The following is a 57,671-nucleotide window of genomic DNA, read 5'->3' as shown; positions in this document are numbered from 1 at the left end:
TTGGTCGCCGTATGCGTGAAGAAGGTTTACGTATCACAGGAGTTACTACTTCAAATGCGACAAAAGAACAAGCGGAAAAATTAGGAATACCGTTAAAGAGTATTGATGAAGTCCCCGTAGTCGATTTGACAATAGACGGTGCTGATGAAATCAGTGCTGATTTTCAAGGGATCAAAGGCGGCGGCGCTGCTTTGCTTTTCGAGAAAATAGTCGCTACGTACTCAAAAGAAACGATTTGGATCGTTGATTCTTCTAAATTAGTCGATAAACTTGGGAAGTTCCCACTCCCAGTTGAAGTGATCCCTTATGGCTCCCAACAGCTACTTCATATTTTTGAAGAAAAAGGATTCCAACCCGTCTTGCGTACAGACGAAAACGGAGAAGTCTTAACCACAGATGGTGGTCATTACATCATTGATCTGCATCTAGAAGTCATCGAACAGCCAGAAAGCTTAGCTACCTATTTAGATGAACTTGTTGGGGTAGTAGAACATGGGCTTTTCCTAAACATGGTTTCTAAAGTAGTTGTCGGCTCAGAAAAAGGCGTTGAGATTCTTGACGCAATCCGTCGTAAATAAAGAAAAACTGCTTGATCATCCAATAAAAAAAGACAGCGGAAAATTTGCGAAAAAACTATCTTTTTGACGTACTTTATGCTACATTTTTACTGTTATATCCAGTTAGAAAATCACTGCTAGAAAGGAATCACCATGAAAATTATTGGTTATGCACGCACAACCATAAATGACGTTGATTTAACAACTCAGGTTGATCAATTATCTGACTTTGGTTGTCAAGAAATTTTCCATGAGACATATGAAGTGGAACAAAATGATTCTACTGCTGTTCATTTGGAGTCAGTGATCGCTGACATGCAACAAGGCGATGCACTAGTCATTTGCCAACTTCATCGATTAGGCAAATCTACGCGGCAATTAACAGAACTCACGCAATTATTCAAAGATCGCGGGCTGCACTTGATTAGTCTTGATGAAGGAATCGATACGCGCGAAATGGGAAAAATCTATTTCCAATTAATGGAAAACCTAGCAAACATGGAGTGCGCATTGATCAAAGAACGTACATTAGTTGGATTAGATGAAGCTCGTAAAAAAGGAAAAATCGGCGGAAGACCAAAAATCGATGCAAAAACGATCAAAAAAATCCGACGTCTCTATTATGAAAAAAAAGAAACGATCCAATTTATTTCTTCAAAATGCGGTGTTTCAGTTGGAACATGTTATAAATATATCAATTTACCTGAAAAAGAAATCGAGCAATTATGCATCTAATACCTAAAAACGAACAGTTGCGTGGGCACTGTTCGTTTTTTTATATTCTCTACTTGTTTTCTCATAGAATCTTATCTAATTTTTCGATGGAAATCTCTTCCAAAAAATTGTACAATAAAACAGAACTGAAAATTTCAGAAATATAAACCTATCTTAAAAGGAGAGCTAAACATGCCAAAATTAGTTTTTTCTCGTCACGGTCTTAGTGAATGGAATGCATTGAACCAATTTACTGGTTGGGCTGATGTAAATCTAGCACCAGAAGGAATCGAAGAAGCAAAAGAAGGCGGACGCAAAATCAAAGAAGCTGGAATCGAATTTGATGTTGCTTACACTTCTGTTTTAACTCGTGCAATCAAAACATGTAACTTGATCTTAGAATATTCAGATCAACTTTGGGTACCACAAATCAAATCATGGCGCTTAAACGAACGTCACTATGGTAAATTACAAGGTTTGAACAAAAAAGAAACAGCTGAAAAATACGGCGACGAACAAGTGCACATCTGGCGTCGTTCTTACGATACTCTTCCTCCATTAATGGAAGAAACTGACGAAGGTTCTGCAGCAAATGACCGTCGTTACGCAATGTTAGACAAACGCGATATTCCTGGTGGAGAAAACTTGAAAGTGACATTAGAACGCGCTTTGCCATTCTGGCAAGATGAAATTGCTCCAGCATTACTAGACAACAAAACTGTTTTAGTAGCTGCACATGGTAACTCATTACGCGCCCTAGCTAAACATATCGAAGGTATCTCTGACGAAGACATCATGGATCTTGAAATTCCAACAGGTCAACCACTTGTTTATGAATTAAATGATGACTTAACAGTTGCTAAAAAATACTACCTATAAAAAACACTATAAAAAAGGGACTGTGACACGATTTGTCACAGTCCCTTTTTTCGTATAAACGGTTTTCTCCTGCCAACTTCTCGGTCACAAGTCACAATATTCATCAAACATGAAAAGCTGTTTTTTGAAATTGTTCCTTGTGACTCAGAGTTAAACGGCAGATTCACAACCTCTTGGTAAACGGTGTTCAAAAGCTTACATTTGCAATAATAAGTCCAGCCAAGTCAAAAACATGAGGAGCTATTTTTGCTTGGATGTTCTTATTACTTAATGCAGGGCAGCTTTTTCATTTCCTTCTTATTCTGCTATCGCTGTTTCCAATCCTACTTCGATCATTTCATTGAACGTAGATTGACGTTCTGCAGCTGTTGTTTCTTCACCGGTGATCAAATGGTCGCTAACGGTCATCAAACTTAATGTCTGCACATGGTATTTCGCGCCTAAGTAATAAAGAGCCGCTGCTTCCATTTCCACTCCTAAAACGCCAAGTTCAGCTAATTGGAACGTCTCTGTCAAATCATCTTTGTAGAAAGAATCTTCCGAAAGAACATTTCCTACATGAACCGTATAGCCCTTTTCTTTAGCTATCTCATATGCTTTCAGTAATAGATTGAAATCACTGATTGGAGGAAAATGAAAGGCTTGGAAATTTTTTTCGATCATCGAAGAACTGGTCGCTGCACCTTGTGCTAGTACTAAATCACGAACATGGACGTCTTTTGACAATGCACCGCATGTACCTACTCGAATCAATTTCTTTACACCATACGACTGGATCAATTCATGGGCATAGATGGTGGCTGATGGCATTCCCATTCCTGTTCCTTGAACAGAAATACGTTCTCCTTTATATTTGCCGGTAAAGCCTAACATACCGCGTACCTGATTGTAACAAACTGGATCTTCCAAAAAAGTCTCCGCAATATATTTAGCTCGCAAAGGATCTCCCGGAAGTAAAATCTTATCGGCGATCTCGCCTTCTTTCGCTTCAATATGCACACTCATTTTATTGTTCCTCCTATTACAATAATGTCAATGTTTCTTTAACCAATGCTTTAAAAGATTGTTTGACTCTCTGAGTTGTTTCTACAACTTCTTCATGGCTCAGATTCGCTTGCATACCTGCTGCTAAGTTGGTAATACAAGAGATTCCTAACACTTTTAATCCGCTGTGAGCTGCTACGATGACTTCTGGAACAGTCGACATCCCTACTGCATCGGCTCCTATTGTCCGAGACATTCGGATCTCCGCAGGCGTTTCATAAGTTGGTCCAGAATAGCCCATATATACGCCTTCTTTAAGATCCAAACCTAGTTTTTCTGCTGCTGCTTTTGCTGTTGCTTGATAGTCAGGCGTATAAGCTTGACTCATATCTGGAAATCTAGGGCCCATTGCATCTTCATTCGGACCGATCAAAGGATTTTCACCAGTAAAATTGATATGATCGGTAATCAGCATCAAATCTCCTGGTACAAATGATTCGTTGACACCACCACATGCATTAGTCACAATGACTGAATGGGCCCCTAGTCCGGCCATCACACGTACTGGATAGGTCACTGTTTGCATGGAATGACCTTCATAGTAGTGGAATCTCCCTTGCATGGCTAACACTTTCTTGCCTGCCAGAGACCCATAAACTAGCTTTCCTGCATGCCCAACTACTGTCGAAACAGGAAAGAACGGGATCTCATCATAAGAAATCATTACAGCATCTTCGATTTCATCTGCTAATTCACCTAATCCTGAACCTAGAATCAAACCAAAATCAATTTCTTTTACTCCTTTATCAAGGATAAACTGGGTCGTTTCTTGTAACATCTCGCTTAACTTGGTCATTTGCTTTCTCCTATTTAAAAAGATTATTTTAATAATTTCAAGAAGCTTTCGCCATTTTCAGTCGAAGAAACACTAAAGTTCTCAGCAATCGTTGCTGAAATATCTGAATAATATCCTTGAGGCAATGCCCCTTGTTCTTTCATTTTTTTACTGTAAACCAATAACGGTACATATTCTCGCGTATGATCGGTACCAGTAAACGTCGGATCGTTTCCGTGATCGGCTGTAATCATTAGCAAGTCGTCTTCTTCCATCGCTTCAAGCAATTCTGGAATTCGTAAGTCAAATTCTTCAATCGCATGCGCATAGCCGACTACATCCCGACGATGACCGTATAATGCATCAAAATCTACTAAATTGGTAAAGCTGATTCCTGAAAAATCGTTTTTCATAACTTTCAGCAGCTGGTCAACGCCATCCATATTGCTTTTCGTGCGGACAGATTCAGTGATTCCTTGTCCGTTGAAAATATCGTTGATCTTTCCAACAGCAATCACGTCCTTTCCTGCTTCTTTCAAAGAATCAAGGACTGTGTGTCCGAATGGATTCAACGCATAATCATGGCGATTGCTTGTTCGTGTGAAGTCTCCTGGTTCACCCACGTACGGACGTGCAATGATTCGGCCAATCATATACGGATCATCTTTTGTTATATCACGAACGAATTGGCAAATCCGATATAATTCTTCTAAAGGAATGATTTCTTCATGTGCCGCGATCTGAAGGACAGGATCGGCAGAAGTATATACAATTAAATCGCCTGTTTTCATTTGGTGTTCACCGTAATCGTCAATAACAGCTGTTCCGCTATAAGGTTTGTTACATACGACTTTACGGCCAGAAAATTCTTCGATTTGTTTGATCAGATCATCAGGGAATCCATTAGGAAACACACGAAATGGAGTTTTGATATTCAATCCCATGATTTCCCAGTGGCCTGTCATCGTATCTTTCCCTACAGAAACTTCTTCTAATTTCGTCGCATAGCCTTGATGATCTTTCACTGATTCCACACCTTCAAGAGGACGGATCGTTCCTAAACCAAGCTGCTCTAAATGTGGAACGTTCAATCCTGCTTCTTTCGCAATGTGTCCTAATGTATCAGAACCAACATCACCGAACTTATCGGCATCTGGTGCTTCTCCAATTCCTACTGAATCCATGACGATCAGATGTACGCGTTTAAACATGATTATTCCTTCTTTCTTTTTATTTTTATTGCCTTTAAAACAAAAAGGGCGAGACGAAAAACACTTCCCGTAACCCACCCTTTTTATTCGCTAAAAGATTATTTTGATTTGATATAGTTCTTCCCGTTTGCTTTTGGACCAGAAGCTTTCCCTAAGAAAACAACCAGCACAATGATTGTCAGCAAATATGGAGCAATTTGCAGCAATACTGGCGGAATCGAAGAAATAACTGGTAATTGTGCGCCAATGATACTCAAGCTTTGAGCAAAACCAAAGAACAATGAGGCACCCATTGCCCCTAAAGGATTCCACTTACCAAAGATCATAGCAGCCATGGAGATGAACCCTTGTCCAACGATCGTACCAGCTGAAAAGTTACCGGAAATCGACTGAGCAAAAACAGCACCGCCCATACCGCCTAACAAGCCAGAAATCAGTACGCCTGAATAACGCATAGCATATACATTGATACCTAATGTGTCGGCAGCTTGAGGATTTTCACCAACTGAACGGAGGCGCAAGCCGAATTTCGTCTTGAAGATGATCACCCAAGCTAGGACAGCAATCAAAATAGCACAATAAGCAGGTAAGAATGTATTTTTAAAGAAAATTGGTCCAATGACCGGAATATCTGCTAATCCTGGGAAAGAAAAATACCCCAGATTCTGCGTGATGTTATCAGTTTGACCTTTACCATACCATGCTTTGATCAAGAAAACACCTAAAGCAGGTGCCATCAGATTAATTACTGTCCCGCTGATAATATGGTCAGCACGCAAACTGACTGTTGCTACTGCGTGAATCAGAGAAAATAGGATACCTACGACGCCACCCACTAAAATAGCGATCCATGGTGTCATAGAACCAAGTGATGGACTCATCGTCAAGTTGAAAACGATGGAACTAAAAGCACCCATGACCATGATTCCCTCTAGCCCTACGTTTACGATCCCGCTTCGTTCAGAAAAAGTTCCGCCTAGTGACGTTAGAATTAGCGGTGTTGAATAAACCAGTGTAGAAGTAAGGATCAAGGCAATTAATTCGATAGTCGACATTATAGTTCGCCCCCTTCATGGTTTTGATTCGTTGGTTTCGATTCTATTGTCGCAACGATCTCTTCTTGTTTTTTCCCTTGGAAGACTTTAGCCATGACGAAACGAATCAGGAAGTTGATCCCGACAAAGAAGATAATCAAAGCAATCGATACATTGACGATCTCAAACGGAACACCTGCTCCTGTCTGCATGCCAAGTCCACCGATCTTCAAAATACTGAACAAGATCGCTGATAAAAGAATACCGATTGCTGATCCAGAACCAAGCAAGGAAACAGCCATTCCGTCAAATCCAATAGATAGCGAAGTCGTTTGAACAAAGAAGTTTTGATACGTTCCTAATCCTTCAACCACACCACCAAGCCCTGCCAAAGCGCCAGAAATGACCATCGACAAAACGATCGTACGTTTACTACTCATTCCTGCATACTCAGAAGCAAAAGGATTCAATCCAACAGAACGGATTTCAAATCCTAAAGTCGTTTTCTTCATCAGCAGCCAAACGAAAATAAGCGCGATGATTGCTAAAAATAATCCTGAGTTTACGCGAGAGCCGCCAAAAGCTTGTGTTAACCATGGTAACCGCAGTGAGGCATTTTGACTGATCATATTGGAAGAGTCCAAACTTGAGCGATAGCTTTCAGGCATCACTTCATGTAAAGCAAATGTGCTTACGTATAATAAGATATAGTTCATCATGATTGTTACGATCACTTCACTTGTTCCAAAAAATGCTCGAAGTAAACCTGGAACAGCCGCTGCCATCGCACCAGCTAAGGCACCTAAGATCACGCATAACGGAAGCAAAACAACTTTTGGCAGATCTGGAAACGCAAGTGCCACCCAGACACTGACGATCCACCCGCAAAGTGCTTGTCCAGAAAGCCCAATATTGAAAAACCCAGCTGAGTTAGCTACAGAAAAACCTAATGCTGTAAAAATCAACGGCGTTGCTTGCCTTAACGTTTCACCTATCCCTCTTTGCGAACCAAGGGCTGCATCTAGCATAGAAGAATAACCTTGGATGGGCTGAAAACCAAAAGCAGCCATCAATATCGCGCCTAAGATCAATCCTAAAACAACTGAAAGTACAGGCACTAATAAATTACGGAATTTTTCGCTGCGATCATTCATGTGCGCCAGCCCCCTTTTCTAACTCTTTTCGTGCTTCTTCTAAGGTATAGCCCGCCATCAATAGACCTAATTCATTTTCAGATGTTTCTTTCGGATCAACGATACCGACAATTTCTCCTTCATGGATAACAGCAATACGATCCGAAACATTTAAAATTTCTTCTAATTCGAAACTGATCAGTAACACTGCTTTGTATTTGTCCCTTTGTTCGATCAGACGTTTATGAATAAATTCGATCGCACCTACATCCAGTCCACGAGTTGGATTTGCAACAATCAACAGATCAGGATCTCGGTCGACTTCACGAGCGATAATTGCTTTTTGCTGATTTCCGCCTGATAAAGCTTTTGCGGGAACAAGTTCATTCGTTGTTCGAACATCATATTCTTCGATCAATTCTCTGGCATGTTCATTCATTACTGAATAATTCAGCATGCCGTTTTTACTGTAAGGTTTTTGATGATAGGTTTGTAGTGCGATATTTTCAGATAATGTCATATCTAGGACTAACCCGTATTTATGACGGTCTTCTGGCACGTGTCCTACACCATGTTCAGTGATTTTTCGGGGTTTTTTATTAGTGATGTCTTCCCCTTTTAGCTTGATATGTCCGCTTTCTGCCTTTCGCAAACCAGTCAAAGCTTGGATCAACTCCGACTGCCCGTTTCCATCGATTCCAGCGATACCAAGTACTTCGCCAGCACGAACCTCTAAGTTCAAGTTTTTCACGGCTTCTAATCCACGATTTTCTTTCACCACTAGATTTTCAATAGACAAAACGACTTCTTGAGGCTTCGCTTCTTTTTTCATCGTTTTGAATGAAACCGTTCTTCCAACCATCATATCGGCTAATTGTTGTGAGGTTACGTCTTTAACGTTGACTGTACCGATTCCTTTTCCACGGCGGATAACTGTACAGCGGTCAGCTACTGCTTTGATTTCATCTAACTTATGCGTAATCAAAATGATCGACTTGCCTTCTTTGACTAATTCCTTCATGATCACGATTAATTCATCAATTTCTTGAGGGGTCAATACAGCTGTCGGCTCATCAAAAATCAGTACATCTGCTCCTCGGTAAAGTGTTTTTAAAATTTCTACCCGTTGTTCCATTCCAACTGAAATATCACGAACGTAAGCATCTGGGTTGACTGACAATCCATACTGTTCAGAAACTTTTTGGATCTCTTTTCGTGCTTTTTTATGGTCAAGCATCCCTGCGCGACTAGGCTCGCTTCCCAACACGATGTTTTCTGTTACAGTAAAGGCATCAACAAGCATAAAGTGCTGATGGACCATCCCAATCCCTAATTGGTTGGCTTTGGTCGGACTTGTGATCTTTACTTCTTTCCCACGCATCAAAATTTTCCCTGATGTCGGCTCTAATAATCCGGAAAGCACGTTCATCAATGTAGATTTGCCAGCACCGTTTTCTCCAAGCAACGCATGAATTTCTCCTGCCTTTACTTGTAAATTGATGTTGTCATTTGCCTTGAATGTTCCAAATTCTTTGGTAATATTCTGCATTTCTATGACAATATTTTCTTGAACCACCTTTTTTTCACATCCTAACGATTTCTATCTAGGGCAACGATTGACTAAGATTCACGCTTAGTGAGCGTTCTTCTTTTGAAACAAACATTACTTCAGGGAGTTGTTCCCTTATCCAAACTGTCACAAGGCAGCTTGGATAAATGAACAATTCTTGTTCTAATCAAACCATAGCCTTGTCAAACATGTGTCTAACAAGGCTATAGAAATGGTTTTAGTTTTCTTCAGGAGTTTCTGGAACTTTTACGTCACCTGAAATGATTTTTTCTTTTGCTTCATCAACTGCTTTTTTCGCTTCGTCAGAAAGTTGTCCTTCTGTTAGACCAACACCGTCTTCTTTCAATCCATAAACAGTGTGTTCGCCGCCAGGGAATTTACCGTCCGCTGATTTTTGTGCCAAATCTTCTACTACTGTTCCAACTGCTTTCAGTGTAGATGTCAATGTGAAGTTTTTCTTTTCGCCGTTTAATGTGTATTCGCCTTCGTCTGATTGGTCGCGGTCAACACCGATAACCCAAACTTTTTTGTCGCCTGATTCGTTCAATGATTTTGCTTCTTGGAATACACCGTTACCTGTACCGCCTGAAGCATGGAAGATGATATCTGCGTTTTGTGCATACATACCTTGAGCAATTGAACGTCCTTTATCTGGAGCAGAGAAGTCACCAGCATATTGATTCAATACTTTGATTTCTTTTCCTAATTCTTTCGCACCTGCATCAACACCGGCTTTGAATCCAGCATCAAAACGATCGATTACTTCACCTTTTACACCGCCGATAAAGCCGACTACGTTTGTTTCAGTCGTATAAGCTGCTGCAACACCTGCAAGATAAGAAGCTTCGTTGTCTTTGAAAGTTGCAGATACAACGTTATCTAATCCATCGATGACATCATCGATAATAACAAAGTTCGTACCTGTATTGTTTGTTGCTTGTTCTTGGATCGCTGGTTTTAGTTTATAACCAATACCAAAAATCGTTTTGAATCCAGCATTCAATGCTTGGTCAATATTTGGGATGTAATCTGATTCATTTGAAGATTGGAAATATTGGAAGCCATCATTTCCTCGTGAAAGTCCTTGATCTTTCCCCCATTTTTCTAGTCCTTCCCAAGCTGACTGGTTGAATGAACGGTCGTCTACACCACCTGTGTCTGTGATCAATGCTGCAGTTGTTGTGTCTGATGAGCTTTTGCCACCGGATGAATCAGTAGAGCCGTTGTTGCCGCATGCACCTAAAAATAACCCTGCTGCTAGTGCGACAGCACCTAAACCAAATAATTTTGCTTTTTTCATTTCTGTAAAGCCTCCTAAAATAATTGTTTTATTTTTCAACAGTCAGCTGACTGAATGAACATGAGTTATAGATCTTTTTCAGTAAATGCATAAGGCAGCAGTGCACGAACGGTCGTTGCCTTCGTCACACCATTGTCTCCTACTAGCGTAACCGGCATATCAGGGGAACAGAATTCTGCCATTACTTGTCGACATGCACCACAAGGAGAGATAGGATCGGGGGTGTGCCCCGCTACGACTAGATGCGTAAATGTTTTTTCTCCTTCAGATACTGCTTTGAAAAAAGCTGTGCGCTCGGCACAATTCGTTAATCCAAATGATGCATTCTCAATGTTGATGCCTTGATAAATCTTGCCTGATTCCGTTACGAGACAAGCGCCTACCGGAAAATGGGAATAAGGAACATAGGCTTTATCTAACGCTTCAATAGCTGTGTTGATCCATTCTTGTTTGAGTTCTGCCATGAGCTTCTCCTTTGAAAAAATTAATAGCCTTCACCAGTTGAACCAGATACGATTGCTACTCCTGCGCTTGTTCCGATTCTTGTAGCACCAGCTTCGATCATTGCCATTGCTTCTTCTTCGTTATGGATACCGCCGGAAGCTTTGACACCCATTTCTGGTCCTACAGTTTCACGCATCAAACGGACATCCTCTACCTTTGCTCCGCCTGTTGAGAAACCAGTTGATGTTTTGACAAAATCAGCGCCTGCAGCTTTTGCTATTTCGCAAGCTCGGATGATTTCTTCTCTATCTAATAACGATGTTTCAATAATAACTTTGACAAGCGCACGATCTTTTGCTGCTTCAACAACTGCTTCGATATCTTTTTGGACTTGTTGATCATCCTTTGATTTCAAAGCACCGATATTGATGACCATATCGACTTCATCTGCACCGTTATTGATGGCATCTGTTGTTTCAAATGCTTTTGTCTCGGGTGTGTTTGCTCCTAGAGGAAACCCGATTACTGTACATACGGCTACTGGCTCACCTTGTAATTGTTCTTTCGCTAGCGCAACCCATGCTGGATTGATGCAGACAGAATAAAAATGGTATTTTTTTGCTTCTTCGATAATTTGCATCACAGCTTCTTTAGATGCGTCTGCTTTCAAAATAGTATGGTCGATCATTCGGTTTAGTTCCATTTCTTTTCCCCTTTTCTTTAAAACGGTAAAGTCCGCTTTTTTCCTTTATTCTGTGATGATGTCATGAATCAACGTTGGCTTCATTGCCGATTCACCAATTTCAATATTTTTATATAATAATTCAATGACAGAAGTGATTTCTTCGTCGTTACTATAGATCGTCAATAGTGACTCACCTTTTGTCACAGTGTCACCAATTTTTTTATGCAGTTTCAATCCAACAGCGTGATCAATATCTTCTTCTTTGGTTTTACGCCCAGCACCTAGCATCATTGCAGCAATTCCTAATTCATTTGCCACGATTTTTGACACAACTCCGCTTTGTTTAGCAGGAAGCTCCATTGTGTAGCGTGCAGTCAAAATTCGTTCTGGATGTTCCACGATCGCTGGGTCTCCCCCTTGATTTTGGATCATTTCTTTGAATTTTGCTAACGCTTTACCTGATTCCAGAGCTTCTTGAAGCAACGTTCTTGCTTCATCGGTTGTCTTAGCTTTGCCAGCAAGAACAACCATTTGGCTTCCTAAGGCGTAGCACATTTCTACTAGATCTTCTGGACCATTTCCTTGTAATGTTTCGATTGCCTCGACAACTTCTAGACTATTTCCGATAGCTTCGCCAAGAGGTTCTGACATATCTGAGATAACCGCCACTGTTTCTCGGTTAGCCAGTTTCCCAATGCTCGTCATGGTCTTTGCCAGACGTCTTGCATCTTCGATGTTCTTCATGAAAGCACCGTCTCCAGTGGTCACATCCAAAACGATTGCATCTGCTCCTGCCGCGATTTTTTTACTCATAATCGAACTGGCAATCAGCGGAAGAGAATCAACGGTCGCTGTGACGTCACGCAAGGCATACAATTTTTTGTCCGCCGGTGCCAAGTTTCCTGATTGACCAATTACCGCTACTTTACTTTCATTAACAATGCGTACAAATTCTTCATCCGAAAGCTCGATCTGAAATCCGGGAATTGCTTCTAGCTTGTCTAGTGTACCACCTGTGTAACCTAGACCGCGTCCAGACATTTTAGCCACTGTCACTCCGACACTAGCTACTAGGGGGGCTAAAATCAATGTGGTCGTGTCACCAACGCCACCTGTCGAATGCTTATCTACCTTTATTCCTTCAAGAGAACTCAAATCGATGACATCACCAGAATTAGCAATCGCCAATGTTAAGTTCGTGATTTCTTCATTTGTCATGTCTTGATAAAAAATTGCCATCAATAATGCACTGACTTGATAATCTGGAATCTTTCCATTCGTATAGTTCGTGACGATGTACTCGATTTCCTCTTTCGACAGCTCGTTTCCATCCCTCTTTTTTTCAATCAGATCCACCATTCGCATTGCCTGATCCTCCTTGTCTTCATTCGGTATTATACATTATTTTTAGGAAAGGTAAACCACTTTAGTAAACTGGTTTACTAAAAATAAAAAAAGCACTAACTAGCCTTTGTAAATGCTTACATAAGCAATATACCGCCGAGTTAGCCCTTTGTCAATACTTTTACGCTCTCACGAATAATTAATTTTGTTTCGAACACTTTGTTCGGAACTTTTCTTTGAGGAAATTCGATCGTATCGATCAGGAAACGTGCAGCATAAAATCCAATATCAAAACTTGGCTGCTGCACTGTCGTCAATTGCGGAATCATGTATTCTGACAGCTTTAATCCATCGAATCCTATGACTGAGATATCTTCTGGGATTTTTTTGCCCAATTCATCGATCGCCTGATAGCATCCGATCGCCATGGCATCATTCCCGCAAAAAATAACCGTGATATCTTTATGTTTGAGTAATTTTTTTGATGCAGTATATCCACCTTGGACAGTCAACTCTCCATGTTCAACAAATTTCCCATTAAAAGGCAGGCCATGATCTTTCAGCGCATGACGATATCCGTTGAAACGTTCTTCTAATTGATAGTATCCAGTGGTTTCCTTCAGCATGCCGATCTTCGTATGGCCATTTTCAATAAACAGCGAAACAGCTTGATAGGCGCCCTCATATTCCTTTACGATAAGCCGTCCGTTATCCCGACGATTCAATCCGCGATCGATTAAAATGATTGGCATTTTTTGATAAAAACCGCTGTCTAATGCATATTTCTCAGGTAAAATATTTGGTGTGGCCAGCAAGATTCCGTCCACTGAGCGGTGGGAAAGCTCTTGTAAATACTTGATCTCATTTTCTTGGCTATGACGAGAATTGCATAACATGATCACATAGCCCAAAGGATTCAAATAGCTCTCTACACCTTCGATCAGTTTGGAGAAGAAGAAATCAGTGACATCAGGGACGATCATTCCGATGGTCTTTGAATGTCGATTGATCACATTTGAAGCGAAATAATCGGGCTTATAATGATGTTCATTCACGATCGACAACACTTTTTTTCTTGTCTTATCACTAAATCTGCTTCCTTTGTTATTCAAAATCTGTGAGACAGTTGTTACTGATACGCCTGCCATTTCTGCGATATCTCTGATGGTCAGCTTCATCCTATTGGCTCCCTTCTATCTAAATTCCCTATCAGTGTACCAAAACCCCCAAGAAAAGAATAGAGAAAAAAGGAAAGTATGTTTTTTGATAAAAACCTCCTTTATCTACCGACTTGGCAGCCTTCTATACAAGTTCTGTATCTTATTTATTTTATCGTAAAAAACAACGACTCTGTTCCTACTATTTCTTTTTGAAGAAAAAATAGTTCTTTGTTTTTAAAAACTTCTCAACAAAAAAAGAACTGATACGTACCCGTACATGCACGCCCAGTTCCACTCTTTCGTCGCTCCACTATTTTTCAGCTAGTTATTCTTTCACACTTTTGATGATATAATATCCTTTATCTTTTGTGACGATTTCTGCATTACCAAATGTTTCTTCCATTTTCTTTTGCGCACTCGGCGCTCCTTGTTTCTTCTGGATCACAATTGTCAGTGTACCGCCCTTCTTCAACCGAGGATATGCGCCTGTCAAAATTTCATGTACAACTTTTTTTCCAGCACGGATCGGCGGATTGCTTACGATAGCTGCATAGGTTTCTTCATGAACTGCTTCATAGATATTCGATTGATGGATATCAACATGTTCGATTTGGTTACGCTTTGCGTTTCCTTGCGCTAGACTTACCGCTCGTTCATTAATGTCGACCATTTCAACAAACCGCTGTGTCGCAAATGCCAAAGCTAACCCAATCGGTCCATACCCGCATCCCACATCTAAGATCTTTCCTTCATCAGGTAACTCTTCCCAATCGAAAGCATCAATCAGGACACGTGAACCATAATCCACTGTTTCACGTGAAAATACACCAGAATCTGTTACAAATTGAAAGGTTCTGCCTTTTAACTCAAAAGCCCATTGTTCAAAATCGTGCGCCGTATCTGGGCGTTCAGAATAGTAATGATTTGTCATGTCTTCCATCCTTCTCATTTCTTTCATGACAACAGTCTATCCTTTTATGTATCCGTGCGCAAGTCAAGAATAAGACTCCGTTTCTTTCTATTATAAAGATTATACAAAAAGATCGGCAATCTCTCTTAAGTGGTGGGGTTTGCGTTTATTTTGTGTTAAAATAGTTCCATTGATGGGAGAACGCAGGAGGCTAATATGAATGATCCAATGAACTACTACCGTGTGGCAAGAGAAGAATGGCGAGAATTTTATCGTAATGGGCAAGCACCTTTGACACAAGATGAACTAGATAATATCAAAAGTTTGAATGACCGCATTTCCATGCAGGATGTTCGAGATATCTATGTACCTCTTGCTCATCTGATTTATCTTTATATGAAAGAATTTGAATCTTTGTTCTTGAGTAAAGGTTTATTTCTTCATAAATACGTAGAAGTACCGCCTTTTATTATCGGGATCGCCGGAAGTGTAGCCGTTGGAAAAAGTACAACAGCCAGACTGCTGCAGACGATTTTGTCTCGTACCTTCAAACGAAGAAACGTTCAGCTGATCACGACTGACGGATTTCTTTATCCAAATCGTATATTAAAAGAGCGTGGAATCATGGACCGTAAAGGATTTCCTGAAAGTTATGATATGGAGATGCTGATCGATTTCTTGAACCGTGTAAAATCTGGTCAGGAAGAGATAAAAGTACCTGTTTACTCACATGATGTGTATGATATCATTCCAGACAAGTACGAATTGATCCAGCAGCCTGATATCTTGATCGTTGAGGGGATCAATACGCTTCAATTACCTGCGAATCAGCAAATCTACGTCAGCGACTTTTTTGATTTTTCTGTCTATGTCGATGCCGATCCCGTGCTGATCGAAAAATGGTATTTGGATCGTTTTGGTGCGTTACTGGATACGGCTTTCCAAAATCCAGAGAATTATTATTATCGTTTTGCTATCGGAGATCGTGAAGAAGCCTTTAAAATGGCAAAAGATGTATGGAAAAATGTGAATTTGAAAAATTTACAGGAATATATCTTGCCTACACGAGGAAGAGCCGATATAATTCTCCATAAAACTGAAAATCATATCATCGATTCGATTTTCATGCGAAAATATTAGCATTTTAAAATAGTTTGACTATTTTGAGATAAAATTTAAAGGGATAGGGGTAATAAATTTGACAAACGTTGCCGATATGACGAACGTTGAAAAGATTATCGTATTAGACTACGGTAGTCAGTATAACCAATTGATCACAAGACGTATTCGTGATCTTGGAGTCTTTTCCGAATTATTGAGCCACCGCATTACTGCAGAAGAAGTAAAAGCGATGAATCCAAAGGGAATCATTCTTTCTGGCGGACCAAACAGTGTATATGATGAGAATGCATTTGGGATCGATCCTGAGATCTTCAATTTAGGTATTCCTGTATTAGGGATTTGCTATGGTATGCAATTGATCACGTACAAACTTGGCGGTTCCGTAGAGCCTGCTAAAAACCGCGAATATGGGAAAGCCTTGTTAGAAGTAACAAGCGATCAAGCTGTCTTGTTTAAAGAAACACCAAAACAACAAACAGTATGGATGAGCCATGGTGACTTGGTAACTAAAGTTCCTGAAGGCTTTGAAACAGTCGGAACAAGCAAAGATTGTCCGATTGCTTCTATCCAAGACACAACACGTAATTTTTATGGTATCCAATTCCATGCAGAAGTACGTCATTCCGAATACGGAATCGAATTGCTGCGCCACTTTGCCTTTGATGTTTGTCACTGTGAAGGTAACTGGACAATGGATAACTTTATCGATATGCAAGTAGAAAAAATCCGTGAACAAGTTGGTGACAAAAAAGTCTTGCTTGGTCTTTCAGGTGGCGTTGATTCTAGTGTCGTTGGGGTTCTTTTACAAAAAGCGATCGGTGACCAATTGACATCTATCTTTGTTGACCACGGTCTGCTACGCAAAGGCGAAGCGGAACAAGTAATGGAAAGTCTAGGCGGAAAATTCGGCTTGAACATCATCAAAGTCGATGCAAGAGATCGCTTCTTAGACAAGTTGAAAGGTGTATCTGACCCAGAACAAAAACGTAAAATCATTGGGAATGAATTCGTATATGTTTTTGATGACGAAGCAACAAAACTTGCTGGTGAAGAAGGCGTCTCTTTCCTAGCACAAGGAACGTTGTATACTGACGTTATCGAATCTGGTACAGAAACAGCACAGACGATCAAATCTCACCATAATGTAGGTGGACTGCCAGAAGATATGCAATTTGAATTGATCGAACCATTAAACACATTATTCAAAGACGAAGTCCGTGAATTAGGGACTCAGTTAGGCATGCCTGATTCAATCGTTTGGCGTCAGCCATTCCCTGGTCCTGGTCTTGGTATTCGTGTTCTTGGCGAAATCACTGAAGACAAGCTAGAAATCGTACGCGAATCTGATGCTATCTTGCGTGAAGAAATCGCAGCTGCTGGACTTGACCGTGATATCTGGCAATATTTCACTGTTCTTCCAGGGATCCGCTCTGTCGGTGTTATGGGTGACGGACGTACTTACGACTACACAGTCGGTATCCGTGCTGTAACTTCAATCGACGGAATGACCGCTGACTTTGCCCGTATCCCATGGGAAGTCTTGCAAAAAATCTCTGTACGTATCGTAAACGAAGTAGCCCACGTCAACCGTATCGTGTATGACATCACTTCTAAACCACCAGCAACAGTGGAGTGGGAATAAAGAGCCAACATAATATGGAGGGGGAATCCCTATAAATCAACATTCTTCAATAGCTAAAATGCTTGATTTTCATTAAAAATAAGATGGTTCCCTACCAAAAGAGACTATAATATAAGTTAATTTGTTTCATTCTTATCATAACGCCGATTGTAAAATTAAGCTAGACAACTAAAAAAGTCATTTGTGCTACACTCAAAATAGTTCCGACCAAAGAATTATAAGGAGTGAGTACAAATGACCTATACCCATCTTACAACGGATGAACTTGTAATAATAGAGTCTTATTTCAAAATGAATCAATCTGTTGCTAAAACTGCCCATTGCTTGAATCGTTCAAGACAAACGATCCATAAAGTATATCTGTTCTTCAAGCAAGGAAAATCAGCCTTAGAATATTATCAACAGTATAAGAAAAACAAATCAAACTGTGGTAGACGTCCGCTTGTTTTACCCGAGGAACAATCAGAATATATTCAAAGAAAGGTTGTTCAAGGATGGACACCCGATGTGATTGTTGGTCGTGCAGCGTTTCCTATTAGTTGTTCTGCTCGTACCATTTATCGTATGTTCAAAAAGGGGCTATTTGATTCTTCTGACTTACCGATGAAAGGCAAGCGTAAACCGAATGGACATCAAGAAAGACGTGGAAAACAAACTTTCCGCCGCTCTATTCATGAACGTGAAAAGGATTATAGCCAATTCTCAAATGAGTTTGGTCACCTTGAAGGTGACACTATCGTAGGTCTGAAACATAAAAGTGCTGTAATTACCTTAGTTGAACGATTATCAAAAGTTATCATCACATTGAAACCGTGTGGTAGACAAGCGATTGATATTGAAAAAAAATTAAATCAATGGTTTGAATCTGTACCGAAAAACCTATTCAAATCCATCACTTTTGATTGTGGAAAGGAATTTTCAAATTGGAAACAGATCAGTAATGTCAATGATATTGCCATTTATTTCGCTGATCCAGGAACGCCGTCTCAAAGAGGCCTAAACGAGAATTCTAACGGATTGTTACGTAGAGATGGTTTATTGAAATCTATGGATTTCAATTCAGTAGATGAATTTTTTATTCAATCTGTCGCATCTAAACGAAATAATATTCCTAGAAAATCACTGGATTATCGAACACCTTTGGAAGTATTTTTGAGTTACGTAAGTATTGATGATCTGTCTAACTTAATTTGACAATTAAGATAAAAAGAAGTTCTCGAAAAACGAACTGTTTTCCGAGAACTTTTTTCTATCCATCTAAGTGCTCAAATCATATTCACGACGGAATTCTAAGGTTACCCTTTCTTAAACAAACTTTATGTTATCTGCACAACTTTTTGCAATTTTTTCATTGCTTCTTACGAAATCGTTGAACTCTCTTTAGCATAATACAAAGTGTAGATGAAGTCTGGTGCTTTACTCGTTTTGGTAAAAATGACTGGAAATCGTTTCTGGTTATTTTTGGCAAAGGCGAGGTGCAGGTTCGATTCCTGCCTTCTACGCTAACGATGTGGCTGAAGGGAACCTCCGATCTTGAATCGAAACGATCCGCAGTCTATTGTTTCACCAATGAAACAAAATCAACGTTCGTCCAAGCATTTCCTGAAGCCTTGCTATAAACCCCAATTTCACAAACACCTGTTGTAATTGGAATGTCTTTGATTGTAATTTTTGTCCATTCACTTGTTTTAACAACCGCAGTATTTAGTTCCGCTCCACCATAATTTTTGATATATAACTGATTAGTATCAAACTCTCCCCCAGACATTACATAGGCACTCAATGTGTAAGTTCCTTTGCTTATGCCACTAACATTTTGATAAGCTGATGCCTCGTATGCTTGATCCTGCCAAAAAGTTAGTTTGTAGTCCCCAAAAAAAGTGCCCGCTTCCGTTTTGATCGTACCCTTAGCGGTTCCTTGTTGAAACCAGGTTTGCCAATTGGAAGGACTGGTCGTTGGTCCATCGCTTTCGAAACTTGCATTTTTAACTAGATTTATTTGCGCCCCTGCTTGTTTAAACGCACGCAAGCTTGGCAAGGCGTTTCCAGCAAAATCAAACATCGCTTGGTTGTCCCATTCGTTTCCCATAGTGGATTGAACACTGAGATAATTCATACCTGCTTGTGTTGCCCAACTCACATTTCCGTTGTACCAAAGAGGTTCCCAATAGAAGAAGCCCGCCCCGCGATTATTCGGTACTGCCTGAATCCGATCGGCAAGATCCAGCAAATACTCTGCTTGTCCTGTCGGTGTTGGTTCATATCCCCCCGCAGCTGCTTCGGCTTCGCCAAAAGCATTTGGCATAGTATCGGCATTCGCTGTTGTATGCCCATAAGCTGTTTCAACTACGATCACTTCTTTACCATACCGTTGGCTGATCGCATTCATATTGGTTTGAAGTTCATTCATTGAACCGTGCCAATACGGATAATACGACACTCCAATTAAATCAAATGACACACCTCGACTCGTGATTTCATCAAACCACCAAGTAAATGCTCCTGTATCGCCACCATCAGCTAAGTGGAGCATTACTGGAGTTGTTTTAGGTTGAGTGTCTCGAACAGCTTGGATACCAGACTTCAAAAAAGCAGCCAATCGATCAAATTCTCCCCCGCCTTCTCCCCAAGACTTGCCATAAGGCCAGAGCATTCCGCTATTCAGTTCATTGCCGATCTGAACCATATCAGGATAAACGTCCAGCTGCTTCATTTCCGACAGAACGTTCTTTGTATAGTCGTACAATGCCGTATTCATTTCTTCAAAGGTCAGACCTTGCCATGCTTTAGGAAGATTCTGTTTCCCAGGATCAACCCAAAAATCACTGTAGTGAAAATCCAGCAGCACCTTAAGTCCCAGATTTTTTGCTCGTTTTGCAAGGTCAATCGTCGTTTCCAGATCATTTGTCCCTGCTCCATAACTTTCTCCATTACTATTATAAGGATCCTGCCACAAACGCAGTCGAACATAGTTGACACCATTATTTTTTAAAATCTCTAAGGCATCTTTTGAAATATCGTCTTCATAATATTTTGCACCAGATTTTTCCATATCTGACAGGATCGAAATATCTGCTCCGCGAATAAATTCGCTGGCAGATGCTTCAACAGTTTTTGAAACAGCCCCCAAAGCCCCTAACACAGCTGCAAATAAAACAGCTTTACGCAACCAAATTCCCATTTTCATTATGGCTCCTCCTTTATTGAAATTGGTTCAGAATAAACTGAACAGCTTTTTCAGGATCTCTCGTTAATCCGATATATTCTGCTCCTTTTGTCGCAACCAGCTTGATTCCTAAGCGATCGGTGTCTTCTTTGATATCATCATAGTAAGAATTGACTTGCGGTGCTAAGACCACCATATCAAAATCCTGCAGCATTTCGTAATGAGAACCATAAGCACCCGCCATTGCACTGATCGGTGCTTTCGATTCAGATGCACCTTTTTTTAAAGCATTAGCTAACATCGTACTTGTCCCTGCGCCAGCACAAAGTACCAACACATTGATTTCTTTATTTGCATCGCTGATAACTTGACTCGCTGCCACAGGTACTTCCTCACGTACATCGGCAGAAGCACCTTCCTCGGTTGCGATCACCTCTGCTTTTTGTGCTTCTTTCTCTACTAAGACAGCATCGTATGCTTTGCAAAATGGTAGATAGATCAGGAAGTCAACGACGATTAGAACCGCTGCTAGAACAAAAGCTAAGATACCCATGCCCGTTCCTAGAACCAAACCGATCGGTGCTGGAGTTGCCCAAGGCAAAACGTACATAAAGCTGTTCATGCCCAATACATCGACAAAAAACTTGAACAGGCAAACGTTTACAACAGGTGTTAACAAAAATGGAATAAAAAAATAAGGGTTCAAAATCATGGGTGCCGCAAATAGCAATGGTTCGTTGACAGCGAAACTTACTGGAATAAAGGAAGCTTTCCCAACTGCCTTCAACTGCTTAGACTTAGCAAAGAGTAGGAAGATAAAAGGAACAACCAATGTTGCCCCAGTTCCTCCCATAGTTCCTACAAAATTCCCTAAACCCACCGTCAGTACTTTAGAAGCTTGTTCACCGGAATTGAACAATTGCAGATTGGTTTCCACATTGGCATAGATAATTGCCGCAATTGCCGGCTCCACGATCGACGGTCCATGAACACCGACAAACCAAAACAGCGCCATCGCTCCCCAGATAATAGCGATTCCTAAGTACCCGTCAGCTGCTGTAAATAGCGGCTGCAGCACCGTAATGATTGCTTCTGCAAATGAGATTTGGAAGATTTGTCGAATGCCTAAATCAATTAAAACGGCCGCAAATACTGAAAAAGAGAAAGGAAAAATATCTCGGAAGGTTTGCGAAATCGTTCCAGGAACTTCTTTAGGCATTTTAATGGTAATATCTTTCAGCACACAAAACTTATATAAATTAACTGTTAAAAATGCAGCGACAAAGGAAGCCAGTAGTCCCTTTGTCCCCATATATTCCGTTGAAAATCCACCTTCAATCGGAGAGACGCTTAACAACAGGAAACTTACCACAGAGGCCAGCATCACAGAGGTGGTGTTGATTACTTTGTTTTTCGGTAAGCGACGATTCATCGAATCAGCCAAGCAGCGAGCAGTGGTTGCTGAAACGAGTAACCCTACAACACCCATCGAATAATTATAGACTTTCCATAGCCATGTGGAGACAGATTCAGGCCATTGGTAACCAAAAATCTCAGGAACCGCAGCAATCAAAATGAAAATGCTTGAAAATAAAATAGCTGGCATCGCTGTTAAAAATCCGTCACGAACGGCTCCTAAATAACTATTACGTGAGATTTTTTCAAAAAATGGTTTCCCTTTTTCGATTTGTTTAATGATTCCATCCATAGCGTTCTTCTCCTATCCTTGATTCTGTCTGTACAGTACAATAAAGTCTTGAATCAGATCTCTCAGCAATAAAGTGGTCATTAAATGATCCTGCCCATGGATAAAAATGAATCCCATCTCCATCTCTTTCCCAGATGCTTCTTCCGCTAAAATTTTTGTTTGCGAATTATGTGCAAGGGTTAAATTTTCGTCGGCTTCTTTCAACGCCGAATCAACATGTTCAAAGTTTCCTTGTCTTACTTCTTTCAATAATTTCAATAATGTACTGCGAGCGTCGCCTGAATATGCAACGATCTCAAAACCAAGCATTTGTAATTCCTCTTTATTCATCTTTTCTTCCTCCATTATCACTTATTAAATAATCGTTTTGGTTTCACTGACCAACTTGTACCAGTAAGCTGATTCTTTTGGGTAACGCTTCTGGGTTTCAAAATCAACATAAAACAAGCCATACCTTTTGTTATACCCATTTGTCCATGAGAAAAGATCCATAAGCGACCACAAAAAATACCCCTTCACATTTACCCCGGCTGTTATCGCCTTGCTTAAGGATTCCAAATAGACTCTCAAATAGTCGATTCTCGGCTGATCCATAATAATGCCATCTTCAAACTGATCTTTATACCCCATCCCGTTCTCAGTGATATAGATTTTGTTGTAATGTGGGTAATCGCTTTTAATTCGCAGCAACAAGTCATATAGACCTTCTGGATAAATCAGCCAGTCCCAATCAGTTCGAGGAATTCCTTCTTTATAAATACGTTCTCCGATTCCCTTCACTTTATAAACAGAGGTCCCTTTTTCACCCGTACCGTTATGATGGATTGCATTTTCTCCATCGTAAGCTTTGACAAAATGGCATTGGTAGTGATTGATCCCTAAGTAGTCATTACGCGTGGATGCTTTTTTCAATTCAACGAAATCTTCTTCAGGAAAATGATAGCTGGCCTGATTTGCTTCACATATCTCATCAAGAGCAGTCAAGGTTTCAGTTGAATAATAGCCTAAATAGGTAGCATCTAATAAGAAACGGATCGACAATGCATCGTCTAAAAAGGCAGCATGCTTATCTTCCGGCGCGTCTGTTGCCGCATATTTCGTCTCTAATGAGTGAACTACACCAATTTCACCCGGAAGTTCGTTTTCTTTGAAATAGTTCACTACACGGGCATGAGCAACCATCATATTATGAAGACAGGCGACGATCTTTGTAAAATCATATTTGATTCCTGGTGGGAAAACACCTAACAAATATTGATTGGTTGCAACTGGATAGATTTCATTAAAGGTACTCCACACCTTGACTTCTTTGAATTCATGAAAACAAAAAATGGCATAGGAAACAAATGCTTCTATTGTTTCTCGATTCAAAAAATCTCCATGGTCAAACAAACGTTTAGGGGTATCAAAATGATGCAACGTCACAAACGGCGTTACGTTTCTTTTCTTACATTCTTCGAACACACGATGATAAAAAGCGATTCCTTCTGGATTTGGTTTCCCAGCTCCATCAGGAAAAATGCGGCTCCAAGCAATGGATAATCTTAGACCATTTACACCAAAACGTTCACACAATTCAATGTCCTTTGCATATTGATGATAAAAATCACTTGCCGGATCGGGACTGAATCGCCCTTGTTCCTCTAAAAAGTCATCCCAAGCAACAGCGCCTTTGCCACCTTCCTTAGTGGCTCCTTCAACCTGATAGGCTGCTGTGGCTCCGCCAAAAATAAAATCTTCTGGTAATTTAAGCATGTACATCTCTCCTCAAATCTATAATCAGTTTTCGCTCTTTCTAACTGATTGCATTGTAAACGCATCCAAAATATTTGTCAACAAAAACAAACACAAATAATCATAAAAACCAGAAAACAGCAATAAAATCTATTGTAACAAACATAAAAACCACCCTAAATGTTTACTTTTGTTCGAATTAGATTGACTGTTGTCCGTTTATATGATAGATTATCCTTAAATTAGAGGTGAAGACAATGTTGAAAAAAGAAAGATTGCTTACTATCGTAGAAATGGTCAATAAAAAAGGAATCCTTACCGTTAATGAAATCATCAATCAATTAGATGTTTCTGATATGACCGTTCGCAGAGATTTAGATGAATTAGAAAAATCGGGCAAGCTGCTGCGTGTCCATGGAGGGGCTCAAAGTCTTTCCTACACTTTAGATCAAGAACTTTCTCACACTGAAAAAGCCACTCTGCAGATTCAAGAAAAAAAAGAAATTGCTGCCACAGCAGCCTCCTTGATTCACGAGGGAGAAACGATTTTCTTAGGACCAGGTACAACAATCGAACTATTGGCGACGCATTTACTGAACAAGAAAATTCGGATCATTACAAATAATTATCCAGTTTTTGATATTCTTGCTCAAGCAGATGGACCAGAAATTCTACTGATTGGCGGTGATTTCCGGAAAAATACCGGCGCATTTGTCGGACCGATCACCAACGACAATTTAAGAAGACTAAAGTTTACAAAAGCATTTATCAGTTCAAATGGCGTTCACAACGAAGCGATCTCTACTTACAGTACCGAAGAAGGAGAAGCACAGCAGATCGCTCTAAATAATTCCCGTAAGAAATATCTACTCGTTGATAATAAAAAATTCAATCGAGATGATTTTTATGTGTTTTATAATTTGCATGATTTCGATCTGCTCATTACGGATCGCCAGATCTCGCGGGAGGTTCAAGAGCACTATGCACAATATGTCGATCTGCAAATTGCTGATTCAACCGAAAATACCACTATAGGAGCGTAACTATGAAAGGGATTATATTTGATTTCAACGGAACAATGTTTTTGGACTCTCATCTGCATGAAGCTGCTTGGCTGCATATGATACATGATCATACAAAAGATGGTTTATCAGACGAGGATATTTTAAAAAATATTCATGGTCGGACGAATACGGAGATTTTGAAACATTTCATTTCAGAGCATTTGACCGCCTCTGAGATCGCCGTATTGTCAGAAGAAAAAGAAAGCTATTATCGTATGCTTTGCTTGCAAAATGAAAACGAGCTTCAGTTGACAAAAGGGCTTGAAGCGACTCTTGACCAGCTGACTGACCAACAGATTCCATTAACGATTGCCACGGCTACTGTCAAAGAGAATGTTGCTTTTTATTTTGATATTTTCGATTTAGCCCGCTGGTTTGACTGGGACAAGATTGTCTATGACGACGGCTCTTTCCCTGGGAAACCGCAACCGGATATTTTTCTTAAAGCGGCAGACAAACTGAGCTTAGCTCCGGCTGATTGTCTTGTTATCGAAGATGCTTACTCAGGATTACTTGCTGCCAAACGTGCGGGGATCGGAACAATTATTGCAATTGATCCATTCGGTAAAAACAAAACAGTATTTGAACAGGCACAGCTAAATAAAGATGGAACCATCAAAGATTTTACTGGTTTTTGGACAGAGCACCTGTCTGCCACATCCGTTAATTCTTAAACGATTCAACTAACTACCAAAGAAAAGCAACTGAAATGCACACCTCCTTTTATAAAAAACTGCCAGTGAAACGACATGAAAGATACACTGCTATATCCTTAGTGAAATATAGCAGTGTATCTTTGACTTTTTCATTCTTTTAACCATATGACGCGTTCATCTCTATCTATAATTAACATTAAAAATAGTGTTTTCACATTATTTCTCAAACCAATCTTAAAAATCATCAGGAGTACTTTTTTGATATACTTTTATTAATGCTGGGCGTAATGGTTAAAAGATTTCCACTAGTTCCTCTCCACCAAGCTGAGTTGAAAAATGCTTATCTGTAAACAACATAGACAAAGAGGAAATAAACGTTTCCGTATCTTTCTCTGTCCCAAGGATATTAATTAATTTTCCTACTAGGTAAGTATCATTAAACTTAAGATCTGCCTTCACATCAAAAGTTTTGATAAAAGCTTTTATCATGCGTACAATTTTGTCTTTATCGCCATAATTGATTTCACCACTCATATCAATATAGTCACTAATCCCTGAAGAAATAATGGCAACTGCTTCTTCTTTCGCCTTATCAGATAATTCATTTAATGACTGGGATTGATTGATGACTTCTTGAGTTTTATCTGTTACGTAATCTCTCATTATCCTATCGGCATACTCCGCAAAGTAATCTTGAAAAAATTCTTCTACAGGGTAACCAACTTCGTTTTCCCAACCAGGAGAAATTTCATTATCAGTACTTATTAAATCTATTAAAAACCAACCCGTTCTCTGAGTGTTGATTCTATAATATTTTTAATTTCCTATATAAATCAAAAATATTATAGAATCAATAAGCTAATTAAGAAACAAACTTTAGAAACTCTAGAAGAACTTCTGAATTTATATAGAAGTGTGTAGCTACTTACTAAATATACAAAAGTTAAAATAAAATACTCTGGATACTCTTTATACTGCATTAAAGTTAGTAATATTAACAGCAAAGATATCGAAAAAACAATAACATAATATGTGTCAAAATTTTTCATAATAAGAACTCCCTTACTGTTGCATACTAACATAATCCAAAAACTCTTCTACTTCAGCTAAAGACATTCCACTTTCTTTAGTCCAAAAAACAGTTTTTTCTATCGATCCTTCTCTGTAAACTGTAAATGTCGGAGTCGAGTTAATTGAGTAGCGACTCTTGAATTCTTTCCACTCATTTTCATCTTCTCTAACTTTTGCTACATTCACGTAATAAATATTTTCTTTTCCCTTTTCTACCAGCATATCGAATAGCTTCCTGCTTTTGATGATCGATTTCTTGTGCTACATCTAGTAAATTTTCATCAATTTCTATATCATAAAGTATTTCACTAGTGTCTACATCCACAATATATACTTTTTATCAGTAGCAATTTTTGAGTAATCCGTTAAAATGATCTCAGTCTCGTCACTTTCATCAGTATAAATATACGTTAACAATGAACTCACCTTTTCAATCGGTGTTAGCTCTAAGCCTACTGTATTTTTTACTATTGAGTCATTATTTACCACCATAACTTCGTACTGTATATACCATCCTATTTGGTTTCCATCAATATCAGTAATTGGCTCACTAGCTAATGGAGTCTCCGGAACAATATTTTCCTGATATTTCTTAAACTCTTCTGTAGCACGAAAAAGGTTATCATGTTCCTCACTTGAAACTGGTTGAGTCATAGAAAATGTTACTTGGCTAAACAGAGGGAAAATAAACACTACAATCAACAAAGTATAAAAAAAAGCCCTTCTTTTTCATTTTTTATCTTCCAATCACAAATTGAAAAACTTATTCCTGCAACTTTGAGTCTAGTATCACAATCGACTGACTACAACTATTCATTTACATTCTACTTTAAGTTCCTCCTTAACCATTAATTTTATTAAAGATACTTGTAATAGTGATTCTCACAAAATTTCATGAAAAATACTTTATTACTGTATCTAAAATTCCAATACACAACTTATCGACTATTATCTGAAAACCAAAACTTATTATTCCTTGATGTTATTCTAGCAATAGTAACTGCTTTTTTATTTTTTTGCATATTTTTTCGGCGTTACTTTTTAAAGTTAACTTTTTCGACAAATAGAAAGAGATACGAATCACTGATTTTTTTGAAGAAAAGAAATGGAGTGAGCTGAACGTTAGAGATATTGGGAGCTTTCGTAACTGCTTATTAAACGATAATGGTTATTTGCAACCGTATTGCTCGCTTCTACATGAAATATTTCATGAAATATTTCGCAAAACCTTTGATTATGTAGTTACGTTTCCATTCTTGACTAAAAATGTTTCAAAAACGAACAAAGGTGTTAAAAGGTAAAGTGATCAATACTACTGGTCAAAATAAGAGGTTGAAAGGGAATTGAAAAATAACTACAGATAATACTTTTATAAACGTACGTGCTTTGTGGTTCTGTAGTTAACTATATAACTGGAATTAGGGAATGGTATCAATTTGAAAAGAAAGATTCTACCAATTTATCATATGTTAAAAATGGAAAATCAACAGCAGTTCTTTCGGAAACCTTACACAAAAACCGATTATTGAAAATAGCCGAAAAACGTTTTTCGGCTATTTTTTTAATTAAGTTTCCTTCTTCTTACCTTTTCCCACTATTCCGTTTCACATCTTTGATGATCTTCAGCGCACGTTTTCGTGTTTTGATATTTGGGCTTTTCAAGCGGCGGTATGCACTTGAGATATCTGTTTTTTCCATATGGACGACCCACTTTCTTCTTTGATTGTAGTCATGCTAAAAAACACAAATCGAAACAATTACGATTTGTGTTTTAAATGGTATCAAAAGTTAAAATGAAAGTCAACTTGTTAAAACAGTCGATCAGACTAGCTGATTGACTCCTATCTCTGGAAATAAATTTTCATTATTACGTTTTAGCTACCTAAAAAAGGCCCTCTTGTCCGTTAACTTTAATATCTATTGTTATAGCTAGTTTACCTATTGAACGTACTGTGTGTTCGATAGAACACTAAAAAAGAGGCTGGGACAGAAGCGTTTAACTCCAAGAAATAAGAAGAAATTCACGAAAATTGCTTTTCAAATTTTTGTGAATTTCAGCTTATTTCCGAAGGAGTTGCTTCTGCTTCCGCCGTTTATACGTGTTTAGAGCGTGAGACAAAAGTGTTCTTTACTTTTGTCTCACGCTCTTTTAAACTATTTCGAAGTACTAAACTTATGAAGTAAGAATACCTAAGCCAGAGCCAATGTGCTCGCCTGCAAGCAATTGCTCTTTTGCTTGTCGCTGTAAACTCGTACTTTCTGGATAATCATGTATTTGGGCATCTACTCGTCCAAAGATCCAAGGGACTCCACTATCGTCCTGTTCATCAACTGATAATAATCGATAATCGGCTGCAAAAAGACAGATTTTTGACTCTTTTTTCAACCATTTAGTAAGATTGGGTGATAGTAACCAAGTATCTGTGTACATCACTTGGTAATGGTAATCAGGAAAATAAAGTTCAAAAAAACGAATGGCACTTTCGTAACTATCTCTTATCTTATTCTGAGATAAATCTGCATCGGAAGGAATATGAAGAGAAAGGCACTGCTTTCCTTCTAATCTTAGATCCGTGTACCCTTTCGGAAAATATGTCATTTCGTACTCCAATTCACCAATCCGAAAGATCAAGCCACTAGTGTAATGCCAAATCCAAAAACCACGGTCAAAGCGATAGCTTCCTGTTACTTGGAAATGTTCATGAATAAATCTAGTAAAAGCATTCATTGTTGCCAAATAGATAGTTCTTGGAATCTTCAATGGTTGATAAATTTTTTTCCAACTTTGAGAAGCTGCATATAGATAAATAGCTAATGCTGCAAAAGGTTCCTCTTCATAGACTTTGTCTATTTTCTTTGCAGTCGCCTTTGCTTTATTAGGATCCATTAGTTCATGACTATATTGCTCAAACACCTCATCAAGGATGTTTTTTGCTTGTACAATCATTTGCTCTATAACGACTTTGGGAAGAGTTAAAGTTTCTGCCAGAATTTGGATTTCATTGCTTATTTTCTTCATCAAATTTCCCCTTTTCATATCTTTGAACCTCATTGTTTAAATGACTGATTATCCGGACACCATATGGTATAAACATACTTTTATTGTACACTAACTATAAAACTTAAACTTTCTATGAAGAAAGAATATCTGTAAGACTTTCAAGGAAAGCATTGACCATCTCAGGAAAGTTTATTCAGTTACCATCATAAACAAAATTTTTTGATAGAATAAATATAAAATTTTTTTGAAAGTTCCTTTCCACATTTTTGTGTGAATTTGACTTAATGCTGAGAATCTGGCTTTTGAACACCTTGAATTAGAGGTTGTGACAAAAATCTTGTCATAACCTCTTTTGGCACATATATTTGTCCTTCTATTCTAATTTTTGACGAACAACCGTTAAATAATGTTGCAAACCAACCGTCATTACCCACGCAACACCTAAACCGATGAAACTTCCTATGACGATCCCTAAAAAACGATATTCGATCAAAGAAATCAAGTATGCTCCACGAATAAGTGTAGATAGCATCAACGCCATCGGATTAAGAAAAATATTAGCAACTGCATAATTTCTAGCAACTAGAAATTGTGCGATTCCATATAGAAAAGTGATCAGAAAAATGGTCTGCAACTGCGTAAACGGCACAAATGACAAGAATGCCGACACACATAACCCACCCATCGATCCAATCAGATATTGGACTTGTCGATGCTTCATCGCATCCAAGTTTTCTGCTAGCAAAATCGATGCACATGACAAGGTCAACCAATAAGGATTATGCAGATTCAAGCCGTGACTGACATAAACGGAAAGAAATAAGGCAGCGCTGTAGAAAACAGAATCAATGATCACTAAAGGCTCTTCGTGAAATCTTTCTTTTAAAGTTGCTTTTTCAATTGTCTGCTCAGGCCGTGAATCCAGTAATTTTGTAATCACTGCCGCAATCAGGGCAAAAACGACACCCATAAAAAAATAAAGTGAGACGATCGGTAATTGAGCGATTGGCAGCTGCATGCTCGTTCCCATGGCAGAAAGCATCGCAAAAAACAAGCCACCTGGTTTAGAAATATGGAATAATCGCAACACGAATCTGCTGGAAAAAGCAACCAAAGCTACGGCAAATGGTTCAAGCCATAAAACATAAGTCGATAAGATCCCCAAAACGAAAGCAACCAACAGTCCGCAACCGATCAGAAACATACGTTTCAGCAAATATTTCATCGGTATGTTTTGATAATAGAAAAAAGTAAAGATCCCTAATGATGAAAAACTTGAAATCAAAAAATCATGATTTATGTAACCTAACCATAATACAATAAAGATAAGTAGCATCAGATTCATGATACGAAAAGGATTATCTTGTATTTTATTGAAACGAAAATAAGTCTTGAACAATCTATCCCTCCTTCCTAGTAATTGGAAAAAAAGCTGAACCAAGATGAAATGCCAATCCCGTTTGTCAGCATTACCTAGTATAACAACTATTTCTTGATTTTTCATAAACTTAGTATCAAAAAGTAAACAACTTGGAGAAATTAGAACAAAAAACGAACATTCCGAGTCGTTTTGACAGAAAAAAGATAGCAACTTTTCCAAGCAACTCGCTATCTTAGCTTTGTTAAAGAAACCGGATTCCCAACAAAAAAAAGCTTCTAATTTTCGTACGATAACTACGTTGGTCCTTAAACTTCATACTTTTTTATGATTTTTCAGCGGTTTTCGATGGTATACTTTTTAAATGGAGGAGATGTCTATGCGGTATGTATCAAAATTTTTATTAGGGATTTATTTATTCTTTCTATTATGGTTGATTTTATTCAAGCTATCATTTAATCTTCCACAATTTCTCACTTATTCTTACAGCAATGTCAATCTCGTCCCTTTTTCTACTTTTTCTTTTGAAAATACGACGGTATTACGTGAGACCACTTATAACTTGATTGTCTTTTTTCCTTTTGGGGTGCTTTTGAATGTCAATTTCAAGAGACTTTCTTTTTCTAAAAAATTAGGGATTATTTTCCTTGTAAGCTTCTTGGCAGAATTGATTCAATTCCTATTCGGTATTGGCGTAGCGGACATCACTGATTTGATAACTAATACAACAGGAGGACTGATAGGTTTATGGGCCTATCAACTTCTAAACAAACATCTATCGACAAATAAGTTAGACCGTCTAGCCATTATTTTGGGATACATTTTATTCTTATTTCTGATCGTAGCTTTTTTATTTTTGACCCGAACTGTCCGTCTTCAATAAAATCGTTCGTAAAAAAAGACCGTAATAGACACATTCCAATGTGTATCTATGACGGTCTTTTTATTCAGTCATTGGTTTAAAAAAATCTTTTTTCATCTCTAATCTACTATATTATTGCAGCAGGACGACTTGCAGTTTGAAACTGACAGGCTATATTCCCCTTATTTAACAAAAAGGGTTTTTTTTTAGCTTAAAGGCTTAAAATCTTAACATTCTTCCTAGTCAATATCTCAATCTAGAAAGGAATTCCGTCTTAATTTATACCCTACTCAGGTATATTATTTTTCTATAAAAAGCTTGTTTTATAAGTAATTACTTTATATTTTCTATGGTTTTTCTCCTTATTTAGGCTCCCTTCTCCTTGATTCTGCCAGTATATTCTGCCTGATCCTACTTTTTGAAGGCATTTCAAAGGAAAAAAACAGTAGTTTTTAGAAGTAGTAGAGAAATCTGAGACACGGTATTTTCTGTGTCGTTATTTTTTAAGTATAAAATAACAAAAGTGTAAAATGAGATATGTTATTTTTTTATTCCAAAAACCACACCGTTTTATACTGTTTGAAAACACGTTAATATTTATTCATTTCTGTTGTATATCTCCTATCAAAAGAAATCTATACGCCCTTCTTTGACTAGTTTTTTATTTTTATCTCTTACGAAGTTATCCACTGTGGAAAAACTAACTATCTATTTTTCGATACACTTTTCTAAAAATTAAATTTTCCACAAATAAAAACACGTTTACAACAGAATCATACTGCTGTAAACATGCTTTTCTTAAATAGATAGAACATCAGATTACATAAAGATGTTTATTTTTTTATTGCTGTGAATAATGTCAAAAATCCTACGACACCAACTACTGTCCAAGTCAAATGACCTTGATCCAAATAAATAAGCATCGTGACAAAACTAGTAATCAGTCCTACATGAATTCTTTTTTGATCCATCTGCATCCCTCTTTGAATACTAGTATCACTCGGATATTTGATCGTTTATTTATTTTTTCTATATTTTTCTCTTAAATTTTAAACACGGATCATTTTACCGATATTGTGATTCGATGGTACGACTTGGGATGATCCAAGCAGCTAGAATCACGATGTTTGCGATCAGCACGGCTACTGGCGCTACTAAATACCCTAAGACAATTCCTAACACATTCAAACCAATCGATAGATACGATTTCTTGTAATTATTCAACATCGCCTTCAATGCTTTCTCGTGGCCTTTATTTGCTTTGACAAGTTCTTTTGCCAAGATATAATACGCAATATTAGCGGTCAAGGTAACAAAACCATAAGTCATTTCTGGAGCCAGGCTATTGATGTACTCACTGATCCATGAAGTTGCAAACGGAAAAAGCGAAAGCGCAAAAACAAAGAAACTGTTCGCCCATAAGACCCGTCCATTTATCTTATGTACAACTTGAAATAAATGATGATGATTGTTCCAATAAATCGCTAAAATGATAAAACTGACAATATAGATAAAAAATCGGTAACCTAATGCAGCGAGCGCCTCCCACGTGTCTCCGTTAGGTTCATGAAGTTCTAAAACTAAAATAGTCATGATAATCGCGATTACAGCATCTGTAAATGCTTCAAGACGATTTTTAGGCATGATATTCTCCTCCTTTTCCGCTCTATTTTAGATGATAAACCAGAGAAAAAGCAATTGTTTGATCATTTAAGTAGATGAAGTAAAAATCAGTCTTCAGTTGGAGGTGTTTTTAAACAATCCCTGTTATACTTTTTCTATAGTAAAGAATGAACAAGAGGAGGGTTTTGTATGCGTCAAAAAAATATGTTCTTAAATATCTTCATGGTTCTTTTAGTGCTAATTGCAGCTAGCTTCGTCATCAGTCTTTTTGTCAGTGTCCTAAGCGGGCTTTTATGGTTTGCGGTCAAAGTTCTAATCCCAATCGCACTTATCATCTGGCTTGTTCGCTGGATCAAAGGAAATACACATAGAAAAAACTATTATTAATGTATGATACCATTCACTTCATTATGATATAACTTACTAAAAAAATAGGGTCGCGATATAAGTTCGCGGCCCTATTTGATATATCATATATATTTTTTTTATTTATCCTAATGCCACATCCAAAATCATCATAATGATAAATCCACTCATGACGCCAAAAACTGCAAAATGACGTTTGCTGGACAATGTCTGCTGTGCTTCAGGGATCAATTCTTCCACCACGACATAAATCATTGCTCCTGCGGCAAAAGCAAGTGCATAAGGAAGCAGCAGCTCCACTTTCGTTACTAGTAGCGCTCCAATCACTCCAGCAATTGGTTCAACGATTCCAGAAGCTTGTCCGTAAACAAAGGCCTTTTTACGACTCAGACCTTCTTGTCGCAACGGGATTGATACAGCTGCTCCTTCTGGGAAGTTTTGGATACCAATACCTAGCGCCACCGAAACAGCGGCTAATATAGCGGCTGTCGGATTATCCGCAGTTGCTGCTGCACCGAATGCTACCCCCACGGCTAAACCTTCAGGAATGTTATGCAATGTAATAGAAAAAACAAGCAAGATCGTCCGTTTTAAATGGGTAGGCAATCCTTCTGCTTCATGTTGTGGTCCAAAATGCATATGGGGCAGTGTTTTATCTGCCATATATAAAAACACACCGCCTAAACCAAACCCAATACTTACAACTAGCCAAGCAATATCTCCATTTTCTTCTGCTTTTGTAATAGCCGGATCTAACAAAGACCAAAAACTTGCAGCAATCATGACACCAGAAGCAAATCCTAACATCAAGTTTAGCACTTCTTTTTTGATTTCTTTAAAGAAAAAAACCAACCCGGCACCAAGAGCTGTCATAAAATAAGTAAAAGCTGTCCCAGCAAGTGCTTGCTGCCAAGGTTCAAGTCTCAATAGCCATTCAACCATGCCATTCCCCTCTCTTGAATCTATCTATGTACTACTCTAGCATATTCCCAAAAACATGACTACATTTTTGTGAAAAGACGAATTAGTTGGGATTTTCGATAAAAAGTTCTATACTCTAGATACAAAAAATTTATGTATCATCATTGCTAAAGGAGTGAAACACCATGTCAAAAATCAATGCAGGAATCGCAATGGTAAAAGTTCTTGAAAGCTGGGGTATCGACCATATTTACGGCATTCCCGGAGGATCTTTCAATTCAATTATGGATGCGCTATATCAAGAAAAAACCGAAATCAACTACATTCAAGTTCGTCATGAAGAAGTCGGCGCACTCGCAGCCGCTGCAGATGCAAAATTAACGGGGAAAGTCGGCGCTGTCTTCGGCTCTGCAGGACCTGGTGCGACACATTTGATCAATGGTTTGTATGATGCACAGATGGACCATGTGCCTCTAGTAGCGTTCTTAGGACAAGTTGCTTCTACATCCATGAACTATAACTCTTTCCAGGAACTAAATGAAAATCCTATTTTCGCAGATGTTAGCGTATACAATCGTACAGTCATGACACCACAAAGTCTTCCGCATGTAGTAGATGAAGCCATTAAAGCCGCCTATGAGCATAAAGGCGTGGCTATCGTGACTATCCCTGTTGATCTTGGTTTTGAAGAAATTGACGAACAACCTTTCTCCACCGCTCACACTCACAAAACAAGTGTGATATTACCAGAAGAAAAAGATTTGCTAGCTGCTTTGCCTTATCTTGAAAAAGCAAAAAAACCAGTTCTTTATGTTGGTCAAGGAACGCGAAACGGATTTCCGCAAATCAAAGAATTCTCAGAACATTTTTCAGTTCCTGTTGTCGCTTCCGTTCTAGCAAAAGGAATTATTCCTGATGATTATGAAAACTTTCTTGGTTTTGCTGGACGTGTCGCTACTAAACCCGGAAATGAAGCATTGGCAGAAGCCGATCTGATCTTATTTGTCGGTAGCGACTTCCCATTTGGACGTGCATTTTTTAATCCAACTGCTGAATTTATCCAAATCGATATCGATGCGTCAAAATTTGGACGACGCCATGAAACATCTTTGTCGATCCTCGGTGATGCAAACACAGCTTTGCAAAGACTTGTCGAGTTAGGGGATGCTCGCCCTGCTGATAGCTGGTACCTAGCAAATCAAGAAAATAAAGAAAAATGGGTAAATTGGTTGAAATCTTTTGAAGATCGAGAGGAAGAACCGATTCGTCCAGAGGCTGTCTATAAAGAAATCAATCGTATTGCTGAAGACGATGCGATTTTCGTCACAGATGTCGGTAACACGACTATCCATTCTATTCGTTTATTGAATATGAACGGTAAACAAAAACATACGACATCTGGATGGTTCGCAACTATGGGTAATGGTGTGCCAGGAGGAATTGCCGCACAACTAAGCTACCCAGAAAAACAAGTATTTACCTTAAGTGGTGATGGCGGGTTTGCTATGGTCATGCAAGATATCATTACACAAGTCAAATATCAGCTTCCAATTATTAATGTTGTCTTTTCGAATGATTCTTTTGGTTTCATCGAAGCAGAACAAGAAGATACGGAACAAAAGAAATTTGGTGTATTTTTAGAAGATGCAGATTTCGGTAAAGTTGGAGAAGCGCTCGGGGCAAATAGCTTTACAGTCACAGAATACTCGCAACTTCGATTTGCCTTTGATGCAGCTGCAAAATCAGATCGTCCTGTAGTAATCGATGTGAAGATCAATAACAAGCGCCCATTGCCAGTAGAAGATCTGCATTTAGATCCAAGAAAATATTCTGAAGAAGAAATCCAAGCATTCAAAGAAAAATATGAAGTCCATGATTTGCCAGTATTGAATGAATTATATGAAAAGAGGTTGTGACAACTGCGCTATGCTTCGAGTATTAAGATAAAATTTGTGTATATAGCTTCTCACATTTTTGCATAAATTTGTCTCGACACCTAAAAATCACCTCGTGCATATTTGTCCATGATAAAAAAGCCGGCTTCCAATTACAACAGTAAAACTGTAATCGGAAGCCGGCTTTTTTATTTGTTTGATTTTACTTATCTAAATGCATAGACGATATGTGTGATACCAAATAACATAAAATAGAATCCAACTAAAAAGCTTAATGTCAACGCAGAAGAAATTGGATTAAACAATAAGAAAATTCCTAATAAAATTCCTAAAATATTGACGATGATCGTAAACCAATAATATCCTTCACTTACTCCTCTTGCCAAGTCAGCAGTAAATAACGCTAAAACTGAATCAGCAATAAACCATACTGCAAAAACAAAAGGCAATGCTGCGACTCCTGCACCAATATTGAATAAGAAAAAGACGCCAACTAGAATATCGATGATCCCGATTATTAAGGGCATCTTTCCTTTATATCCTGTTAGCTCTTTTAATCTGTTCCGTACAAACAGTTCAAATATCCCTTTAATAAAGGCAAAAATCGCAAAGACTACTACAATTGCAACTAAATTTCCGACAGGGTCTTGAAATGATAACAATGAGACAAGTACAAATAAAATTCCCAAAATCAATGAGCCCCAGTCGATGGTTCTTTTTTCATCCATTTTCAATCCTTCTTTCATTTCTTTTACAGTTTTATAGTACTCCCTCTTATAAATAACGTCAAAAATTATGCTGTTGCAAACTAATAAATCCTATAGTAGCTATTTTCGCTCCGCTTTTATTTTTATTTTTTTCATTCTGTTTCACGTGAAACACAAAGAATGTTCGATTGCCTTGAATCTTTTACCTTTCCCCTATATAATTCTATAAGACTTGTCAAAACTAATAATGATAAAAGTGAGGAAAAAAATTGATTACTGTAAATGATGTGAGTTTGCACTTTTCAGACCGCAAACTATTTGATGATGTGAATATTAAATTTACCCCCGGAAACTGCTATGGCTTGATTGGTGCAAATGGTGCAGGTAAATCAACGTTCCTTAAAGTGTTATCAGGGGATCTGCAGCCTTCCACAGGTTCCGTTACTATGGGACCAGATGAACGGATGGCCGTATTGAAACAGAACCATTACGACTATGAAGACTATACTGTACTTGAAACAGTCATCATGGGACACAAGCGTCTGTATGAAGTGCTGAAAGAAAAAGATGCGATTTACATGAAAGAGGATTTCACTGACGAAGATGGTATTCGAGCAGCTGAATTAGAAGGAGAATTTGCTGAGCTTAATGGATGGGAAGCTGAACCAGAAGCAGCTGTTTTACTGCAAGGTCTGAACATCCCTGAAGAATTGCACCATCAGCAAATGAGTGAATTAACTGGTGGACAAAAGGTAAAAGTGTTATTAGCACAAACACTATTTGGTAAACCTGATGTTCTTTTGCTAGACGAACCAACAAACGGTCTGGATATCCAATCGATCAATTGGCTGGAAGAATTTTTGATCAATTTTGAAAATACTGTGATCGTTGTATCCCATGACCGTCACTTTTTGAACAAAGTATGTACACATATGGCGGATCTAGATTTTGGTAAAATCAAACTTTATGTAGGAAATTATGATTTTTGGTTGGAATCTAGTCAACTAGCGGCTAAACTTCAAGCAAACGCAAATGCCAAAAAAGAAGAACAAATCAAAGAACTCCAAGAATTTATTGCCCGCTTTAGTGCGAATGCATCAAAATCAAAACAAGCAACTTCACGTAAAAAAATGCTTGAAAAAATTACTTTAGACGATATCCAACCTTCTTCTAGACGTTATCCATTCGTTGGATTCAAACCTGAACGTGAGATTGGAAACGACTTATTGCAGGTAGAAAATGTAAGTGTAACGATTGATGGAAAGAAAATTTTAGATGATATATCTTTTAATTTGAGCAAAGAAGACAAGGTCGCTTTCGTCGCAGAAAATGATATAACAACAACAACGCTATTCAAAGTTATCATGGGTGAAATTACGCCAGATACTGGAACAGTACGTTGGGGTGTGACAACAAGTAATTCTTATTTACCAAAGGATACAACGAAAGAATTCGATACTGATCTAACGATTTTAGACTGGTTGCGTCAATATGCAAGTAAAGAAGAAGATGATAACACCTTCTTAAGAAGCTTCTTAGGAAGAATGTTGTTTTCTGGTGAAGAAGTATTGAAACCAGTGAATGTTTTATCTGGTGGAGAGAAAGTCCGTTGCATGCTTTCAAAAATGATGCTTTCGAAAGCTAACGTACTTGTATTAGATGATCCAACGAACCATTTAGACTTAGAATCAATCACAGCATTGAATGACGGCTTGATGGCATTTACTGGCTCAATCTTATTTGCGTCACATGACCATCAATTTATCCAAACATTGGCAAACCGCATCATTGCCGTTTCGGATAAAGGTGTGATCGATCGAGCTGATACGACATATGATGAATTTTTGGAAAATGCAGATATTCAAAAACAATTGAACGAGTTATGGGCATAATGGCCTATTTAGCTTAAAAAATAAAAAAACAGCGACCTCTAAGAGATAGGATGCTCATCTATCTTTTAAGAGTCGCTGTTTTTGTTACAATCAATTTCTGGGCTTTTTTACAGAATGAGTTACTGCTTTTATCGACTGATTCCCATCGAAAAAATCGCGATACAGCCATAGCCTGTGTGACTGGCGATCGTTGGTCCTAAGGGATAAAGCTTCACATCTTTCATCTTTATCTGCTCTTCCAAAAGCCGTTTTGCCTTCTCCGCGCTCTCTAGATCCCCAGCGTAAGCCACATAAACGATTTGATCAAGTGGTGCAACGATTGTTTTTACCGTCTCATTGACGATTGTCTGGATCGACTTGTTTCTTCCTCGAACTTTGTCAACATTCGTCAGCCTTCCTTCTTTATCCACCGTAATAATAGGCTTTACACTCAATAGACTGCCAAGAGTAGCACTTGCTTTGGAAATCCTACCGCCTCGTTCTAGATATTTCAGATCGTCTACTGTTACCCATGAATGGACTTTCAAATAATTACTTTCCAGCCACTCTAGGGTTTCTTCGATGCTTTTACCTTCTTTTTTCAATCTTACAGCTTCCAATACTAAAAGCCCTTCCCCAATACTTGCAGCTTTTGTATCAAAAACATAGATCTCAGGGTCTTCATATTCTTCCTTCAGCAATTCAACCGCTTGAAGCGCACTACTGTAAGAGCCGCTTAATCCACTGGAAAAAGCCACATATAAAACAGGAATCTGTTTTTCCGCATAAGAACGGAAAAATTCTAAATATCGGCCAACATTGATTTGTGATGTCGTAGGCATCGCACCATTTTTCAGCTGATTCATGTAGCGGTCATAATTGAATGTCTTTCCGAGGTCATCTACTAACTCTTGATCATTCAATTGGAGATTCATTGATAAAAAATCAACTTTTTCTTTTGCTAATACATGGTATGGCAGATCACAACAAGAATCTGTTACAATTTGATACACATTTTTCAACCCCTTCTCGTTACATTTTACCCTTATCGTCTATTATAGCAAATCTCTTGCGCTAGACACACTTTAACCGGTTTATTTTCGCAAGTTCTAATCAAAATAAGAGGTTGTGACAGAAGTGGTCAGCTTCAAGAAATAAGAAGGAATTTACGAAAATTGCTTCTCAAATTTTTGTGAAATTTCGGCTTATTTCCGTAGAAGCTACTTCTGGAACACCGTGAATCAGAGGTTGTGAAATCAGCGTTTTGACCTGAGTATTAGAGAAAAAAACGGAAAAAATAGTTCCTCATATTTTGCCGTTTTTTGAGCTAATACCGAGGGTCAGCTGATTGAACACCGTTTACCAAGAGGTTGTGAGCCTGCCGTTTAGCTCCGAGTCACAAGGAACAATTTCAAAAAACAGCTTCTCATGTTTGTTGAATATTGTGACTTGTGACCGAGGAGTTGGCAGGAGAACACCGTTTAGTGGAGAGGTTGTGAAAAAGCTGCTCTGCATCAAGCAGTAAGAACAATCAGATAAAAATAGCACTCCATATTTTTCATCTGATTGGGCTTAGTGCCGTAGATGCAAGCTTTTGAACACCGTTTGTTCGGAATAAGGGACTGTGACACGGTTTTTGTCACAGTCCCTTATTCTGAATAAACAGTGTTCAAGAGACAGCCTATCGGCAATAAGGCTAAACGTCTCTTTCACTACCTCTTCAAGTTATTATTATCGTATAGATAAACACTTCGACTCGCTCTGGTAAGAACGTCCTGATTCAGTCGTCGTTTTTATCCTTAGATTTGCGCCCAGACGCTTTCTAAGATGTTTGTTTGTGTTCTATCAGGTCCGACAGAAAATGTTGAGATACGTACACCAACAAGCTCTGAGATACGACGTACATAGTTACGTGCGTTTTCTGGCAGTTCTGCAAGTGTTTTGCATCCTGTAATGTCTTCTGACCAGCCTGGCAATTCTTCATAGATTGGTTTGCAGCGGTTCAACTCTTTCAAGCTTGCTGGATAGTGGTAGATTAGTTCGCCATCTAATTCATAAGCCGTACAAATTTTTACTGTTTCCAATCCACTTAATACATCGATCGAGTTTAAAGATAGGTTGGTAATACCTGAAACTCGTTTAGAATGGCGCATAACTACAGAATCAAACCAGCCTACACGACGCGGACGACCAGTTGTCGTACCGTATTCTCGTCCTACTTCGCGGATTTGTTCTCCTGTTTCATCAAATAATTCAGTTGGAAATGGTCCATCACCGACACGTGACGTATAGGCTTTGCAGACGCCGACAACTTTATTGATTTTTGAAGGCCCTACACCGCTTCCGATTGTTACCCCACCGGCTACTGGGTTAGAAGAAGTAACAAAAGGATAAGTTCCCTGGTCGATATCCAGCATTACACCTTGTGCGCCTTCAAACAACACGCGTTTGCCTGCATCCAAAGCATCATTCAAGATAACGGAAGTATCTGTGACGTATTGTTTGATTTGTTGTCCGTATTCATAATATTCTTCAAAAATATCGTCAAAATCAAGTGGTTCTGAATCAAACATTTTTACAAATTGACGGTTTTTGTCATCTAGATTCAAACGAAGACGTTCTTCAAAAATTTCTTTATCTAATAAGTCTGCAATACGGATACCTACACGAGCTGCTTTATCCATATAGGCAGGTCCGATTCCTTTAATCGTTGTACCAATCTTATTTTCGCCCTTAGCATCTTCTTGTAATTGGTCCAATTTGATATGATAAGGCAAGATTACGTGCGCGCGGTCAGAAATACGCAAATTACTTGTTTCTACACCTTTTTCATGTAAATAAGCTAATTCTTTAACCAATGATTTAGGATTGACTACAACGCCGTTTCCGATCACACTGATCTTGTCTTTATAAAAAATCCCAGAAGGAATCAAATGCAGTTTATAAGTCACACCGTTAAACTTAATTGTGTGCCCTGCATTGTCGCCACCTTGGTACCGTGCAATCACTTCAGCATTTTCACTGAGAAAGTCTGTGATTTTTCCTTTCCCTTCATCGCCCCATTGCGTACCTACTACTACTACAGATGACATGTGAACACCTCGTTCTATATTATTTAATCCTGAACCATTGTATCAATAATAGATACATATTTCAAATAAAATCGAATGATTTTTATTTTTATTTTATAAAAACGCTTAAAAAACGAACTTTATCTTTTTAGAATGGTTATTAAAAAAGAGGTTGTAACAGAAGTGGTCAGCTTCAAGAAATAAGAAGGAATGTACGAAAATTGCTTCTCAAATTTTTGTGAAATTTCGACTTATTTTTCGAAGAAGCTACTTTTGGAACACCGTGAATCAGAGGTTGTGAAAAAGCTGTCCTGCATCAAGTAATAAGAACAGCCAAACAAAAATAGCTTCTCATATTTTTCGTTTGATTGGGCGTATTACCGCAGATGCAAGCTTTTGAACACCGTTTAAGAAAGAGGTTGTGAGCCTGCCGTTTAACTCTGAGTCACAAGGAGCAATTTCAAAAAACTGCTTCTCATGTTTGATGATATTGTGACTTGTGACCGAGGAGTTGGCAGGAGAACACCGTTTAAGGAAAAGAGGTCGTAAGATCAGCGTTTTGACCTGAGTATTAGAGAAACAAACGTCAAAATAGTTCCTCATATTTTGACGTTTGCTGAGCTAATACCAAGGGTCAGCTGATTGAACACCGTTTATTCGGAAAAAGGGACTGTGACAAGACTTTTGTCACAATCCCTTTGGAGATCTGTTTAAATTAAGTACTCTAGTCGTTCCTGCGGTTACTCCTTGCATCTTCTTACGAGAGCTCTCGGGATTGCTCAAGGCTCACAACCTCTTCTTTAAAATTCTTCTCTTGGCGAAAGCGACGAAAACTTATTGTATTCTTTGATAAACAGTAGTTCAACTGTTCCTCGTGCACCGCTTCGGTTCTTCTCGATGATGACTTCGATGACGTTGTCATTTTTTGGCTCGTTTCCATCATCGTCATCTCCGCCTTCTCTTTCATAATAATCATCTCGATACAAGAAGGCTACGATGTCCGCATCTTGTTCAATTGATCCGGATTCACGAATATCACTTAGCACTGGTCGTTTGTCTTGTCGCTGTTCTACTCCACGAGATAACTGTGAAAGAGCAATGACAGGTACTTTCAGCTCTTTCGCCAGTTTTTTCAGTTGGCGAGAGATATCTGATACTTCTTGTTGACGGTTCTCTTTACCGTTACCTTCAATCAACTGCAAATAATCGATCAATATCAAGCCTAGATTGCCTTTTTCTTGCGCTAGTTTCCGACATTTCGCACGGATTTCAGAGATTTTGATCCCTGGTGTATCATCGATAAAAATATTTGCTCGAGAAAGACTCCCCATCGCAACGATCAGATTCGACCATTCTTCTTCCGAAAGCTGACCTGTACGTAAATGGCTGGCCTCAATCGAACCTTCTGCACAAAGCATCCGATTTACAAGAGATTCTGCCCCCATTTCCAAACTAAATATCGCAACAGAACGATCTGTTTTTGTTCCTACATTTTGAGCAATATTCAATGCAAACGCTGTTTTACCTACCGCTGGACGTGCAGCAAGAATGATTAGTTCTTCGGGCTGGAAACCTGCTGTCATTTTATCCAGACCTTGATAGCCAGTTGGTAGACCTGTGATTTCTTCATTGTTTTGAGCTAGTCGATCGATATTTTCAATCGTGGAGTTCAGTACTTCAGCAATAGATAAAAAGCCGCTTCGATTTCTTTTTTCCGAAACCTCCAAGATACTGCGTTCGGCATCATCTAAAATTGTTTGAACTTCTTCTCCTTGCTCGAATCCTTTCGTAACGATTCCTGTTGCTGTCTGGATCAATGTACGCAGCAATGATTTTTCTTCAACGATTTTCGCATAGTAGACGATATTTGCTGCTGTCGGAACTGCTAATGCCAAGTCTGAGAGATAACTTAAACCACCGGCATCTTCTAACAAATTGGCTTGTTCCAGCCGGTCTTTGACAGTAACCACGTCAATCGCTTCATTACGATCATTTAACTCGATCATTGTCTCAAAAATAATTTGATGGCCACGACGATAAAAGTCTTTTGGCTCTATGTACTCCATGGCATCAATGATCGTTTCTGCGTCAAGAAAAACAGAGCCTAAAACCGCTTGTTCAGCTTCAATATTTTGCGGTGGGATTCGATCCTGCCACACTTCATTCATACGTATCGCTCCTTGTCTTCAATTGCTTCATTTTACAAGAAAATGAGAGAAAAGTCATCATTCGTACCGAAAGTGTAATAAAAAAATAGTTCTCTTTTATTATACTCGTTTTCTTTATGCTATTTTGCTGTTCCCAAAAAAGAAACCGAAATCAATCTGAAATCGATTTGCAGCTTTTGCTTTCATTGCTGCAGCTGTTTTCTCAGATAAATTTCGGTTTCTCTTTTTTCCTTCTGGTTATACTTACCAGCTGAACATCGCTATCAAGATTTGTTATTCTTGTACGACATGAACTTTGATCGTAGCCGTCACCTCATGATGAAGCTTAACAGGTACGTTTGTGTAGCCTAGTGAACGGATCGGATTTTCTAATTCGATTTTTCGTTTATCTAATTTGATTTTGTATTGTTTGTTTAACCCTTCAGCAATTTGTTTTGAAGGGATCGAACCAAACAAACGGCTGTCTTCCCCTGCTTTCGCCTTCAATTCGACTACAGTATCTTCTTTTTCCAAGAATTCTTTTAACTTTTTAGCTTCTTCCAAGATTTCAGCTTCGTGTTTTTCTTGTGCTTTCTTTTGTCCTGCTAACTGACTGATACTGCTTTTCGTTGCTTCTTTTGCCAAGTTATTTTTGATTAGATAATTTTGTGCATAACCTGCTGGAACTTCTTTGATGTCCCCTTTTTTACCTTTTCCTTTTACATCTTGTAAAAAAATTACTTTCATTTGGATTACTCCTTATCATATATTTGATTCATATTTTCTTTGATTGCAGCAAATAGCTTCTGTTTTGTTTCCTCAACTGTCGTATTTTCCAGTTGAGTAGCTGCGTTTGTGAAGTGTCCTCCGCCACCTAAGGATTCCATGATGATTTGGACGTTGATCGTGCCGGTACTTCTGGCACTGATCCCAATCAAGCCGTCTGTCCGCTTTGTAATGACGAAAGCTGCATTGATATTGATCATCGAAAGCAATGTATCTGCTGTTTTTGCTGCTATAACACTATTATACTCTTTTTCGTCTGTCCCTGCCGCCACAACAATATCAGAAGTCACATAGTCGCTTCCAGCAATCAAATTGCTGATCTCCAAGTATGTCGCTAAATCCGAGCTCAATAAATATTGTACTAAGGATGCGTCTGCTCCACAAGACCTTAAATAGCTGGCAACGTCAAAAGTTCGTGCAGTTGTACGGACATTGAAACTATTTGTATCTACAACCATCCCTGCAAGCAATAATGTGGCCTCAAAACGATCTAAGCGATTTGTTTTGCTGCTTTGGTATTGGATCAGCTCAGAAACTAGCTCTGAAGCTGAAGAAGCTGAAGATTCAATATAAGTCAGCAGAGGTTTACTTGGAAACTCTTCCCCACGACGATGGTGATCAATGATCACAATCTTATCAAATTGCTCATATAGGCCCTGAGAGATCGATAGAGAAGGTTTATGGTAATCCACCATCACGAGGAGGTCCTCTTCTTTTTTCAGCTCTATGGCACGTTCTGGAGAGATTAGTTGCATTTCTAATTCAGGATGCTTATGGATTTCTTCAAGACACCGTTCTACATCTGGAATGATCTCGTTCTCATTGATAACGATGTAAGCTTTTTTCTGGTTGAAGCGTGCCAGACAACTGACACCAAAAGCAGAGCCTAAAGCATCCATATCCGGAAACTTGTGCCCCATGATAAACACATCGCCTGTTTCATCAAAAATCCGACGCAAAGCGGTACTCATCGCTCGAGAACGAACACGCGTGCGTTTGACATTCTTAGCAGATTTCCCCCCATAATAAACAGGTTTTGCTCCTTCTTTTACCTCTTTCACGACAACTTGGTCGCCTCCACGGACTAAAGCAACATCTAAATTATTCTGAGCTTCTCCACCGATTTCATCGAGGGTTCTTGAGCCATAAGCAATCCCCATACTAAGGGTGATAGGCGAGCTCTGTTTTTCAGCTTCTGCTCGAAAGCGATCCAGCAAATCAAATTTTTTATCCATCATCTTTTTCAGATCGATCATCTGTGCTACGAAGAAAAACCGTTCTGCGTTGATTCTTTTGAAAAAGACATGGTATTCATTCATCCAGTCAGAAACTAGTGTAGTGACGAAAGAGTTCAAATAAGAAATCTCTTTGTCATCTAATTTATCAATGGCATCTGCATAGTTATCAATAGATAAAATACCAATCACCGGCTGACTGTTCGTCTGATGGAGTTTTAACAACTGGTTTTGGGTAATATCATTAAAATAAACAACACCCTTTACTGTATCCATATCAAACTGAAATGTTTTATCTGCTAGATAGACTTGGTTTTTCTTTTTTTCTTTTGCAGTAAAAAAAGTATCTAGCAATTCTTCCTCTGTTAATCCACTTTGATCTTTGATTTTCAATGCTAATGGATTGAGCCATTCGATTTTTTGGCTTGATGGCTGATAAGCAATCACTCCTACAGGCATGACTTCTGAGACATAAGCTAGATTGGTTTCAGCTACAGTCGAAGCCTGCTGGATTTTTTCACGTTTATTTAAAATAAGCCAACGTTTCATTTTCAACCAATAGCGAACACCCCATAAATTCATCAATAGAATGACCGAAGCGCTAACAAAACGAAATGGTAAAATTAAGACTACCAATACTTCGATTAATATAAACAGGATAAGGAAGAGAGGTTTCGGGGATAAATGATTGTTTTTATTTTCCATAATTTTCCTCCCATATATGACTAATTTGATTTTACCATAACTTTCGTCATTCGAGCGACTAAACGAATAGAGGTTATTTTTACAGAAAAAAAGGAATTGAATAGCTGATCAAAAGGATCAGTCATTCAATTCCTAGGATTTATTAGTCTTCGCTAACGAAAGGTAGCAAGCCCATGATACGAGCGCGTTTGATTGCAACAGTAATTTTACGTTGGTTTTTAGCGCCTGTACCAGTTACACGACGTGGCAAGATTTTACCGCGTTCTGAAATAAATCTTTTTAGTAATTCGATATCTTTATAATCGATATATTCAATATGGTTAGCAGCAATGTAGTCTACTTTACGACGTTTACGTCCGCCTCTTCTTTGTTGTGCCATTCTATTTCCCTCCTATCAAATTCGTTTAGAATGGTAAATCATCGTCTGAAATGTCGATCGTTGAACTTGAGCCGAATGGGTCAGAAGTATCACGGTCGAAATCAGGCATACCGTTGGATGATTGAGATGTTTGATTAGAGTTATTGTTTCCGCCAAATCCGCCAGCTGATTGACCAGAACTTTGGAATCCGCCGCTTTGTTGGCGATTTTCAGATGCAGAACGACTTTCCAGCAATTGGAAGTTGTCAGCTACTACTTCTGTCACGTATACACGTTGTCCTTGCTGATTATCATAAGAACGAGTTTGGATACGTCCAGTAACACCTAAAAGTGTTCCTTTACGAGCATAGTTTGCTAAAGTTTCTGCTGATTTGCGCCAAATCACACAGTTGATAAAATCAGCCTCGCGATTGCCGCTTTGGTTTGTAAAATTACGATTCACAGCCAAAGTAAATGTTGCGACTGCCGTACCACTTGCTGTGTAACGCAAATCTGGATCTTTCGTCAGACGTCCAACTAATACAACATTATTAATCAAAATAGTCATCTCCTCTCATCGTTTTCTATTGTTTCACATGAAACAACAATTAAGCTTCTTCTTTAACAATCATGTGACGAATGATATCGTCGTTGATTTTAGCAAGACGGTCAAATTCATTGACAGCATTTGCTGATGATGGAGAAGATACTTTAACGATGTGATAGATACCTTCACGGTAACCGTTCATTTCATAAGCGAAACGGCGTTTTTCCCAATCTTTTGATTCGATAACTTCTGCTCCGTTATCTTTCAAGATTGCATCGAAACGTTCGATTAAAGCAGTTTTTGCTTCTTCATCAATGTTTGGACGAATAATGTACATGATTTCATATTTCGTGTTTTCCATTGATATTCACCTCCCTGTGGACTTTCGGCTCTTAGGTTCCTAAGAGCAAGGAGAGTTATCTAATTAATTAGACTACTCACAAGCTCTAATTATACACTCTATTTTGGTCAAAAGCAATACAGAATGAACAGTTTCGAATATTTTAAGAGAAATTCAACTAATCAAAAAAGCCAGCAGGAATAACCAGATTTTTTAATCGGTTATTCTTGCTAGCTTACACACTTAGTCTTGATGGTTATTCTTCTGATCCTTGTTCTTCAACTGTTTGTTCTGCAGCTTCTGGTTCGACTGCTGCCATCGTGACAACTTTCGTATCAGCTTCCATCTTCATCAAACGTACGCCTAATGTTGAACGTCCAGTTTGAGAAACAGTCGATACGTTGAAACGGATAATGACACCTTTATCTGTAATCAGCATGATGTCTTCATCTCCAGAAACAGTGGTCAATCCAGCTAGTGGACCATTTTTTTCAGTGATGTTCGCCGTTTTGATCCCTTTACCTCCGCGGCCTTTCACTGGATATTCCGATACTTTTGTCCGTTTTCCGTAACCTTTTTCTGTGATCACTAATACTTCTTGATATTCCTTCATTAAGGCTGCCCCAACGACATAATCTTCCTCACGCAGGCGTATCCCTCTGACCCCGGAAGCTGTACGTCCCATATCGCGGACTGCTTCTTCTTTGAAAGTGACAGAGTAGCCGTTATGTGTTCCAATAATGATATTAGATTGACCATCTGTCAGTAGCACATTGACGAGCTCATCGTCTTCTTTCAAACCAATTGCGATCAGACCATTACTTCGGATGTTAGCAAAAGCAGTGACAGAAGTACGTTTTACTGTACCTTGACGCGTCGTAAAGAAGAGATAGTGGCCTTCTTCTGCTTCTCCCGTCACCGCAATGATTGCCTGGATGCTTTCACTCGAATCGATACCTAGTAAATTGATGATTGGGATTCCTTTGGCTGTACGCCCGTATTCTGGAATTTCGTATCCTTTTGCCCGATACACTTTTCCGTTATTCGTAAAGAATAACAATGTATCATGGGTAGAACAAGAAACCAGATTTTTGACGAAGTCGTCATTGTGGATACCCATTCCTTGGACACCACGTCCACCCCTTCGTTGAGCTCTGAATTCATTATTTGCCAAACGTTTGATGTAACCATTGTTTGTCAATGTAATAACGATTTCTTCTTCTTCGATTAAATCTTCATCTTCCAGACTTAAGACCTCACCGACTAGTAATTCTGTGCGTCGTTTATCACCAAATCGTTGATTCAAGTCTGCTAATTCATTCTTGATGATTTCTGTAACACGTTCTGGTCTTGCCAGAATGTCAGTTAAATCTTCAATCAGTTTTAAGAGTTCTTGGTATTCATTTTCGATTTTTTCCCGTTCCAAACCGGTCAATCGGCGTAAACGCATATCTAAAATAGCTTGAGACTGGCGATCGGATAAATCGAACCGTTCGATCATTGTTGCTTTTGCCTCGTCATCTGATTTAGACCCGCGGATAATCGCAATGATTTCATCGATATGATCCAAAGCAATACGCAAACCTTCTAAGATGTGTGCTCTTGCTTCTGCTTTTTCTTTTTCAAAGACCGTCCGTCGTGTGATGACTTCGCGTTGATGTTCGATATAGTTTTCAAGGATTTGTTTCAAGCTCAAAACTTTCGGCACACCTTTTTCGATCGCCAACATATTGAATCCAAATGAATTTTGCAAGGATGTCAATTTATATAAGTTATTCAAGATAACGGATGCGCTGGCGTCACGACGGATGTCAATGACGATCCGCATACCTTCACGGGAAGATTCGTCCCGCAAATCTGTGATCCCTTCGATACGCTTGTCTCTGTGCAGTTCAGAAATCCGTTCGATCAATTTTGCTTTATTGACCATATAAGGCAATTCTGTCACGATGATCCGTTCTTTACCATTTGGCATCTCAGTAATCTCAACTTTTGCACGTACGGTAATAGAACCCTTACCTGTTTCATACGCTCTTCGGATTCCTGATTTCCCCATAACCAAACCACCTGTTGGAAAATCTGGTCCAGGTAATACTTCCATCAATTCATTGGTCGTCACATCAGGATTATCCATCAGCAAATCGATAGCCGCTACTACCTCAGACAAGTTATGAGGTGGGATATTCGTGGCCATACCTACGGCGATCCCCGTTGTTCCGTTCACTAAAAGATTCGGGAAGCGAGCAGGTAGTACAACTGGTTCTTTTTCTGTATCATCATAGTTGCTTTGGAAATCAACAGTGTTCTTATTGATATCACGCAGCATTTCTGTAGCGATTTTGCTCATCCGTGCTTCGGTATAACGCATAGCGGCGGCACCGTCACCGTCAACAGAACCAAAGTTTCCATGACCATCCACTAGCATATAACGGTAGCTGAATGGCTGTGCCATCCGTACCATTGACTCATAGATCGCACTGTCTCCATGAGGATGGTATTTACCCATGACATCTCCGACGATTCTGGCAGATTTTTTATGGGCTTTATCCGGTGTTACACCTAATTCGTTCATGCCGTATAAAATACGGCGATGAACGGGTTTCAGACCATCTCTGACATCAGGAAGTGCACGTGCGACAATAACACTCATCGCATAATCGATGAAGGAGTCTTTCATTTCGCTGGTTAGATTGACATCATGGATGTTTTCTCTGATTTCTTCACTCATTCTTTTTCCTCCTTCATGATTAAATATCTAAGTTCTTCACATAGTGTGCATTTTCCTCGATGAATGCACGACGGGGTTCTACTCGATCCCCCATCAACATTTCAAATATCTGATCTGCTGCAATAGCATCGTCCACACTGACGCGGGCCATCATCCGATTGCTTGGGTCCATAGTTGTTTCCCATAGTTGATGATCATCCATTTCTCCAAGTCCTTTATAACGCTGAACGCTTGGTTTTGGTGAGGCAGGAAGTGAAGCAACGACTTGTTTCAACTCTTCTTCTGCATTTTTTCCTGGTTGTACATACGTAATATTCTTCCCTTGTTTTACCCCGTATAAAGGTGGCTGAGCAATATAGACGTATCCAGCTTCAACAATAGGACGCATGTAACGATAAAAAAGAGTCAGCAGCAATGTACGGATATGCGCGCCGTCGACATCGGCATCAGTCATGATAACTAATTTGTGGTAGCGAGCTTTCGATACATCAAAATCTTCTCCAAACCCTGTACCCATAGCAGTAAATAAAGACCGGATCTCTTCATTTGCCAAGATCTTGTCCATGCTTGCTTTTTCAACATTCAAGATTTTCCCACGAATAGGCAAGATGGCTTGAAACTCTCGATTACGACCTTGCTTAGCTGATCCGCCGGCCGAATCTCCTTCGACGATGAACAATTCGCATTTTTCAGGATCGTTGCTAGAGCAGTCCGCTAATTTTCCTGGCAGATTACTAATCTCTAAAGCACCTTTACGTCTCGTTACTTCACGCGCACGTTTCGCTGCTAGACGAGCTCTGGAAGCTAGTAATCCTTTTTCAACAATTTGCCGGCCCACACTTGGGTTTTCCAGCAAGAATTTCATGAAATGTTCGCTAAATAACCGATCAGTGACTGTCCGTACTTCGGAATTGCCCAATTTTGTTTTTGTTTGTCCTTCGAATTGAGGGTCAGGATGCTTGATAGAAATAACAGCTGTCAATCCTTCTCGCACGTCTTCACCGGTCAAGTTGTCGTCATTTTCTTTCATCAGCTTTTGTTTTCGGGCATAATCATTTATCACACGAGTTAAAGCAGTCTTGAATCCTGATTCATGTGTTCCACCTTCATACGTATGGATATTGTTGGCAAAACTCATGATATTGGAATGGTAGCCGTCTGTATATTGCATAGAGACTTCAACTGCGATATCTTGCTGTTCACCTTCCAAATATACAGGTTCTGGAAAAATCACGGTTTTGTTTGCATTCAAGTATTCGACATAACTTTTGATCCCGCCGTCATAATGGTATTCATTGATGACTGGTTCTTCTTCTCGTTTGTCTTCAATCGATATACGCATCCCGCGGTTCAAGAAAGCAAGTTCACGGATCCGGGTAGCCAATTTTGAAAAATCAAACTCAGTTGTCTCTGTAAAAATTTCAGGGTCTGGCGTAAAGTGAACCGTTGTTCCATGGCGATCCGTTTGTTCGATAATCTTTAAGTCGTCCACTACAGCTCCACGACGATATTCTTGATAGTACACATTTCCTTCTTTGTATACTTTGACATCAAGCTGTGTAGAAAGCGCGTTTACAACAGAAGATCCTACTCCGTGAAGTCCACCAGAAACTTTGTACCCACCACCGCCGAATTTTCCTCCAGCATGTAAAACAGTAAAGACCGTTTCAACTGCAGGACGTCCAGTTTTTGCCTGGATATCTACAGGTATCCCCCGACCGTCGTCAATAACGGTGATACTGTTGTCTTTTTCAATAATCACATGGATTTTCGTTGCAAAACCTGCTAATACTTCATCGATCGAATTATCGACAATTTCCCAAACAAGGTGATGCAGACCCTCAGAACTAGTCGAACCGATATACATGCCAGGTCGTTTACGAACGGCTTCAAGTCCTTCAAGTACTTGAATCTGACTGGCATCATACTCTTTAGCGCGTTCTACTAAACTTCTTTCTTCTGTCATTCAGTTTCTTCTCCTTTTAGTTTCCCTTGTTGAACATAAAAAATCTCAGGTTCAACAGTCATTTTATTTTTTACATGGTCAAGTGTCGTTGTTGTTAAGAACGTTTGAACTTTTCCTTCGATTGTTTCTAGCAGATGGAGTTGACGATTAGCATCCAGCTCGCTCATCACATCATCTAACAAAAGGATTGGATATTCCCCTGTCTCTTCTTTAATCAAATCGATTTCTGCTAATTTGACACTTAGTGCAGTTGTTCTTTGCTGTCCTTGCGATCCATAAGTCTGCACATTTTTCTGATTAATAAAAAAGGAAAGATCGTCACGATGAGGACCAACTGTCGTTGTTCCCCGAAAAAGGTCTTTCTTTTTATTTTGGTTCAAAAGTGCGAGAAATTGTTCTTGGATTTGCTCTTGCGTATGTGTTTCTAAAGAATCGACTGCGGTGAGATACTCGATTTCCAGCTGCTCTTTTTGATGGGTGATTTGCTGATGCAAAGAATTAGCCCAAAACTCCAATCGCTTGACGAACTGTGCTCTTGCTTTCAATACTTTGCTGCCAAACGCTGCTAGTTGTTCGGACAAAATATCCAAATAAAGCAAATCAGTTTGTTTTTTTTCATTCAATTGCTTCAAGTACTGGTTTCTTTGTTTCAAAATTGCTTGGTATTGGACAAGATCATAAAGATAGATTGGATTGATCTGGCCTAATTCCATATCTAAAAACTTCCGCCTGATCTGCGGGCTGCCTTTTACTAAAGAAAGATCTTCTGGTGCAAATAAAATGACATTCATTTGTCCCACGTAAGTACTTAACTTTTTCTGTTCGATATGGTTGATCTTGGTTTTTCGGCCTTTTTTAGATAATAAGATTTCTAATGGAAGAGTGGATGAACCTTTTGTGATCTCTCCTTGAATCATCGCCTGATCGTCAGTCCAGCCAATCAATTCCTGCTCACTACTTGTCCGATGACTTCGCGTCATAGCTAATACGTAGATACTTTCCAAAAGATTCGTTTTTCCTTGCGCATTTTCTCCTAAAAAGATGACGAGGTTCTTGGAAAATTCGATGTTCAGCTCTTCGTAATTTCGATAATTTTTTAAATACAGCTTATTCAGCCTCATTATCGTCGTTTCCTTTTTTTACCATAAAAAAAGTTCCTACTTCTGGAACTTCAACCATCATGCCGGGATAAAGTTTGCGTCCACGACGATTTTCTGGTTCGCCATCGACTAACACAGTGTTTTCTGCCAAATACCATTTTGCTTGTCCGCCACTACCGATAACTGTGACTTCTTTCAACATTTGGCCCAACGTCATGAATTCCGTATTTAGAATGACTTGTTGTTTCAATGCCCATCCCTCATTTTCATTATTAAAAGTATACTCTATTATACCTTTTTTTTCGCAATAAAACAAATTTATCCATATATTTTTCCATATAAGACGATTTAATCTAAAAAAGGTGATTTAAACAAAAATAAACAGAAAGCCTTAAAAGAGATTTTAGGGCCTTCTGTTTAAAATTTTATTTTTTCTATTTCTTTTCAATTAAATTTTCAAGAACATTGAAAATCATTGTTAATTTGTACGTACAGGAGTAATCAGCTGAATAAATTGAACGCCATCTTCCGTTGGTTCCAATGTAAATGGACGAATAGCAGAGATAAATTTCACTTTGATGCTCATATCTCCAAATGCACGCAACGCTGCTTTCATATAATCCGGATTGAAAGAAATATCTAATGGATCGCCACTGCTTGCTGTATAACTCAAGCTTTCTTCTACTTTCCCGATTTCTGGCGAATTTCCGTATAAAACAACCGCATCTGGACGAATAGATAAACGAACGATGTTGTTACGGCCTTCATGAGAAAGTAAAGAAGCCCGTTCGATCGCCGCTAAAAAGCTAGGAACAGAAAATTCAACCTCTGTATTAAAACTTGAAGGAATCAAACGATTGGTATCTGGATAGTTTCCTTCTAGCAAACGGGAATAGAAATACATCGTTTCTGTTTTGAACAACACTTGGTTTTCCATAATGCTGATTTCGACGATTTCTTCTTCATTTGTTAATGAGCGAGATAATTCGATCAAACTTTTTCCAGGAATAACAATATCAAAATGATCAGCCGCTTGTTCTACTGGAATCACGCGTTGACTTAGACGGTGAGAATCAGTAGCTACAGCTAATAAAGAATTATCAGATAAAATGAAATGCACACCTGTCAAGATTGGACGACTCTCATGTTGTGAGACAGCAAAAACTGTTTCGTTGATTAGTTTAGTCAATACGTGTACAGGTAATTTCATCTGGTTATGGCTTTCGACAACAGGAAGATGAGGATAGTTATCTGCATCTAATCCATTTACGATAAAATTCGCTTTTCCAGAAGTGATCGCTACTTGTTTATTTTCTAAAACTTCTAAAGTAAATGTTTCTTCAGGAAGTCTCCGAATGATTTCGCTAAAGAAACGTGCTTGTAAAACAATGGAACCAGTAGATTCGATTTGCATATTTGCTTTTTCGTTTTCAACAGACAAAAAAGTTTCAATTGATATATCAGCGTTGCTCCCCGTCAAAGTCAAACCTTCTTGTGTCAGTGTGATTTTTACACCTGTCAAAATAGGGATCGTGGTTTTGCTTGAAATAGCTCGTTGAACAGTTTGCAATTCCTGCATAAAGCTAGCTCGGTTTAAAGTAACTTTCATGATGTATCTCCTTTGAATGTTTGTTTATTTATTATTAGTTAAAAAGAATAATAAAAGTAATAGGGCATGTTGATTCTGTGGAAAACTCAAAAAACGTAAGAGAGAAACGAAAAAACAGCTGTGGAAAAAGTGTGTATAACTTTTGAACGTTTTTTTCTTTTATCCACATGCTATTTTCAGTTGATAGAATCGACAAATTAATTTAGTAAAAAGTTTTTGATTTCTGATACTTCATTTTGCATACTGACACTAGAATCCATCAGCTGCTGGATTTTTTCATGAGCATGGATAACCGTTGTATGATCCTTGCCACCGAATTCAGCTCCGATTTTCGGTAAAGAATTATCTGTGAGCTCACGTGCCAAATACATAGCGATTTGTCTAGGAACAACAATAGATTTGACGCGTTTCTTTCCTTTGAGATCTTTCAATTGGATGTGATAATACTTTGCCACTTCTTCTTGGATCTGCAGGATTGACAATTGAGGATGTCCTTTTCCTGATTTTAACGTTTTCAGTGCGTCTGCAGCTAGACTAGTCGAAATATCTTCACTATTCATCGCAGCAAAAGCTTGCACTCGAACAAGCGCACCTTCTAATTCACGAATGTTAGAATCAATTTGTCCTGCGATGTAGCTTAGTGTGTCATCTGGGATCTCTAGACGTTCAGCCGCCGCTTTTTTACGTAAAATCGCTGTTCTTGTTTCAAGATCCGGCGGTGTAATATCAACAGACAGCCCCCATGCAAAGCGAGAAACAAGGCGTTCTTGCAGTTTCGGAATCTCGTTTGGCAACCGATCACTGGTTAGTACGATTTGTTTCCCTTCATTGTACAAGGCATTGAAAGTATGGAAAAACTCTTCTTGCGTAGCTTCTTTTTCTGCAAAAAATTGAATGTCATCCACTAGCAGTAAATCAACATTTCGATATTCTTGACGGAACTCTTCTGCTGTTTTGTTTTGGATCGAATTGATGAAATCATTAGCAAAAGTTTCACTGCTTACATATTTTACTTTGGCATTAGGCTGACTTTGCAGCATTTGATGACCAATTGCATGCATCAAGTGAGTCTTACCAAGTCCCACGCCTCCATAAAAGAAGAGCGGGTTATAAATAGAACCTGGATCTTCTGCTACAACGAGCGCTGCTGCATGAGCCATCTGGTTTCCTTTACCAATGACAAACGTATCAAAGGTATATTTAGGGTTCAGCATGGCTTTTTTTAGCGGACTAGGTGCCACAACTTTTGGATTTTTTTCTTCTATAACTTCTTCTTGCTCTGCTTCTTCGCCAGTAATAAAGCGAGGGATAATCTCATTTCCTGATAACATATAACCGACTTCAACGATTTTTGTCGCCAGGTTTTTTTCCCAATATTCTTTATGAATCTTGCTAGGAACCTCAACAACGAGCTGGTTTTGATCAAGGGTTCGAGGGTTCGCTGTTTCGATCCATGTATTATAGCTAGCAGGCGATAAATCCTTTTGGTATGTTGCTTTTAATTCATTCCATAAAGCATCGAGGGATACCAT

Annotated in this window: 52 protein-coding genes (1 of these 52 running past the window's edge); 12 read left to right on the top strand and 40 right to left on the bottom strand. The window is 38.8% G+C overall.

Features of this window, described 5'->3' with window-relative positions:
• The 3 genes from rpiA to gpmA all read left to right on the top strand — a co-directional run.
• Positions 1-578, top strand: the 3' portion of a protein-coding gene (rpiA, locus tag PYW34_RS00260) for a ribose-5-phosphate isomerase RpiA (protein ID WP_002294319.1). The gene continues 106 nt to the left of window position 1, outside the view; only the last 578 of its 684 coding nucleotides appear in the window; its start codon lies off the left edge, out of view; its stop codon occupies positions 576-578.
• 132 nt (positions 579-710) lie between these two features.
• Positions 711-1,292 (top strand): recombinase family protein, encoded by a 582-nt coding sequence (locus PYW34_RS00255; protein ID WP_002294320.1) that lies wholly within the window; start codon positions 711-713, stop codon positions 1,290-1,292.
• Positions 1,293-1,463: 171 nt separating this feature from the next.
• Positions 1,464-2,150: a 2,3-diphosphoglycerate-dependent phosphoglycerate mutase gene (gene gpmA / locus PYW34_RS00250; RefSeq protein WP_002294321.1), complete on the top strand. Its 687-nt coding sequence runs from the start codon at positions 1,464-1,466 to the stop codon at positions 2,148-2,150.
• 297 nt (positions 2,151-2,447) lie between these two features.
• Here gpmA and deoD read toward each other — a convergent pair whose 3' ends face one another.
• From deoD to PYW34_RS00190, 12 genes are all read right to left on the bottom strand, one after another.
• The gene (gene deoD, locus PYW34_RS00245) at positions 2,448-3,155 is read right to left on the bottom strand and encodes a purine-nucleoside phosphorylase (RefSeq protein WP_002289197.1); all 708 of its coding nucleotides are present in this window, start codon (positions 3,153-3,155) and stop codon (positions 2,448-2,450) included.
• Positions 3,156-3,171: 16 nt separating this feature from the next.
• Positions 3,172-3,990 carry a purine-nucleoside phosphorylase gene (locus PYW34_RS00240; RefSeq protein WP_002289198.1) on the bottom strand — a complete coding sequence of 273 codons (819 nt, stop codon included), beginning with the start codon at positions 3,988-3,990 and terminating at the stop codon, positions 3,172-3,174.
• 23 nt (positions 3,991-4,013) lie between these two features.
• Entirely contained in the window at positions 4,014-5,180 is a 1,167-nt protein-coding gene (deoB, locus tag PYW34_RS00235) for a phosphopentomutase (protein ID WP_002289199.1), read from the bottom strand.
• A gap of 98 nt (positions 5,181-5,278) precedes the next feature.
• Complete coding sequence (locus PYW34_RS00230) at positions 5,279-6,235, bottom strand: ABC transporter permease (protein ID WP_002289200.1); 957 nt, start codon at positions 6,233-6,235, stop codon at positions 5,279-5,281.
• Entirely contained in the window at positions 6,235-7,368 is a 1,134-nt protein-coding gene (locus PYW34_RS00225) for an ABC transporter permease (protein ID WP_002289201.1), read from the bottom strand. The genes PYW34_RS00230 and PYW34_RS00225 overlap by 1 nt, the downstream gene beginning before the upstream one ends.
• Entirely contained in the window at positions 7,361-8,923 is a 1,563-nt protein-coding gene (locus PYW34_RS00220) for an ABC transporter ATP-binding protein (protein ID WP_002289202.1), read from the bottom strand. The genes PYW34_RS00225 and PYW34_RS00220 overlap by 8 nt, the downstream gene beginning before the upstream one ends.
• A 211-nt stretch (positions 8,924-9,134) precedes the next feature.
• Positions 9,135-10,217 (bottom strand): BMP family lipoprotein, encoded by a 1,083-nt coding sequence (locus PYW34_RS00215; protein ID WP_002289203.1) that lies wholly within the window; start codon positions 10,215-10,217, stop codon positions 9,135-9,137.
• A 65-nt stretch (positions 10,218-10,282) separates the two neighbouring features.
• Positions 10,283-10,681 carry a cytidine deaminase gene (locus PYW34_RS00210; RefSeq protein WP_002289205.1) on the bottom strand — a complete coding sequence of 133 codons (399 nt, stop codon included), beginning with the start codon at positions 10,679-10,681 and terminating at the stop codon, positions 10,283-10,285.
• A 20-nt stretch (positions 10,682-10,701) separates the two neighbouring features.
• Positions 10,702-11,364: a deoxyribose-phosphate aldolase gene (deoC, locus tag PYW34_RS00205; protein ID WP_002289206.1), complete on the bottom strand. Its 663-nt coding sequence runs from the start codon at positions 11,362-11,364 to the stop codon at positions 10,702-10,704.
• 45 nt (positions 11,365-11,409) lie between these two features.
• On the bottom strand, positions 11,410-12,711 hold the full coding sequence (locus tag PYW34_RS00200; RefSeq protein ID WP_002289207.1) for a pyrimidine-nucleoside phosphorylase: 1,302 nt from the start codon (positions 12,709-12,711) through the stop codon (positions 11,410-11,412).
• Positions 12,712-12,851: 140 nt separating this feature from the next.
• Entirely contained in the window at positions 12,852-13,868 is a 1,017-nt protein-coding gene (locus tag PYW34_RS00195; protein ID WP_002334437.1) for a LacI family DNA-binding transcriptional regulator, read from the bottom strand.
• Positions 13,869-14,175: 307 nt separating this feature from the next.
• Positions 14,176-14,781 carry a class I SAM-dependent methyltransferase gene (locus tag PYW34_RS00190; protein ID WP_002304012.1) on the bottom strand — a complete coding sequence of 202 codons (606 nt, stop codon included), beginning with the start codon at positions 14,779-14,781 and terminating at the stop codon, positions 14,176-14,178.
• A gap of 195 nt (positions 14,782-14,976) precedes the next feature.
• Between PYW34_RS00190 and coaA the strand changes: the two genes are divergently transcribed.
• From coaA to PYW34_RS00175, 3 genes are all read left to right on the top strand, one after another.
• The gene (gene coaA / locus PYW34_RS00185; RefSeq protein ID WP_002288627.1) at positions 14,977-15,900 is read left to right on the top strand and encodes a type I pantothenate kinase; all 924 of its coding nucleotides are present in this window, start codon (positions 14,977-14,979) and stop codon (positions 15,898-15,900) included.
• A gap of 58 nt (positions 15,901-15,958) precedes the next feature.
• Complete coding sequence (guaA, locus tag PYW34_RS00180) at positions 15,959-17,524, top strand: glutamine-hydrolyzing GMP synthase (RefSeq protein ID WP_002298578.1); 1,566 nt, start codon at positions 15,959-15,961, stop codon at positions 17,522-17,524.
• 234 nt (positions 17,525-17,758) lie between these two features.
• A complete protein-coding gene (locus PYW34_RS00175; protein ID WP_002301399.1) occupies positions 17,759-18,718 on the top strand; it encodes an IS30 family transposase in 960 nt (319 codons plus the stop codon).
• Positions 18,719-19,079: 361 nt separating this feature from the next.
• Here the strand turns inward: PYW34_RS00175 and PYW34_RS00170 are convergent, their stop codons facing one another.
• Genes PYW34_RS00170 through lacG form a run of 4 tightly spaced genes read right to left on the bottom strand, consistent with a single transcriptional unit; the run spans position 19,080 to position 24,153 of the window.
• The gene (locus PYW34_RS00170) at positions 19,080-20,711 is read right to left on the bottom strand and encodes a glycoside hydrolase family 53 protein (RefSeq protein ID WP_002288633.1); all 1,632 of its coding nucleotides are present in this window, start codon (positions 20,709-20,711) and stop codon (positions 19,080-19,082) included.
• Positions 20,712-20,724: 13 nt separating this feature from the next.
• A complete protein-coding gene (locus tag PYW34_RS00165) occupies positions 20,725-22,398 on the bottom strand; it encodes a PTS lactose transporter subunit IIBC (protein WP_002294331.1) in 1,674 nt (557 codons plus the stop codon).
• A gap of 12 nt (positions 22,399-22,410) precedes the next feature.
• On the bottom strand, positions 22,411-22,728 hold the full coding sequence (locus PYW34_RS00160) for a PTS lactose/cellobiose transporter subunit IIA (RefSeq protein WP_002288635.1): 318 nt from the start codon (positions 22,726-22,728) through the stop codon (positions 22,411-22,413).
• A gap of 24 nt (positions 22,729-22,752) precedes the next feature.
• A complete protein-coding gene (gene lacG / locus PYW34_RS00155) occupies positions 22,753-24,153 on the bottom strand; it encodes a 6-phospho-beta-galactosidase (protein WP_002288636.1) in 1,401 nt (466 codons plus the stop codon).
• Positions 24,154-24,389: 236 nt separating this feature from the next.
• Between lacG and PYW34_RS00150 the strand changes: the two genes are divergently transcribed.
• Both PYW34_RS00150 and PYW34_RS00145 read left to right on the top strand, forming a co-directional pair.
• On the top strand, positions 24,390-25,175 hold the full coding sequence (locus tag PYW34_RS00150) for a DeoR/GlpR family DNA-binding transcription regulator (RefSeq protein WP_002288637.1): 786 nt from the start codon (positions 24,390-24,392) through the stop codon (positions 25,173-25,175).
• Between the two features lie 2 nt (positions 25,176-25,177).
• Complete coding sequence (locus PYW34_RS00145) at positions 25,178-25,870, top strand: HAD family hydrolase (RefSeq protein WP_002288638.1); 693 nt, start codon at positions 25,178-25,180, stop codon at positions 25,868-25,870.
• Positions 25,871-26,143: 273 nt separating this feature from the next.
• Here PYW34_RS00145 and PYW34_RS00140 read toward each other — a convergent pair whose 3' ends face one another.
• The 6 genes from PYW34_RS00140 to PYW34_RS00115 all read right to left on the bottom strand — a co-directional run bounded on the left by PYW34_RS00140 (position 26,144) and on the right by PYW34_RS00115 (position 31,323).
• On the bottom strand, positions 26,144-26,515 hold the full coding sequence (locus tag PYW34_RS00140) for a hypothetical protein (protein WP_002288640.1): 372 nt from the start codon (positions 26,513-26,515) through the stop codon (positions 26,144-26,146).
• A 399-nt stretch (positions 26,516-26,914) separates the two neighbouring features.
• Positions 26,915-27,145: a DUF6568 family protein gene (locus PYW34_RS00135; RefSeq protein WP_002288642.1), complete on the bottom strand. Its 231-nt coding sequence runs from the start codon at positions 27,143-27,145 to the stop codon at positions 26,915-26,917.
• 93 nt (positions 27,146-27,238) lie between these two features.
• The gene (locus tag PYW34_RS00130) at positions 27,239-27,577 is read right to left on the bottom strand and encodes a hypothetical protein (protein ID WP_002288643.1); all 339 of its coding nucleotides are present in this window, start codon (positions 27,575-27,577) and stop codon (positions 27,239-27,241) included.
• A gap of 927 nt (positions 27,578-28,504) precedes the next feature.
• A complete protein-coding gene (locus PYW34_RS00125) occupies positions 28,505-28,621 on the bottom strand; it encodes a putative metal homeostasis protein (RefSeq protein WP_002288644.1) in 117 nt (38 codons plus the stop codon).
• 475 nt (positions 28,622-29,096) lie between these two features.
• Positions 29,097-29,975: an acyltransferase domain-containing protein gene (locus PYW34_RS00120; RefSeq protein ID WP_002321472.1), complete on the bottom strand. Its 879-nt coding sequence runs from the start codon at positions 29,973-29,975 to the stop codon at positions 29,097-29,099.
• Between the two features lie 322 nt (positions 29,976-30,297).
• The gene (locus PYW34_RS00115) at positions 30,298-31,323 is read right to left on the bottom strand and encodes an FUSC family protein (protein ID WP_002288649.1); all 1,026 of its coding nucleotides are present in this window, start codon (positions 31,321-31,323) and stop codon (positions 30,298-30,300) included.
• 358 nt (positions 31,324-31,681) lie between these two features.
• Here PYW34_RS00115 and PYW34_RS00110 point away from each other — a divergent pair, with 358 nt between their 5' ends.
• Positions 31,682-32,185 carry a VanZ family protein gene (locus PYW34_RS00110; protein WP_002288650.1) on the top strand — a complete coding sequence of 168 codons (504 nt, stop codon included), beginning with the start codon at positions 31,682-31,684 and terminating at the stop codon, positions 32,183-32,185.
• Positions 32,186-32,997: 812 nt separating this feature from the next.
• Here PYW34_RS00110 and PYW34_RS00105 read toward each other — a convergent pair.
• Both PYW34_RS00105 and PYW34_RS00100 read right to left on the bottom strand, forming a co-directional pair.
• Positions 32,998-33,135 (bottom strand): hypothetical protein, encoded by a 138-nt coding sequence (locus PYW34_RS00105; RefSeq protein WP_002294338.1) that lies wholly within the window; start codon positions 33,133-33,135, stop codon positions 32,998-33,000.
• A 94-nt stretch (positions 33,136-33,229) separates the two neighbouring features.
• Positions 33,230-33,808, bottom strand: coding sequence for a TMEM175 family protein (locus PYW34_RS00100; protein ID WP_002288651.1), 579 nt, complete (start codon positions 33,806-33,808; stop codon positions 33,230-33,232).
• 168 nt (positions 33,809-33,976) lie between these two features.
• Here PYW34_RS00100 and PYW34_RS00095 point away from each other — a divergent pair, with 168 nt between their 5' ends.
• Entirely contained in the window at positions 33,977-34,174 is a 198-nt protein-coding gene (locus tag PYW34_RS00095; protein ID WP_002294340.1) for a hypothetical protein, read from the top strand.
• A gap of 102 nt (positions 34,175-34,276) precedes the next feature.
• Here the strand turns inward: PYW34_RS00095 and PYW34_RS00090 are convergent, their stop codons facing one another.
• Positions 34,277-35,095: a ZIP family metal transporter gene (locus PYW34_RS00090; RefSeq protein ID WP_002294342.1), complete on the bottom strand. Its 819-nt coding sequence runs from the start codon at positions 35,093-35,095 to the stop codon at positions 34,277-34,279.
• Between the two features lie 164 nt (positions 35,096-35,259).
• On the opposite strand from PYW34_RS00090, the gene spxB reads away from it, so the two are divergent.
• A complete protein-coding gene (gene spxB, locus PYW34_RS00085; protein ID WP_002288384.1) occupies positions 35,260-36,990 on the top strand; it encodes a pyruvate oxidase in 1,731 nt (576 codons plus the stop codon).
• A 185-nt stretch (positions 36,991-37,175) separates the two neighbouring features.
• Here spxB and PYW34_RS00080 read toward each other — a convergent pair whose 3' ends face one another.
• Positions 37,176-37,697, bottom strand: coding sequence for an HdeD family acid-resistance protein (locus PYW34_RS00080; RefSeq protein ID WP_002309892.1), 522 nt, complete (start codon positions 37,695-37,697; stop codon positions 37,176-37,178).
• 248 nt (positions 37,698-37,945) lie between these two features.
• Between PYW34_RS00080 and PYW34_RS00075 the strand changes: the two genes are divergently transcribed.
• On the top strand, positions 37,946-39,568 hold the full coding sequence (locus PYW34_RS00075) for an ABC-F family ATP-binding cassette domain-containing protein (RefSeq protein ID WP_002288381.1): 1,623 nt from the start codon (positions 37,946-37,948) through the stop codon (positions 39,566-39,568).
• 128 nt (positions 39,569-39,696) lie between these two features.
• Here PYW34_RS00075 and PYW34_RS00070 read toward each other — a convergent pair whose 3' ends face one another.
• The 14 genes from PYW34_RS00070 to dnaA all read right to left on the bottom strand — a co-directional run bounded on the left by PYW34_RS00070 (position 39,697) and on the right by dnaA (position 57,671).
• Complete coding sequence (locus PYW34_RS00070) at positions 39,697-40,560, bottom strand: DegV family protein (protein ID WP_002288377.1); 864 nt, start codon at positions 40,558-40,560, stop codon at positions 39,697-39,699.
• Positions 40,561-41,346: 786 nt separating this feature from the next.
• On the bottom strand, positions 41,347-42,639 hold the full coding sequence (locus tag PYW34_RS00065) for an adenylosuccinate synthase (protein WP_002288375.1): 1,293 nt from the start codon (positions 42,637-42,639) through the stop codon (positions 41,347-41,349).
• A 779-nt stretch (positions 42,640-43,418) separates the two neighbouring features.
• Complete coding sequence (gene dnaB / locus PYW34_RS00060) at positions 43,419-44,786, bottom strand: replicative DNA helicase (protein WP_002288373.1); 1,368 nt, start codon at positions 44,784-44,786, stop codon at positions 43,419-43,421.
• Between the two features lie 273 nt (positions 44,787-45,059).
• Complete coding sequence (gene rplI, locus PYW34_RS00055) at positions 45,060-45,512, bottom strand: 50S ribosomal protein L9 (RefSeq protein WP_002288372.1); 453 nt, start codon at positions 45,510-45,512, stop codon at positions 45,060-45,062.
• 5 nt (positions 45,513-45,517) lie between these two features.
• Positions 45,518-47,491: a DHH family phosphoesterase gene (locus tag PYW34_RS00050; protein WP_002288371.1), complete on the bottom strand. Its 1,974-nt coding sequence runs from the start codon at positions 47,489-47,491 to the stop codon at positions 45,518-45,520.
• 142 nt (positions 47,492-47,633) lie between these two features.
• A complete protein-coding gene (gene rpsR / locus PYW34_RS00045) occupies positions 47,634-47,870 on the bottom strand; it encodes a 30S ribosomal protein S18 (RefSeq protein ID WP_002288370.1) in 237 nt (78 codons plus the stop codon).
• A gap of 25 nt (positions 47,871-47,895) precedes the next feature.
• Positions 47,896-48,408 (bottom strand): single-stranded DNA-binding protein, encoded by a 513-nt coding sequence (gene ssb, locus PYW34_RS00040; RefSeq protein ID WP_002288368.1) that lies wholly within the window; start codon positions 48,406-48,408, stop codon positions 47,896-47,898.
• A gap of 49 nt (positions 48,409-48,457) precedes the next feature.
• Complete coding sequence (gene rpsF, locus PYW34_RS00035) at positions 48,458-48,757, bottom strand: 30S ribosomal protein S6 (RefSeq protein ID WP_002288366.1); 300 nt, start codon at positions 48,755-48,757, stop codon at positions 48,458-48,460.
• Between the two features lie 235 nt (positions 48,758-48,992).
• A complete protein-coding gene (gene gyrA / locus PYW34_RS00030; protein ID WP_002333197.1) occupies positions 48,993-51,464 on the bottom strand; it encodes a DNA gyrase subunit A in 2,472 nt (823 codons plus the stop codon).
• Between the two features lie 19 nt (positions 51,465-51,483).
• Complete coding sequence (gene gyrB / locus PYW34_RS00025; protein WP_002288364.1) at positions 51,484-53,430, bottom strand: DNA topoisomerase (ATP-hydrolyzing) subunit B; 1,947 nt, start codon at positions 53,428-53,430, stop codon at positions 51,484-51,486.
• The gene (gene recF, locus PYW34_RS00020; protein ID WP_002333196.1) at positions 53,427-54,551 is read right to left on the bottom strand and encodes a DNA replication/repair protein RecF; all 1,125 of its coding nucleotides are present in this window, start codon (positions 54,549-54,551) and stop codon (positions 53,427-53,429) included. The genes gyrB and recF overlap by 4 nt, the downstream gene beginning before the upstream one ends.
• A complete protein-coding gene (yaaA, locus tag PYW34_RS00015; protein ID WP_002295251.1) occupies positions 54,538-54,780 on the bottom strand; it encodes a S4 domain-containing protein YaaA in 243 nt (80 codons plus the stop codon). Before yaaA ends, recF begins: the two co-directional genes overlap by 14 nt.
• A gap of 228 nt (positions 54,781-55,008) precedes the next feature.
• Entirely contained in the window at positions 55,009-56,139 is a 1,131-nt protein-coding gene (gene dnaN / locus PYW34_RS00010; RefSeq protein ID WP_002288361.1) for a DNA polymerase III subunit beta, read from the bottom strand.
• A 197-nt stretch (positions 56,140-56,336) separates the two neighbouring features.
• A complete protein-coding gene (gene dnaA / locus PYW34_RS00005; protein ID WP_002288360.1) occupies positions 56,337-57,671 on the bottom strand; it encodes a chromosomal replication initiator protein DnaA in 1,335 nt (444 codons plus the stop codon).

This window comes from Enterococcus faecium (genome assembly GCF_029023785.1).
GTDB lineage: Bacteria > Bacillota > Bacilli > Lactobacillales > Enterococcaceae > Enterococcus_B > Enterococcus_B faecium.
The sequence above is the reverse complement of the archived record's forward strand: the minus strand, read 5'-3'. Positions and strand labels throughout refer to the sequence as shown.

Coding starts and splice junctions, on each gene's coding strand:
- PYW34_RS00255 (WP_002294320.1), top strand. CDS start 711: ATGAAAATTATTGGTTATGCACGCACAACCATAAATGACGTTGATTTA.
- gpmA (WP_002294321.1), top strand. CDS start 1,464: ATGCCAAAATTAGTTTTTTCTCGTCACGGTCTTAGTGAATGGAATGCA.
- deoD (WP_002289197.1), bottom strand. CDS start 3,155: ATGAGTGTGCATATTGAAGCGAAAGAAGGCGAGATCGCCGATAAGATT.
- PYW34_RS00240 (WP_002289198.1), bottom strand. CDS start 3,990: ATGACCAAGTTAAGCGAGATGTTACAAGAAACGACCCAGTTTATCCTT.
- deoB (WP_002289199.1), bottom strand. CDS start 5,180: ATGTTTAAACGCGTACATCTGATCGTCATGGATTCAGTAGGAATTGGA.
- PYW34_RS00230 (WP_002289200.1), bottom strand. CDS start 6,235: ATGTCGACTATCGAATTAATTGCCTTGATCCTTACTTCTACACTGGTT.
- PYW34_RS00225 (WP_002289201.1), bottom strand. CDS start 7,368: ATGAATGATCGCAGCGAAAAATTCCGTAATTTATTAGTGCCTGTACTT.
- PYW34_RS00215 (WP_002289203.1), bottom strand. CDS start 10,217: ATGAAAAAAGCAAAATTATTTGGTTTAGGTGCTGTCGCACTAGCAGCA.
- PYW34_RS00210 (WP_002289205.1), bottom strand. CDS start 10,681: ATGGCAGAACTCAAACAAGAATGGATCAACACAGCTATTGAAGCGTTA.
- deoC (WP_002289206.1), bottom strand. CDS start 11,364: ATGGAACTAAACCGAATGATCGACCATACTATTTTGAAAGCAGACGCA.
- PYW34_RS00200 (WP_002289207.1), bottom strand. CDS start 12,711: ATGCGAATGGTGGATCTGATTGAAAAAAAGAGGGATGGAAACGAGCTG.
- PYW34_RS00195 (WP_002334437.1), bottom strand. CDS start 13,868: ATGAAGCTGACCATCAGAGATATCGCAGAAATGGCAGGCGTATCAGTA.
- PYW34_RS00190 (WP_002304012.1), bottom strand. CDS start 14,781: ATGACAAATCATTACTATTCTGAACGCCCAGATACGGCGCACGATTTT.
- coaA (WP_002288627.1), top strand. CDS start 14,977: ATGAATGATCCAATGAACTACTACCGTGTGGCAAGAGAAGAATGGCGA.
- PYW34_RS00175 (WP_002301399.1), top strand. CDS start 17,759: ATGACCTATACCCATCTTACAACGGATGAACTTGTAATAATAGAGTCT.
- PYW34_RS00170 (WP_002288633.1), bottom strand. CDS start 20,711: ATGAAAATGGGAATTTGGTTGCGTAAAGCTGTTTTATTTGCAGCTGTG.
- PYW34_RS00165 (WP_002294331.1), bottom strand. CDS start 22,398: ATGGATGGAATCATTAAACAAATCGAAAAAGGGAAACCATTTTTTGAA.
- PYW34_RS00160 (WP_002288635.1), bottom strand. CDS start 22,728: ATGAATAAAGAGGAATTACAAATGCTTGGTTTTGAGATCGTTGCATAT.
- lacG (WP_002288636.1), bottom strand. CDS start 24,153: ATGCTTAAATTACCAGAAGATTTTATTTTTGGCGGAGCCACAGCAGCC.
- PYW34_RS00150 (WP_002288637.1), top strand. CDS start 24,390: ATGTTGAAAAAAGAAAGATTGCTTACTATCGTAGAAATGGTCAATAAA.
- PYW34_RS00145 (WP_002288638.1), top strand. CDS start 25,178: ATGAAAGGGATTATATTTGATTTCAACGGAACAATGTTTTTGGACTCT.
- PYW34_RS00140 (WP_002288640.1), bottom strand. CDS start 26,515: ATGAGAGATTACGTAACAGATAAAACTCAAGAAGTCATCAATCAATCC.
- PYW34_RS00135 (WP_002288642.1), bottom strand. CDS start 27,145: ATGCTGGTAGAAAAGGGAAAAGAAAATATTTATTACGTGAATGTAGCA.
- PYW34_RS00130 (WP_002288643.1), bottom strand. CDS start 27,577: ATGACTCAACCAGTTTCAAGTGAGGAACATGATAACCTTTTTCGTGCT.
- PYW34_RS00125 (WP_002288644.1), bottom strand. CDS start 28,621: ATGGAAAAAACAGATATCTCAAGTGCATACCGCCGCTTGAAAAGCCCA.
- PYW34_RS00120 (WP_002321472.1), bottom strand. CDS start 29,975: ATGAGGTTCAAAGATATGAAAAGGGGAAATTTGATGAAGAAAATAAGC.
- PYW34_RS00110 (WP_002288650.1), top strand. CDS start 31,682: ATGCGGTATGTATCAAAATTTTTATTAGGGATTTATTTATTCTTTCTA.
- PYW34_RS00105 (WP_002294338.1), bottom strand. CDS start 33,135: ATGGATCAAAAAAGAATTCATGTAGGACTGATTACTAGTTTTGTCACG.
- PYW34_RS00100 (WP_002288651.1), bottom strand. CDS start 33,808: ATGCCTAAAAATCGTCTTGAAGCATTTACAGATGCTGTAATCGCGATT.
- PYW34_RS00095 (WP_002294340.1), top strand. CDS start 33,977: ATGCGTCAAAAAAATATGTTCTTAAATATCTTCATGGTTCTTTTAGTG.
- PYW34_RS00090 (WP_002294342.1), bottom strand. CDS start 35,095: ATGGTTGAATGGCTATTGAGACTTGAACCTTGGCAGCAAGCACTTGCT.
- spxB (WP_002288384.1), top strand. CDS start 35,260: ATGTCAAAAATCAATGCAGGAATCGCAATGGTAAAAGTTCTTGAAAGC.
- PYW34_RS00080 (WP_002309892.1), bottom strand. CDS start 37,697: ATGGATGAAAAAAGAACCATCGACTGGGGCTCATTGATTTTGGGAATT.
- PYW34_RS00065 (WP_002288375.1), bottom strand. CDS start 42,639: ATGTCATCTGTAGTAGTAGTAGGTACGCAATGGGGCGATGAAGGGAAA.
- dnaB (WP_002288373.1), bottom strand. CDS start 44,786: ATGAATGAAGTGTGGCAGGATCGAATCCCACCGCAAAATATTGAAGCT.
- rplI (WP_002288372.1), bottom strand. CDS start 45,512: ATGAAAGTAATTTTTTTACAAGATGTAAAAGGAAAAGGTAAAAAAGGG.
- PYW34_RS00050 (WP_002288371.1), bottom strand. CDS start 47,491: ATGGAAAATAAAAACAATCATTTATCCCCGAAACCTCTCTTCCTTATC.
- rpsR (WP_002288370.1), bottom strand. CDS start 47,870: ATGGCACAACAAAGAAGAGGCGGACGTAAACGTCGTAAAGTAGACTAC.
- rpsF (WP_002288366.1), bottom strand. CDS start 48,757: ATGGAAAACACGAAATATGAAATCATGTACATTATTCGTCCAAACATT.
- gyrA (WP_002333197.1), bottom strand. CDS start 51,464: ATGAGTGAAGAAATCAGAGAAAACATCCATGATGTCAATCTAACCAGC.
- gyrB (WP_002288364.1), bottom strand. CDS start 53,430: ATGACAGAAGAAAGAAGTTTAGTAGAACGCGCTAAAGAGTATGATGCC.
- recF (WP_002333196.1), bottom strand. CDS start 54,551: ATGAGGCTGAATAAGCTGTATTTAAAAAATTATCGAAATTACGAAGAG.
- dnaN (WP_002288361.1), bottom strand. CDS start 56,139: ATGAAAGTTACTTTAAACCGAGCTAGCTTTATGCAGGAATTGCAAACT.
- dnaA (WP_002288360.1), bottom strand. CDS start 57,671: ATGGTATCCCTCGATGCTTTATGGAATGAATTAAAAGCAACATACCAA.